This is a genomic window from Paraburkholderia sp. IW21, from assembly GCF_041321145.1.
In the GTDB taxonomy this organism is placed as follows: Bacteria; Pseudomonadota; Gammaproteobacteria; order Burkholderiales; family Burkholderiaceae; genus Paraburkholderia.
The window spans coordinates 1-57,671 of the sequence record NZ_JBGGWA010000008.1 but is presented as its reverse complement, the minus strand read 5'-3'; the positions used below and the strand labels follow the sequence as shown (position 1 = coordinate 57,671).

General features: G+C 59.8%; 49 protein-coding genes and 4 pseudogenes (1 of these 53 running past the window's edge). 22 read left to right on the top strand and 31 right to left on the bottom strand.

What is annotated here, in order from left to right; genetic code table 11:
• Positions 1-306: the start of an aspartate aminotransferase family protein gene (locus ACAX43_RS19620; RefSeq protein ID WP_370710334.1), read on the bottom strand. Its footprint begins 1,053 nt before the window's first position; the window shows 306 of its 1,359 coding nt (coding positions 1-306); its start codon is at positions 304-306; its stop codon lies off the left edge, out of view.
• Positions 307-346: 40 nt separating this feature from the next.
• A complete protein-coding gene (locus ACAX43_RS19615) occupies positions 347-1,684 on the bottom strand; it encodes a glutamine synthetase family protein (RefSeq protein ID WP_370710333.1) in 1,338 nt (445 codons plus the stop codon).
• A gap of 204 nt (positions 1,685-1,888) precedes the next feature.
• Between ACAX43_RS19615 and ACAX43_RS19610 the strand changes: the two genes are divergently transcribed.
• Positions 1,889-2,269, top strand: coding sequence for a hypothetical protein (locus ACAX43_RS19610; protein ID WP_370710084.1), 381 nt, complete (start codon positions 1,889-1,891; stop codon positions 2,267-2,269).
• A 35-nt stretch (positions 2,270-2,304) separates the two neighbouring features.
• Here the strand turns inward: ACAX43_RS19610 and fabV are convergent, their stop codons facing one another.
• On the bottom strand, positions 2,305-3,501 hold the full coding sequence (gene fabV, locus ACAX43_RS19605) for an enoyl-ACP reductase FabV (protein WP_370710083.1): 1,197 nt from the start codon (positions 3,499-3,501) through the stop codon (positions 2,305-2,307).
• Between the two features lie 149 nt (positions 3,502-3,650).
• Here fabV and ACAX43_RS19600 point away from each other — a divergent pair, with 149 nt between their 5' ends.
• Complete coding sequence (locus ACAX43_RS19600) at positions 3,651-6,131, top strand: transglycosylase domain-containing protein (protein WP_370710082.1); 2,481 nt, start codon at positions 3,651-3,653, stop codon at positions 6,129-6,131.
• A gap of 100 nt (positions 6,132-6,231) precedes the next feature.
• On the opposite strand, the gene ACAX43_RS19595 is transcribed toward ACAX43_RS19600, so the two are convergent.
• Positions 6,232-7,350 (bottom strand): porin, encoded by a 1,119-nt coding sequence (locus ACAX43_RS19595; RefSeq protein WP_370710081.1) that lies wholly within the window; start codon positions 7,348-7,350, stop codon positions 6,232-6,234.
• A gap of 400 nt (positions 7,351-7,750) precedes the next feature.
• Here ACAX43_RS19595 and ACAX43_RS19590 point away from each other — a divergent pair, with 400 nt between their 5' ends.
• From ACAX43_RS19590 to ACAX43_RS19575, 4 genes are all read left to right on the top strand, one after another.
• Complete coding sequence (locus ACAX43_RS19590) at positions 7,751-8,122, top strand: hypothetical protein (protein WP_370710080.1); 372 nt, start codon at positions 7,751-7,753, stop codon at positions 8,120-8,122.
• A gap of 163 nt (positions 8,123-8,285) precedes the next feature.
• Positions 8,286-8,819, top strand: a complete 534-nt coding sequence (locus tag ACAX43_RS19585) for a DUF4142 domain-containing protein (RefSeq protein WP_370710079.1) — start codon at positions 8,286-8,288, stop codon at positions 8,817-8,819.
• Positions 8,820-8,889: 70 nt separating this feature from the next.
• Positions 8,890-9,189 (top strand): cupredoxin family copper-binding protein, encoded by a 300-nt coding sequence (locus tag ACAX43_RS19580; RefSeq protein ID WP_370710078.1) that lies wholly within the window; start codon positions 8,890-8,892, stop codon positions 9,187-9,189.
• Positions 9,190-9,210: 21 nt separating this feature from the next.
• Positions 9,211-9,909, top strand: a complete 699-nt coding sequence (locus ACAX43_RS19575; RefSeq protein ID WP_370710332.1) for an RNA polymerase sigma factor — start codon at positions 9,211-9,213, stop codon at positions 9,907-9,909.
• 56 nt (positions 9,910-9,965) lie between these two features.
• Here the strand turns inward: ACAX43_RS19575 and ACAX43_RS19570 are convergent, their stop codons facing one another.
• From ACAX43_RS19570 to ACAX43_RS19560, 3 genes are all read right to left on the bottom strand, one after another.
• Entirely contained in the window at positions 9,966-11,762 is a 1,797-nt protein-coding gene (locus ACAX43_RS19570; protein ID WP_370710077.1) for a chloride channel protein, read from the bottom strand.
• A gap of 2 nt (positions 11,763-11,764) precedes the next feature.
• Positions 11,765-12,181 carry a MarR family winged helix-turn-helix transcriptional regulator gene (locus ACAX43_RS19565; protein WP_370710076.1) on the bottom strand — a complete coding sequence of 139 codons (417 nt, stop codon included), beginning with the start codon at positions 12,179-12,181 and terminating at the stop codon, positions 11,765-11,767.
• Positions 12,182-12,275: 94 nt separating this feature from the next.
• Positions 12,276-13,442 (bottom strand): HPP family protein, encoded by a 1,167-nt coding sequence (locus ACAX43_RS19560; protein ID WP_370710331.1) that lies wholly within the window; start codon positions 13,440-13,442, stop codon positions 12,276-12,278.
• Positions 13,443-13,753: 311 nt separating this feature from the next.
• On the opposite strand from ACAX43_RS19560, the gene ACAX43_RS19555 reads away from it, so the two are divergent.
• Positions 13,754-14,071 carry a DUF1840 domain-containing protein gene (locus ACAX43_RS19555; protein ID WP_370710075.1) on the top strand — a complete coding sequence of 106 codons (318 nt, stop codon included), beginning with the start codon at positions 13,754-13,756 and terminating at the stop codon, positions 14,069-14,071.
• Between the two features lie 118 nt (positions 14,072-14,189).
• Here the strand turns inward: ACAX43_RS19555 and ACAX43_RS19550 are convergent, their stop codons facing one another.
• A complete protein-coding gene (locus tag ACAX43_RS19550) occupies positions 14,190-14,342 on the bottom strand; it encodes a hypothetical protein (RefSeq protein WP_370710074.1) in 153 nt (50 codons plus the stop codon).
• Positions 14,343-15,178: 836 nt separating this feature from the next.
• On the opposite strand from ACAX43_RS19550, the gene ACAX43_RS19545 reads away from it, so the two are divergent.
• From ACAX43_RS19545 to cysM, 4 genes are all read left to right on the top strand, one after another.
• Complete coding sequence (locus tag ACAX43_RS19545; RefSeq protein ID WP_370710073.1) at positions 15,179-16,969, top strand: chloride channel protein; 1,791 nt, start codon at positions 15,179-15,181, stop codon at positions 16,967-16,969.
• 25 nt (positions 16,970-16,994) lie between these two features.
• A complete protein-coding gene (locus tag ACAX43_RS19540; protein ID WP_370710072.1) occupies positions 16,995-17,444 on the top strand; it encodes a MarR family winged helix-turn-helix transcriptional regulator in 450 nt (149 codons plus the stop codon).
• 210 nt (positions 17,445-17,654) lie between these two features.
• Positions 17,655-18,116 carry a universal stress protein gene (locus tag ACAX43_RS19535; protein ID WP_370710071.1) on the top strand — a complete coding sequence of 154 codons (462 nt, stop codon included), beginning with the start codon at positions 17,655-17,657 and terminating at the stop codon, positions 18,114-18,116.
• Positions 18,117-18,246: 130 nt separating this feature from the next.
• Positions 18,247-19,149, top strand: coding sequence for a cysteine synthase CysM (cysM, locus tag ACAX43_RS19530; protein WP_370710070.1), 903 nt, complete (start codon positions 18,247-18,249; stop codon positions 19,147-19,149).
• A gap of 225 nt (positions 19,150-19,374) precedes the next feature.
• Here the strand turns inward: cysM and ACAX43_RS19525 are convergent.
• Positions 19,375-19,515, bottom strand: a pseudogene (locus ACAX43_RS19525) (nitronate monooxygenase); the annotation flags it as partial.
• 560 nt (positions 19,516-20,075) lie between these two features.
• Here ACAX43_RS19525 and ACAX43_RS19520 point away from each other — a divergent pair.
• Complete coding sequence (locus tag ACAX43_RS19520; protein WP_370710069.1) at positions 20,076-22,388, top strand: PAS domain S-box protein; 2,313 nt, start codon at positions 20,076-20,078, stop codon at positions 22,386-22,388.
• 148 nt (positions 22,389-22,536) lie between these two features.
• On the opposite strand, the gene ACAX43_RS19515 is transcribed toward ACAX43_RS19520, so the two are convergent.
• From ACAX43_RS19515 to ACAX43_RS19490, 6 genes are all read right to left on the bottom strand, one after another.
• On the bottom strand, positions 22,537-24,930 hold the full coding sequence (locus tag ACAX43_RS19515) for a putative bifunctional diguanylate cyclase/phosphodiesterase (RefSeq protein ID WP_370710068.1): 2,394 nt from the start codon (positions 24,928-24,930) through the stop codon (positions 22,537-22,539).
• Between the two features lie 17 nt (positions 24,931-24,947).
• Complete coding sequence (locus tag ACAX43_RS19510) at positions 24,948-25,568, bottom strand: methylamine utilization protein (RefSeq protein WP_370710067.1); 621 nt, start codon at positions 25,566-25,568, stop codon at positions 24,948-24,950.
• Positions 25,569-25,681: 113 nt separating this feature from the next.
• A complete protein-coding gene (locus tag ACAX43_RS19505) occupies positions 25,682-26,122 on the bottom strand; it encodes a group 1 truncated hemoglobin (RefSeq protein ID WP_370710066.1) in 441 nt (146 codons plus the stop codon).
• A gap of 44 nt (positions 26,123-26,166) precedes the next feature.
• Positions 26,167-27,078 (bottom strand): DUF3034 family protein, encoded by a 912-nt coding sequence (locus tag ACAX43_RS19500; RefSeq protein ID WP_370710065.1) that lies wholly within the window; start codon positions 27,076-27,078, stop codon positions 26,167-26,169.
• Between the two features lie 336 nt (positions 27,079-27,414).
• Complete coding sequence (locus tag ACAX43_RS19495) at positions 27,415-28,149, bottom strand: TenA family transcriptional regulator (protein ID WP_370710064.1); 735 nt, start codon at positions 28,147-28,149, stop codon at positions 27,415-27,417.
• Entirely contained in the window at positions 28,150-30,528 is a 2,379-nt protein-coding gene (locus ACAX43_RS19490; protein ID WP_370710063.1) for a putative bifunctional diguanylate cyclase/phosphodiesterase, read from the bottom strand.
• 673 nt (positions 30,529-31,201) lie between these two features.
• On the opposite strand from ACAX43_RS19490, the gene ACAX43_RS19485 reads away from it, so the two are divergent.
• Positions 31,202-32,749: a methyl-accepting chemotaxis protein gene (locus ACAX43_RS19485; RefSeq protein WP_370710330.1), complete on the top strand. Its 1,548-nt coding sequence runs from the start codon at positions 31,202-31,204 to the stop codon at positions 32,747-32,749.
• A gap of 122 nt (positions 32,750-32,871) precedes the next feature.
• On the opposite strand, the gene ACAX43_RS19480 is transcribed toward ACAX43_RS19485, so the two are convergent.
• The 9 genes from ACAX43_RS19480 to ACAX43_RS19440 form a co-directional block, all read right to left on the bottom strand.
• Positions 32,872-33,129: a substrate-binding domain-containing protein gene (locus ACAX43_RS19480; protein WP_370710062.1), complete on the bottom strand. Its 258-nt coding sequence runs from the start codon at positions 33,127-33,129 to the stop codon at positions 32,872-32,874.
• Between the two features lie 99 nt (positions 33,130-33,228).
• On the bottom strand, positions 33,229-34,872 hold the full coding sequence (gene hutH, locus ACAX43_RS19475) for a histidine ammonia-lyase (RefSeq protein ID WP_370710329.1): 1,644 nt from the start codon (positions 34,870-34,872) through the stop codon (positions 33,229-33,231).
• Positions 34,873-35,419: 547 nt separating this feature from the next.
• Complete coding sequence (locus ACAX43_RS19470; protein ID WP_370710061.1) at positions 35,420-36,130, bottom strand: UTRA domain-containing protein; 711 nt, start codon at positions 36,128-36,130, stop codon at positions 35,420-35,422.
• Positions 36,131-36,266: 136 nt separating this feature from the next.
• Positions 36,267-37,271, bottom strand: a complete 1,005-nt coding sequence (locus tag ACAX43_RS19465; RefSeq protein ID WP_370710060.1) for an ornithine cyclodeaminase family protein — start codon at positions 37,269-37,271, stop codon at positions 36,267-36,269.
• 26 nt (positions 37,272-37,297) lie between these two features.
• Positions 37,298-38,650, bottom strand: a complete 1,353-nt coding sequence (locus ACAX43_RS19460; protein WP_370710059.1) for an MFS transporter — start codon at positions 38,648-38,650, stop codon at positions 37,298-37,300.
• 407 nt (positions 38,651-39,057) lie between these two features.
• Positions 39,058-39,279 (bottom strand): GDCCVxC domain-containing (seleno)protein, encoded by a 222-nt coding sequence (locus ACAX43_RS19455; protein WP_370710058.1) that lies wholly within the window; start codon positions 39,277-39,279, stop codon positions 39,058-39,060.
• Between the two features lie 7 nt (positions 39,280-39,286).
• On the bottom strand, positions 39,287-39,424 hold the full coding sequence (locus ACAX43_RS19450) for a heavy-metal-associated domain-containing protein (RefSeq protein ID WP_370710328.1): 138 nt from the start codon (positions 39,422-39,424) through the stop codon (positions 39,287-39,289).
• Between the two features lie 136 nt (positions 39,425-39,560).
• The gene (locus tag ACAX43_RS19445) at positions 39,561-40,217 is read right to left on the bottom strand and encodes an NrsF family protein (RefSeq protein WP_370710057.1); all 657 of its coding nucleotides are present in this window, start codon (positions 40,215-40,217) and stop codon (positions 39,561-39,563) included.
• Complete coding sequence (locus ACAX43_RS19440) at positions 40,214-40,873, bottom strand: sigma-70 family RNA polymerase sigma factor (protein ID WP_370710056.1); 660 nt, start codon at positions 40,871-40,873, stop codon at positions 40,214-40,216. The genes ACAX43_RS19445 and ACAX43_RS19440 overlap by 4 nt, the downstream gene beginning before the upstream one ends.
• A gap of 132 nt (positions 40,874-41,005) precedes the next feature.
• Here ACAX43_RS19440 and ACAX43_RS19435 point away from each other — a divergent pair, with 132 nt between their 5' ends.
• The 6 genes from ACAX43_RS19435 to tnpB all read left to right on the top strand — a co-directional run bounded on the left by ACAX43_RS19435 (position 41,006) and on the right by tnpB (position 44,864).
• Complete coding sequence (locus tag ACAX43_RS19435) at positions 41,006-41,338, top strand: DUF2282 domain-containing protein (RefSeq protein WP_370710055.1); 333 nt, start codon at positions 41,006-41,008, stop codon at positions 41,336-41,338.
• Between the two features lie 16 nt (positions 41,339-41,354).
• Positions 41,355-42,245: a DUF692 domain-containing protein gene (locus tag ACAX43_RS19430; protein WP_370710054.1), complete on the top strand. Its 891-nt coding sequence runs from the start codon at positions 41,355-41,357 to the stop codon at positions 42,243-42,245.
• Entirely contained in the window at positions 42,217-43,032 is an 816-nt protein-coding gene (locus ACAX43_RS19425; protein ID WP_370710053.1) for a putative DNA-binding domain-containing protein, read from the top strand. Before ACAX43_RS19430 ends, ACAX43_RS19425 begins: the two co-directional genes overlap by 29 nt.
• Positions 43,033-43,082: 50 nt before the next feature.
• A complete protein-coding gene (locus ACAX43_RS19420; protein WP_370710327.1) occupies positions 43,083-43,493 on the top strand; it encodes a DoxX family protein in 411 nt (136 codons plus the stop codon).
• 448 nt (positions 43,494-43,941) lie between these two features.
• Positions 43,942-44,388 carry a transposase gene (locus tag ACAX43_RS19415; protein ID WP_370710052.1) on the top strand — a complete coding sequence of 149 codons (447 nt, stop codon included), beginning with the start codon at positions 43,942-43,944 and terminating at the stop codon, positions 44,386-44,388.
• A complete protein-coding gene (gene tnpB, locus ACAX43_RS19410) occupies positions 44,364-44,864 on the top strand; it encodes an IS66 family insertion sequence element accessory protein TnpB (protein WP_370710051.1) in 501 nt (166 codons plus the stop codon). Before ACAX43_RS19415 ends, tnpB begins: the two co-directional genes overlap by 25 nt.
• Positions 44,865-45,126: 262 nt before the next feature.
• Here the strand turns inward: tnpB and ACAX43_RS19405 are convergent.
• From ACAX43_RS19405 to ACAX43_RS19385, 5 genes and pseudogenes are all read right to left on the bottom strand, one after another.
• A pseudogene (locus tag ACAX43_RS19405) lies at positions 45,127-46,162 on the bottom strand (IS481 family transposase).
• A 41-nt stretch (positions 46,163-46,203) separates the two neighbouring features.
• Entirely contained in the window at positions 46,204-48,123 is a 1,920-nt protein-coding gene (gene rmuC / locus ACAX43_RS19400; RefSeq protein ID WP_370710050.1) for a DNA recombination protein RmuC, read from the bottom strand.
• A 227-nt stretch (positions 48,124-48,350) separates the two neighbouring features.
• Positions 48,351-49,085, bottom strand: coding sequence for a hypothetical protein (locus ACAX43_RS19395; protein ID WP_370710049.1), 735 nt, complete (start codon positions 49,083-49,085; stop codon positions 48,351-48,353).
• A gap of 129 nt (positions 49,086-49,214) precedes the next feature.
• On the bottom strand, positions 49,215-49,439 hold the full coding sequence (gene yidD, locus ACAX43_RS19390; RefSeq protein WP_370710048.1) for a membrane protein insertion efficiency factor YidD: 225 nt from the start codon (positions 49,437-49,439) through the stop codon (positions 49,215-49,217).
• Between the two features lie 310 nt (positions 49,440-49,749).
• Positions 49,750-50,673 (bottom strand): hypothetical protein, encoded by a 924-nt coding sequence (locus ACAX43_RS19385; RefSeq protein ID WP_370710047.1) that lies wholly within the window; start codon positions 50,671-50,673, stop codon positions 49,750-49,752.
• Between the two features lie 78 nt (positions 50,674-50,751).
• Between ACAX43_RS19385 and ACAX43_RS19380 the strand changes: the two genes are divergently transcribed.
• From ACAX43_RS19380 to ACAX43_RS19370, 3 genes are read left to right on the top strand one after another with little or no spacing between them, the layout of a single operon-like run.
• The gene (locus ACAX43_RS19380) at positions 50,752-51,429 is read left to right on the top strand and encodes a VWA domain-containing protein (protein WP_370710046.1); all 678 of its coding nucleotides are present in this window, start codon (positions 50,752-50,754) and stop codon (positions 51,427-51,429) included.
• Entirely contained in the window at positions 51,426-52,211 is a 786-nt protein-coding gene (locus ACAX43_RS19375) for a PP2C family serine/threonine-protein phosphatase (RefSeq protein WP_370710045.1), read from the top strand. The genes ACAX43_RS19380 and ACAX43_RS19375 overlap by 4 nt, the downstream gene beginning before the upstream one ends.
• Positions 52,195-54,141, top strand: a complete 1,947-nt coding sequence (locus tag ACAX43_RS19370; protein WP_370710044.1) for a helix-hairpin-helix domain-containing protein — start codon at positions 52,195-52,197, stop codon at positions 54,139-54,141. The genes ACAX43_RS19375 and ACAX43_RS19370 overlap by 17 nt, the downstream gene beginning before the upstream one ends.
• 1,063 nt (positions 54,142-55,204) lie before the next feature.
• Here ACAX43_RS19370 and ACAX43_RS19365 read toward each other — a convergent pair.
• Together ACAX43_RS19365 and ACAX43_RS19360 are read right to left on the bottom strand one after the other, a co-directional pair.
• Positions 55,205-56,463, bottom strand: a pseudogene (locus tag ACAX43_RS19365) (IS66 family transposase); the annotation flags it as partial.
• Positions 56,464-57,116: 653 nt separating this feature from the next.
• Positions 57,117-57,671, bottom strand: a pseudogene (locus ACAX43_RS19360) (hypothetical protein); the annotation flags it as partial.

Sequence of the window (57,671 nt, the reverse complement as noted above, 5' to 3'; positions counted from 1 at the left end):
GGTAGCAAGCGCGCGGGCAACCGGGGCCGGCGAATGGCCGAACATCGCGCCCGTGTCGCCGAGGCAGAAGTCGGCATAGCGATGACCGTCCACGTCGGTGAATGCGGCACCCCGCGCGTGATCGACGTAGAGCGAGAAGGGCGTCGACCAGTCGTTCATCCAGTGCAGCGGCACGCCGAACAGCAGGTGCTGTGCCGCTCGTTGGGACAGCGCGCGCGACTTCGGCATGGCCTCGGCAAACGCGCTGCGTTCGCGTTCGACGAGCGCCTGCGCGTGCGTCCAGTTGATGCCGTGACGGGTCGTCAATTCGAGCTTCTCCGAAGATGCTTCCATAAACCGCGCGCGCTCAGACGAGCAGTTGCAAATGCTCGCGTTCCCACGCGGTGATGCCTTGCGAGAAGGTTTCGAACTCCTTTTCCTTCACCGCGCAATACGCCTGCACGAAGTTATCGCCGAGCACGTCCGCGAGTTCGCGGCATCTGGAGAGCGCCTTGAGGGCATCTTCGAGACCGCGCGGCAACTCGTATTCGAGGTCGTAGGCGCTTTCGACCATCGGCGCCGACGCTTCCTGCTGTTCCACCATGCCGAGATAGCCGCAGGCGAGGGTGGCCGCCATCGCCAGATACGGGTTGACGTCGACGCCCGGCACGCGGTTTTCGAGCCGCCGGCCGTCCGGTTCGGAGTTCGGCACGCGGATGCCGCAGGTGCGGTTGTCGTAGCCCCAGCGCACGTTGATCGGCGCGGCGGTGAAACGCGACAGGCGCCGATAGGAGTTCACATAGGGAGCGAACATCGGCATCGCTTGCGGCATGTACTTCTGCAAGCCGCCGATGTAGTTGAAAAACAGCGGGCTCGCCGTGCCGTCCGGCAGCGAAAAAATGTTCTCGCCGGTTTGGCAATCGACAATGCTCTGATGAATATGCATCGCGCTGCCGGGCTCGTGTTCCATCGGCTTGGCCATGAAGGTCGCGAAAATGCCATGACGGAAGGCGGTTTCGCGCACCGCGCGTTTGAACAGGAACACACGGTCGGCGAGATCGAGCGCGTCGCCGTGAGAAAAGTTGATCTCCATCTGCCCCGCGCCGACTTCGTGCACGAGCGTTTCGACGCCGAGATGCGTGGTCTCGCAGAAGCGCGACAGGTCCTGGAAGAATGGATCGAATTCGTTGACGGCGTCGATCGAGAACGACTGGCGGCCCGCTTCGTGGCGCCCCGCGCGGCCGAGCGGCGGGCGCAACGGCTCATGCGGATTCTTGTTCTGTGCAATCAGATAAAACTCCATCTCCGGCGCGACCACGGGACGCCAGCCTTTTTCCTCATAGAGTTTCAGCACACGTCGCAACACCGCGCGCGGCGAAATGCCGATCGGCTTGCCGTCGAGTCCGACGCAATCGTGGATCACAACCGCGACCTGTTCGATGGCCCATGGTACGAGCCGCACCGTGTTCGGATCGGGGATGCAGACCATGTCGGGATCGCTCGGCCCGACAAAGCGCTCGAAATCCGCGAACTCGCCGTTGACGGTGATCATCAGCAGCGCATTCGACATGTGCATCTTGCCTTCCGAGAGAAACAGGTTCTTCGGCACGATCTTGCCGCGTGCGACACCCGTCATGTCCGGTATCACGCATTCCACTTCATGAATGCGGTGATGCTCCAGGAATTCGCGCAGGTCGGCGCGCAGGTCGCTTTGCACGGTTGACTCCAGTCGGTTGATAAGGACGGCGCGAAGCGCTGCGGCGAACCTTGCGCGACGCGCTGCCTGGTCGGGAAAGCTGGACGTTTTGCATGATGAGATTTGATCAAATCATCGCATGGAATTTTACTTTTGGGAAATGCGCTGCCGGTGGGCAGCGGCATCTGCCCAGCCTGACCCGGCTCACCTACAATGGCCGCTTTTGCGACACGGATTGAAGGTTCAAAAATGCGGGTATCGAAATTTGCACTGGCTTTGCTTGCGGCTTGCTTTACTTTGAATGCAAGCGCCGAGATGACGGCTTCGCAATACAAGCAATGGGCCCATACCGACAACAACTCGGTCTACGCCGCTTACATCACCGGCACGATCAACGCGTTGGGATGGGCGAATGGGGATCTGGTGTCGAAGAAGCGTCCGCCGCTGTTTTGCCCGCCGCAAAAGCTGGCTATCGGCAATCAGAATGTCTATCCGTTGCTCGACCAGTTTTTCGCCAACCACCCGGGCCTTTCAGACGACTTTCCCATTGGCCTCGCCATTCTCCGCTCGCTTCAGGCAGCGTTTCCCTGCTGAACCAGGCGGGGCCGCAAAGGCCCCGCAAGCAACCATCAAAGCTGAACGAGCCTGGGAATCTGCACGTCCGGATTGACGTCGGCTTCGTAGTCCACGCCTGCGATCTCGAATCCGAACAGGCGCAGAAAATCGGTCTTGTAGCCGCTGAAATCGGTGAGTTCGTAGATATTGTCGTTGGTCACCTGAGTCCAGAGCGCCTGAACGCGAGCTTGCACGTCGGGATCGAGCTCCTTGTAGTCCGCGCGCAGGCGGCCTTCTTCGTCGATGTGCGGCGTCGCGCCGTACATGCTGTCTTTATAGAGCCCGTAGACCTGCTCGATACAGCCTTCGTGCGTGCCTTTCTCTTTCATGACCTTGAAGAGCAGCGACAGGTACAGCGGCATCATCGGGATCGCGGAACTAGCTTGCGTCACCACCGCCTTGAGCACCGAGACGCGCGCATCGCCGCCCTTGGCCGCGAGTTTTGCGCGGATACCGAGCACTTTCTGGTCGAGATCTTTCTTGGCCGCGCCGATCGAGCCGTTCCAGTAGATGTCGTGGGTGATCTTTTCGCCGAGATAGGTGAAGGCGGTCGTCTTCGCGCCATCGGCGAGCACGCCGGCGTCGAGGAGGGCGTCGATCCACATCTGCCAGTCTTCGCCGCCCATCACCGCGACGGTGTTGTCGATTTCGGCTTGCGTGGCGGGCTCGAGCACGGTTTCCTTGACGACTTCCTTGTCGGTGTCGATGCCGCGCAGGTTGACGGCCTTGCCGACCGGCTTCAGGGTCGAACTGAACACCTCGCCGGTTTTCGGATGCGTGCGCTTGGGCGCGGCGAGGCTGTAGACGACCAGATCGACCTGACCGAGATCGCGCTTGATGACCTCGATGGTGCGTTGCTTGACTTCATCGGAGAAGGCGTCGCCGTTGATGCTGGTCGCGTACAGGCCTTTTTCCGTGGCGAATTTCTCGAAGGCGGCGGTGTTGTACCAGCCTGCGGTGCCGGGTTTGGTTTCGCTGCCGGCTCGCTCGAAGAACACGCCGAGCGTGGCGGCGTCGGCGCCGAATGCGGCGCTGATGCGCGCGGCGAGGCCGTAGCCCGTGGATGCGCCGATCACGAGCACCTTCTTCGGGCCGTTGGCGATGGGTCCGCGTGCCTTGACGTAATCGATCTGCTCCTTGACGTTGGCTTCGCAGCCGGCCGGATGAGTCGTTACGCAGATGAAGCCACGCACGCGCGGTTTGATGATCATGAAGCACCTCTTGTCGGAATTGCCGACATTATAGTGGGCTTGGATTTTTGTCTGTGCAGCGGTTTGGGTTGTCTGCCCGCGACGTAAAAATCGGCCGCCGCTCAGCATCTTGGTAGGATTCAGCCTTTCCAAGCAGACGGTATGAAAGTGTGAAGCTGACTCCCCTATTCCTGGAGACCCTTGAGAAAGGGCTAACTCTGGCGAACCCGCTCGTCACCCAGGCACTGTGGCATCTTCGCCACCCCACACGCCGCGGCGTGGCATGGACCTGCGCCGCGGTTCCCGCGCTGTTCGTCCTGTATGTGCTGATCCTGATCCCGTTCACGCCCAGCATCGGCGACATCCGCAAGGCGAAAATCGAGCAGCCCGCGCAGATTCTCTCGGCAGACGGCAAGCTGCTGGCCGAGTTCAAGCCCTCGAACCGCGAGTGGGTCAAACTCAAGAACATCTCGCCGAACGTGGTGAACGCGCTGATCGCCACGGAAGACCACCGCTTCTACCAGCATTTCGGGCTCGACTGGCGCCGCACGGCATCGGCCGCGTTGCACACGTTTTCCGGCGACCGGCAGGGTGGTTCGACCCTCACCCAGCAACTCGCCCGCAACCTTTATCCTGACGAAATCGGCCGCGCGCCCACGCTGACGCGCAAGCTCAAGGAAGCCATCACGGCCTTCAAGATCGAGGCGCTCTACACCAAGGACGAGATCCTCGAAACCTACCTCAACACGGTGCCGTTTCTTTACAACGCCTATGGCATCGAAATGGCGGCGCGAACCTATTTCGACAAATCGGCCGGCGACCTGAACGTGCTGGAGAGCGCGACGCTCATCGGGATGCTCAAAGGCAATAGCTACTACAACCCGGTGCTCAACCCGGAACGTGCCCTGCAGCGGCGCAACACGGTGCTGGCGCAAATGGTCAAGTACGGCAAGCTCACGCCCGCGGCCTACGCAACGTTCGAGCGCCGTCCCTTGCGCATCGATTTCGAGCGGCAGACCGAACCGCCCGGACCCGCGCCGCACTTCGCGCAGCAACTGCGCAAGTGGCTCGCGGCATGGGCCGATCGCAACGACTACAACATCTATTCCGACGGACTGGTGGTGCGCACTACCATCGATTCACGTTTGCAGACCATGGCCACCCAGGCCGTGACCTTGCAGGGCAACCAGTTGCAGGCCATTGCGAACTCGGCGTGGGGCACGCGCGCCGGTTGTGCGAGCGGCAAGGATTTGCTGCAGACATTCCTGCGCGAGACGCCTGACTATCGCGCCGCGAAAGACTCCGGACTGACGGATGAAGAAGCGTTGAAGCGCGTCTCCGCCAACCGCGACCTGGTGAAGACGGTGTGCGATTCCAAGACCCGGGTGCAGGCGGACTTCCTCGCGATGGATCCGCGCAACGGCCAGATCAAGGCATGGGTCGGCAGCCGCGACTTCAGCCAGGATCCGTTCGACCACGTCCAGCAGGCGCGGCGCCAGCCGGGGTCGACCTTCAAGCCGTTCGTCTACGCCGCGGCCTTTGAGGACGGCGCCAAACCCGGCGATACGTTGATCGACAAGCCCGTCGAGATCCCGCTGGCGGGCGGCGAAATCTGGCGTCCGAGCGACGAGGATGATCCGAGCGGGCGCCCCATCAGCCTGCGCGACGGCCTCGCTTACTCGCGCAACCGGATCACCGCGCAATTGATGGAAACGGTCGGGCCGAACAAGGTCGCGAGACTTGCACGCGCCATGGGCGTGCGCGACAGCGAGCTGGATCCGGTGCCGTCGCTCGCGCTCGGCACGAGCCCCGTGACGCTCAAGGAAATGGTCTCGGCCTACGGCACGATCGCCAACCTCGGCGGCTATGTGGAGCCCGTCATGGTCACGCGTATCGAGGATCGTAACGGCGAGGTGCTGGCCGAGTTCGCGCCGGTGGCGCCGAAACAGGAACTGCCGCCCGACACTGCCCGCACGCTCGTCGACGTGATGCGCGACGTGGTGAGCCGGGGCACGGGTTCGAGTATTCGCAGCCGCTTCGGCGTACGCGGCGATGTCGCGGGAAAGACGGGCACGACGCAGGGTAACGCCGACGGCTGGTTCATCCTGATTCAGCCGCAGCTTGTGGCAGGGGCGTGGGTGGGTTTCAACGACAGCCGGGTGACCTTGCGCAGCGACTATTGGGGCCAGGGGGCGCACAGCGCGTTGCCGATCGTCGGCGACTTTTTTCAGCGCGCGCAAAGGTCGAAGCTGATTGACAGTCGCGTCAGGTTCGCAACGGAGCAGGAGCCGGGCTGGTTTGCCGAGCGGTCGGGCAGGCTGCGCGAGTGGTTCCAGCATCTGTTTGCAGCCTCACCAGCGAAGACCGAGGCGCCGGTTGTCACGCGCAATACGACGCGCCGTGCGCCTGTTGCGTCAGTTGCATCCGCTTCGTCTGTCGAGCCGCGGCCGCTGTCGCAGCCACCGCTCCTTCAGGCGCCGGCGTCAGCGCCTGGGCCTGCGAGCGGAACGGTCGACGGTGAGGCGCATGGCAGTGGCGAGCCGGCCTTGGCCCCGACGCCCACGCCGGACGACGTAGTGCCCCCGGACGCAGGCGGCGGCACGGCAAACCCGCTTCCGGGCACGCCGGCCAGCGCCGGCGCATCGCCCTGAAGTTTCGGTAAGTCACGCCGCATGGCTAAGCCCGCGCGACCTCTGGGGAACGCCTGCCGCCGCCCGAACTTCCCGCGCCATGCCGCTGCAGCGATGCTCCTTAAAACCGATGCGTCATACCCACCGTTGCAAGAATCTGCTTGGTTCCGGGTGCGGTCACCGTCACGCCTGGCCAGCTCACCGTAGCGGTGCCGTTGTTCTTCATATAGCCCGCCCGCATGTAAAGACTCGTGCGTTTGGATAACGAATGATCGACGCCCAGCTCGATGCCCGGCGTGTTGTCATGCGCGCCGCGCACGTTGCGCTGAACGCCCGCAATTGCGATCACGTCCGCCGGGGTTGCCTGAATCGTCGCACCCAACTCCGCAATGCTGAGCGAATGCCCGGTGCCGAGGTGCGCGGCAAGCGATCCCGCCGCCGGGTCCTTCGCGCGGTTGTATGAATAGTTGAACTGGAAGTTCACGATACCGATCCGATAGGCGAGCGCACCGATAAAGTGCTCCGTGCCCAGCAGGCTAAGCGAAGTAGGCAGGCCGGCGATGGTTACCTGCCCCGAATGCTGGTTCACATACGCGAGGCCCGCATAGAAGCCGTAGCCCGAGTAAGTGGCCGCTACGTTCAGCATATTGCCGGTAGTCGCCGGCACCGGCTGGCTCACCGTCGCCGCAAACGCATACATGCCGTAAAACTGCAGGCCTTTCAGATTCGGCGATTGATACATGATCGAATTGCTGGCGCGGCCGGAGTCGTACTGCGTCGACAGCGTGTTTCGGTCGACGGCGAGAACGTTGGCCGAAAACGGCGACAACACCTCGTTCGCGCGAAACGGATCGGACGGATAGATGACCCGGAAGCTCGGCTCGTACTGACGGCCCATGGTCACCGAACCGTATTTGGCGTCGCTCAGGCCGACCCATGCCTGACGATAGAAAAGCGCCGAGGTATCGGCGAACAATCCGCCATTGTTCACGTTAAAGCCGGTCTCGACGTTGAACTGCGCTTTCAGTCCGCCACCCAGGTCTTCGCTGCCCTTCAGGCCGAACAGCGAGCCGGTCGAGCCGCCGCTCCTTTCGGCAAACGAATGGACGCCACCATTGTCCAGATACTGGATGTTCGCATCGACGACGCCGTACAAGGTCACGCTCGACTCGGCGGCCGCGGCGCCACTGGCGGCAAGAATCAGCGTGGCTCCGCAAACGCCATGATTGATAAAACGCATGCATGTCTCCTCTTTTTATATCCGCCTCTAGCGGACCTGATTGCACAGCCGTGCTGCGCGGCGAGTTCGATCAGCGTTCATTGACTCCAACCGGTCGCCACGGAAATGAATGGCCGTGCTAATTTCAAGTCAACTGGCGGGATAAAGCCAGTGCATTGTTTTTATGAAGAGAGTGCAGGAAGTGCATGGCAGACAAAAACCATGGAAGCGGGGTTGTGGGCCAACGAGGGCGCTATGTTCGGCGGTGACGCCGGGGACTTTCGAAGTGCCGTCCCGGCAAGGACCGCCGCCGATTGTTCAGACGGCTGCAACAGTGTTTTCAGATGACGAGGCTGATCTCGCGCACCAGATTGCGCATAATTTTGAGATTGATGAAACGATGAAAAAATGCAGGTGAATCATGTTCAACGACGCCCCGAACCCCATGCTTGATCAGGAAGGTGCTTCCGTAGCGCTGCAGCGTCGAAGCCCGCTGTTCAACCGGGCGCGCGTGTTCATTACGGCCGTGGCTGCGTGCGCCAGCCTGGTGGGATGCGCATCGGCGACCGGCGTTGTCGCCACCGACAAACCCGGCGTCTACACGGTAGCGGCAAGTGCGACAGGCGGCCGGATGGCATGGGCCCGCGCGCACGACCAGGCAGTCAGCCAGGCGCGCGACTACTGCGAGCGTCTCGGCATGCAGAGCAGTGTCACGGCTGAAACGGTCAGCGGCGTGCAGATGCTGACCGAACATGCATCGTCGGTGAATTTCGAATGTCATCCGAAATTCTAGCGGGGACGTGAGGGCCGGCCGCTATTCTCCGGGCCACCTCATCGGGACTGGCAGGCTGGGAACAGCGGTTCGACACGGGACATCTAAGTGAATGACAGCGGTCGATGCAGACCGGACTGGAACACTTTGCCCCCACCCGCCAACGTCTTCGGGGAATGACATCATGAAAACCGCTCGCGTACTTGTTTTCACCGCACTGGCAATGGCCAGTGCTTCCGTCTGGGCCCAAAACGCCGGCGTGACCGACCCGCAAATCGCAGCGATCGTCGTAACCGCGAATCAGGTTGACATCGACGCGGGAAAACTCGCGGAATCGAAGACGAAGTCAACCCCGGTCAAGCAGTTTGCCGAGCGGATGGTAGCCGACCATAGCGGCGTCAATCAGGCTGCCACGGATCTTGTACACAAGCTGGGCGTGACCCCGGAGGACAACGCGACCAGCCAGAGCCTCAAGCAGGGCGGCGATGCGAATCTTGCCAAACTCAGGACGCTCAGCGGAGCAAAGTTCGATCGGGCGTACATCGATCATGAGGTGGCCTATCATGAGGCGGTTCTGGATGCGCTGGACAAAACCCTGATTCCAGATGCCCACAATGACGAGCTGAAGGCGCTTCTCGTCAAAGTGCGACCGGCATTTGAAGCGCACCTCGAGCATGCGAAGCACCTGCAGGCTACCTTGGGGAAGGGCGGTGGCTGACCGGCTGCTTTGCGCTTGCCGGTTGCAGCATGAGCGGATTCGAACGGGCGCGGTGAGGCTGGGCTGCGGCATGATCGCGGCAGTGGCGATGACGGCCGCCTTCGCGGTCGATCCCGCGCCTGCCAACCATGTGATCGTGATCGAGCAGATGCGCTTCAATCCGCCTACGCTGACGATTAGACGGGGCGATCGCGTCACATGGGTCAACAGGGATCTGTTTCCCCACACGGCAAGCGCAACCTCGAAAGCGTTCGATTCGCGCAGCATCGCGCCGAACGGTTCGTGGACCTATGTCGCCGGCCGGCCGGGCAGTTATCCGTACACGTGCAGTTTTCACGCGACCATGACGGGCGCGCTGACCGTCCGTTAAGTGAAGGCAAGCGAGGCTTCCATGACAGAATCGACAGAGGCGCTCTTTCCATCGACCGCAAGCGACGAACGGGATTTTGTCCGCCTCCTTGTGCTCGGCGATCGGGCCGCGTTCGAGTTGTTGATGCGCCGCTACAACCGGCGGTTATACCGGATCGCACGCGCCGCGCTGGGCAACGAGGCGGAGGCAGAAGACGCGCTCCAGGAAGCCTATCTATTGGCGTACCGGTGCATTGGACAATTCCGCGGCGATGCGACGCTTTTCACGTGGCTGTCCCGACTGCTGCTCAATGAATGTTTCGGCCGTCTGCGCAAGACATCCCGCCGGCAGAACGTCATTCCGATAGTCAGCGTGAACACGATTGCCGAAGCGGATATTGATGCCATGACCGCACACGACTCCGAACAGCCAGACACCGCGGCGGCGCGCGCCGAGTTCCGTGTACTACTCGAGCGTAAGCTGGACGAGTTACCGGAAGTCTTCCGGATCGTATTTGTGCTGCGCTCGGTCGAGGAACTCAGTATCGAGGAGACCGCGCAATGCCTGGGCATTCCGGAAGCAACCGTGCGCAGCAGACATTTTCGCGCGAGAAGTCTGCTTCGCGAATCGTTAGCACAAGCAATGGATCTTGCTGAACGCGGTGTGTTCGAGTTCGGTGGCGCTCGCTGTGACCGTGTCGTGGCAAACGTGCTTGCGCGCCTCGCGAATGAAGCGCATTGAGAGGTAGCCGCTGTTCAGTCGGACCGGCAGGCCGTGGGCGCCGCCGGTCCGTGATTTCAGGCTGCCTTGCGAGGAGCAAAGCGCCGCTTTCGAAGGACCGGCGCGATCCGCCGGAAACGCTCCTTCTTATGCTCTTCCTCAAAATGGCTGAGGGACGGCTTGATCAGGTCGCTACGCGATACGATCCCCACCAGCCGCATCGTTGCCCGGTCGGCAACGACGGGCAAACGTTCCAGCCCATGTACGGCCAGCCTCGTGGCGACGAGCCGGCAGGTTTCATCGGGCAACGCAAAAGCGGGGGGCCGCTGCCGCAGCACGTCCGCGAGGCGCAGACGGGCTTTTAACCCCGAGTCATCAAGACAGAACTGTTGAAGCAACATCCGGTCGACCATGCCGAGCACCGCGCCATCCTGCACCACCGGATACGCGCGGCGCGTCTGCGTGCCGCCAAAGTACGTCGCAAGTGCATCGGCAACGGTCATAGCGGCATTGATCGATTCGACCGAGCGCGTCATGACCTCGTCGACGTAGTGACGCTCCAGCGGGTCAACGCCGTACTCCCGATAGATGTGATAGCCGCGGCGCGCGATTTTTTCAGTCATGATCGAACGGCGCATCACGACCGTCGAGAATCCGTGCGCTACCAGTGTCGCGGTTAGAAGCGGCAACAGCGCATTGCTGTCATGCGTGAGGCCGAATGCGAATACGATCGCCGTCAAAGGCGCCCCCAGGGTCGCACCGAGCGTGGCCGCCATGCAGACGAGCGGCCACAACGCCGGTTGATTGCCGGGCAGAAAGTGAGCAAGGACGGTCCCGAGCCCGGCGCCCAGCATCAGCAACGGGGCGAGGACACCACCCGAGGTACCCGAACCCAGCGCAACCACCCACATGACGGCCTTGACTGCCAGCAATGCGAGCGCGACCTGCAAGGCGATATTCTGGTGAAGAAGATCGCCGATCACGTCGTAGCCGACGCCGAGTGCGCGCGGCTCGATCAATCCGCCAATGCCGACGATCACACCGCCGAGCGCGGGCCACCACATCCAGTGAATCGACAACTTGCCAAACAGATCTTCCGTCTTGTAGAGGGCCGCCGAAAGACCTGAAGCCAGCGCGCCAGAAAGCAGCCCGGCAATGGCGCACGAGAACAGCGACCAGCCGTCAGGTACGCCTGTTTCCAGCGGGAACAACGGTCCGGTGCCGAAAAAAGCCGCGCGGGCAAAGCCGGCGACCGCGCAGGCGAGCGCGACAGGCAAAAAGCTGCGCGGCCGCCATTCGAACAGCAGCAGTTCGACTGCCAGCAACAGTGCCGCCACCGGTGTGCCAAACACGGCGGTCATGCCCGCCGCGGCACCGGCGACCAGCAGTGTTTTGCGTTCCGCCGAGGTCACTTTCACGCATTGGGCAATCAGCGAGCCGAGTGCGCCGCCCGTCATGATGATCGGGCCTTCGGCGCCGAACGGGCCACCGCTGCCGATCACGATGCCGGACGACAGCGGTTTGAGCACAGCGACTTTCGGCGACATCTTGCTCTTGCCGAACAGAATCGCTTCAATCGCTTCCGGAATACCATGCCCGCGAATTTTTTCGGAGCCGTACCGCGCCATCAGACCGACGATCAAACCGCCCACCACGGGCACCAGGACCATCCGGGCGCCGAGCGTGTTGTCGGCCGGCGAGCGGTCCGCGAACGAGAGCGTTCCGAAGAAAAACAGATTGGTGAATAAGTGGATCAGATTCAGTAAGACGAATGCGGCAAGCGTGCTGACGACACCGATACATGCGGCAAGTACAAAAATGCCGGGTAATCGCGCGTTAGCTGAAAAATCGCGCTTGTGGGAAGCCATGCTCATAGTTATTCAAAGTCGATCTGAGGAATCTGGAAAGCACCCTCGAGCGATTTCAGCTCGGCGCGGTGCAGTTCCGCCAATTTTGCAAGTACCTTTTCACCTGCTTTCTCCAGGTGGACTTCCACCTGACGGCGATCGGCCTCGCTGACTTGACGGCGGACCAGACTGAGTGCCTCGCAACGCGATACCAGCGCGACGACACCGTGATGCTGCGCCTGAAGTCGCTCCGCCAGTTCGCCAACTGTCGCCCAATCGCGCTCCGGGTAGCCCTTGATGTGCAGGAGCAGCAAATATTGCAGCGGCGTGATGCCTTCGTTTTGGGCGGCCTGTTCCGAGAAGCGTTCAAAGCGCCGCATCTGGTAACGAAACTCCGATAGTTGTTCGAAGTCGGCCTTGCTCAGCCCGCGAACCCGTTCTTTCATTGGATATCTGCCAACGTAAAAAACGGCAATTATATCATATAATGATATAAAAAAATACAATTCGGCGTTGCATGCCTTGCGCTGTATACCGTCCTCATGCGGCTTTCCTGTCCTCCGCAAAGGTCTGCCGATACAGGCCGGAAATCAGGTCCACCTGCGTAATCATGCCAACCACCTGGCCCGTGGCATCGAGTACTGGAATATGGTGGTGGCCGTAGTTCGCGAACATGGGGACGAGTTCGGTAATCGGCGATGCCGAGTCGACGGTGCAGACCTCGGTACTCATCACGGAGCCGACATTCGGCGTGGAAAGCGGATCCTGACGAAGCCAGCTGTCGAAGTAACCGGCGAGGGAGGAAAGCCGCCCGAAGGTTCTTTTATCGATCAGATCCGCTCGGGTCACGATGCCAACGAGCTTGTGCGCTGGATCGGTGACAGGCAGGGCTTTCACATGATTGCGTTTGAGCAGGCCCCAGGCCGCCGCCGCCCGGGCGTCCGGCGCAACCGTCACGACGTGACGTGACATGATGTCCGAGCAGGTGAGCTCTTTGAAGGTTCGCGAGAAGGCTTGAAGCTGTGTCTCGCGCAGCAGTGACTCGAGATCGTCCGGATCGATATCCAGCATTTCGCTGCGTCTTTTCAGAACCGCTTCGAGATCCGCCCGGGTGAAGCCCGAACGCGACGCTTGCTCGGCGGAGGTGCCTGCATTGCCTCGGCTCTGACGGCCGGCGTGCGGATAGCGGTGGCCGGTGGCGGCGTGATAGACGATTGCCGCACTGAGGAGCGCAACCGACTGCACGGCAATCGGCTCAAGCACGAAAGCGTAGCCCAACGCATGCACGGCGGGGCCGCCCAGCACCGCCGTCAGTGCGACAGCACCCGATGGCGGATGAACGCACCGGAGCGCGAACATCCCGCAGATGGACAGGGCGACGGCGAGAGCCGATGCCAGGATCGGGTCTGCGATCGTGCTCGCACAGGTCACGCCAATCGTTGCTGAAACAAGGTTGCCGCCGACGATGGACCATGGCTGCGCGAGCGGACTGGCCGGCACGCCAAACAGCAATACAGCCGAGGCGCCCATTGGCGCGACAAGAAGCGGAATGGTCGCCGCGTGCCCGAGCAGGAGATGCATCGCGCCGCCGGTGAACGCAATGCCGAGCAGTGCACCAAGGCACGATCGCCAACGCTCCTGCCATTTGACGGCCATCGGGGCCGGGATAAAGCTGGAAATCCAGTTAAGTGCGGTGGAGCGAGACAAGATCTGGCCGAAAAGGGGTTGCACGAAGTCAATCGCGAGGGCATGACCTTAAGGGGAAACCCTCGAAAAACCAAATAAACAATCGTCATGATTATATTGCATTGTGATATACCCCCGCGCTTCGGGCAGTCGGCATGCATGTGACGCCATTCGCTGTTCGCGTTGCGAAACTCATACGAACGACCTGCGCGACGTGCCAAAGACGTCAGCGGCTATTAAAATAAATCACGTTGTGATATAAAATGACTGCATAGCCGTAGTGCGGGTGAAGTCAGTTCGACCGCGATTCACTCTATAAGGGAGGGGCCATCATGATGATCACTTTTCAATCGACTGCATCGCCTGACGTTTTGATGCTTCGGGATCTTGCGCAATATCTGCTGGGTCTGATCGGCAAGCGGCTCGACGCTCGTGGCGTCATCATGCACGATGAACTGCCTCGCGCAATCAGCCGCCTCGAGGCCGCGATCGAAGACGAAGCCAAGGCCGACATTGCCCTTGAAACGCTGCAGTGCTCTCCCGGCAACCGGCGCGACTCAGGCAACGGACTTTCGCAGCGCGCGTGGCCATTTCTGGACATGCTGCGGGCGGCGCGCAAAACGGACGCCGATATTATCTGGGGGCTCTAGCCGCCTGCCTACCTGAACTGAGCAGCCATGGCTTGACGCTGGAAGGATCGGAGATGAAACGGTGTTGGTTCAAGGCGCGCGTTGCAGCGCTGGCGGCATGCGTAATCCCTGTCGTTTGTCACGCCGGCTGGCGACATACGGGCGAGCCCGGTGTGGGCGGCGGCAGTATCGCGATCGCGTCGGCCGGCAGTTCGTATAGGGCGTCCCAACGGATCTGGCGCGCCACGTCGATCCCGGGCAATGTGGCTTCGTATTTTCCTGACGTGCCCATGACGATTGTCGGCGTGTATGGCGCCACAACACTCACCCTGCTATCGAGTGGGCCGCTGGTGCTTGTCAGTTGGCCGCGCGGGTGTTGTGGAGAAAGCCACAGGTGGCGCCTCGGCCACGCGCCCGCCACCAAGGGCCGGGACGGACGGCACGTGTACTTTCTCTGGACAACGCTCTAGCGCGCCCCTTCGCCTGACGGTTTCAGAAGAAGGGGGCGTGTGCGGTAATCGCCTCGCGATCAGTGTCCGTTGCGCGTCCGGTTCCACCAATGCCGGCGTGATACCGGGTGGAGAATACGCTCCCGCAAAGTCGCACGGCGCCCCTGCTCGATGACGAGAAGGACCACCATAGCGAGTATCACTGCGGCAACAACCAGTTGTACCAGTAGATCCATCATGATCGTCTCCAATCTTGTTGCGTGTCGATGACGGACATTCCGTGGCCGCTCGACGTTCGAATTTTTGCTTTCCGACTTATTTTGCACCCACGTCTAAGCATTAACGCGCGACTTCGAACAGCACGTCGCACGACACCCGGTCGAGAAGCGGGGCCAGCATGCCTTCCTCCATGATCCCCTCGGAGCTTGCCTTTCGTTGCGCACTGAATCTTCAGGTAAATAACGGTCCCGCTTTCGATTATATATCACGACGTGATCTATATAGGCAATTTTGCATTGCCGGCCATGCAACTGCATGAGGCTCCCGCAGACTCGCTGGGCACGAAGACAGTCGATCGCACATTACATCACAAAGTGATACAATATTGGATGTTCGAGCCGTCGCGCAGCGGGCGGCATCTTCGCATTTCTCCATTCGACAGTTGGGATTCAACGTGCACGTGAATGCTTCCAAAGGCGATTTCGCCACCGATACCCGGCTATTGCGGATCACCGCCATAGCCGCCGTCGTCGGCATCCTGAGTACGGTGGTGGCAGACTTTCTGCTCCATCTGATTCACTTTTTCACCAACCTGTTTTTCTTTCAGACGGTATCGATCGCGGACCGCTCGCCAGCGACCAACACGCTGGGCTTGTGGATTGTGGTGGTGCCGGTGATCGGCGGCCTGATCGTCGGGCTGATCGCCCGCTTCGGTTCCGAGCAGATTCGCGGACACGGCATTCCCGAGGCGATTGAGGCCATTCTGTTCGGTAAGAGCAAGATGTCGCCCACCGTGGCTGTGCTCAAGCCGCTGGCATCCGCTATCGCGATCGGCAGCGGCGGACCGTTCGGCGCCGAAGGGCCGATCATCATGACCGGCGGCGCTATCGGTTCGCTGATCGCGCAGTTTTTTCATCTGTCGAGCGGAGAACGCAAGACGTTGCTGGTCGCGGGCGCGGTCGCCGGGATGACAGCCGTGTTCGGCACCCCGGTGGCAGCGGTATTGCTGGCGGTTGAATTGCTGCTGTTCGAATTGCGGCCACGCAGCCTGCTGCCGGCCGCCGTCGCCTGTGCCGTGGCGGGATTCGCCCGGCCGCTGTTCATGGGCAGTGGACCGCTATTCCCGCTCCAAACGCTGCCGCTCGGCCCCCTCGGACTCGCATCGTGCGCGGTCGCCGGGCTGATTACAGGTGCGCTTTCGTGGGGGCTGTCGAGCTGGCTCTACAAGGTTGAAGACGCCTTCGCGCGGTTGCCGTTCCACTGGATGTGGTGGCCCGCGCTCGGCGGCCTGGCGGTCGGCATCGGTGGCTACTTTCAGCCGCGTGCGCTAGGCGTCGGCTATGACGTGATCGGCGATCTGCTGCTGAATCACCTCACGCTCAGCGTGGTACTCGCGATCGTGCTGGTCAAGGCGGTGATCTGGGTCATCGCGCTGGGTTCAGGTACGTCCGGCGGCGTGCTCGCACCCTTGCTGATGATGGGCGCGGGCGTAGGCGCCGTGCTCGGCCCGTTCATGCCGGGTGGCGACCCGGCGGTGTGGCCTCTTGTCTTCATGGCGGCGGCACTGGGCGGCATGATGCGCGCACCGATCATGGCGGTGGTGTTCGCGTTCGAGCTGACGCACGACGCGAACGCGTTGCTACCGCTTTTGACGGCCGCTGCCGTGTCGTATGGATTTACGGTGCTCTTCATGCGCCGTTCGATTCTGACGGAGAAAATCGCGAGGCGTGGTTATCACATCTACCGCGAATACGGCATCGACCCGCTTGAACGGCATCACGTCGACGAGGTGATGACGAAGGGCGTGTTGACCATCGATGCGGACGCCAGCGTCGCCGACGCCCTTGAGCGGCATTTCGGCCCGCAACAGGTGCATCGCGCCTATCCGGTCGTGCGCAACGGCGTGCTGGTCGGCATGACCGATCGGCAAATGCTGGGCCTCGCGATGGACGGTGAGGGCGGGGCAACGCGCGTCGGCGCGCTGTTCAGTGGCAAGCGTCCTGAAATCGCACTGCCCGATGAGACATGCCGGCATGTCGCGGCGCGTCTCGCGGTGCTTTCACTTGATCGCGTGCCGGTCGTGGCGGATGAAACAACGTATCGACTGGTCGGCATCGTGTCGCGCCATGACCTGGTCAAGCCGTCGCTTTCGATCTTCAATGAAGAACGCGAGCGTGAGCAATTCCGGAGTGTATCGCTGACACGCGGCAAGCGATCGGCACCGGTCGAGGACAGCGCGCCACCACACTGAACCCCTGCTTCCTTACGGTGGCCCCATGAAAATCTGCCCGACCGATGCGCTGACCAAAGCCGATTTCGAAAGGCTGTCGGAATTTCGCTATCAGTTGCGGCGATTTCTGCACATGTCGGAAGCGATCCTGCGTCTCGAAGGCGTCACACCGGTTCAATACATGATGCTGCTGCATATCAAAGGCATGCCGGGGCGCCAATGGGCGACGGTCGGCGAACTGGCCGAGCGCCTGCAGGCAGTGCCTCATGGCGTGGTCGCGCTGGTGTCCCGCTGCGAAGCTGCGGGATTCGTCGAACGGCGCCGCAGCAAATCGGACCGGCGGCAGGTCGAGGTTCATCTTCTGCCATACGGGGAAGAACGTCTTACGCGCGTGGCCGAACGCCATCGCGGCCAGCGCAGTTCGTTCGATAAGGTATGGCAGTTGCAGTTCGACGGGCGCACGACCGATAAGCGCAACACGAGCGACTCTCGGTAACGTGTGCCGCGCTCGAGATTGCGCACACGCTGTCCTGACCCTGCCGGCACGGCATGCCTCGCCGTTGGCGTGATGATTTGTATCATGACATGATATATAATGAAGCGATGAGAGATTCGCGTGCGAGTGGCCGGTCACTCGCTTTGGGGCGAGACCGAGCGTTGCCGGATTGACTTCCGCGCCGCTGCGATAGAAAGGGGAGGTGATCATATGTCGGCGTTCGGACGCGTACTTCTTTGCTATGACGCAACCCGTGAAGGGCAGCAGGCGCTTAAAGAGGCTTGCGCGCTAGTCGAGCCACTCAGGGTGGAAACGCACGTCCTTTCCATTCTGAACAATTCGGCCTGGGTACAGGGGGCCGACATCACCTCCGCCGTGCCCTTTGACGTCGTCAACAACGCAGCCAAAGACCTGCTTCAGGAAGGGCTGAAGAAACTCGCAGCGCGCGGAATCCAGGCCACAGGACACTTCGCCGTCGGAGATCCGCTGGATCAGATTCCATTTTTTGCAGAGGATCTGAAAGTCGACCTCATCGTGGTGGGCCACCGCCGTGCCACCCGGCTGGCCCGCTGGTGGTCAGGCAAAAACGATGGGTTGCTGCTGGACCGGGTCAGGTGCAGTGTGCTCGTCGCGATGTGTCCAGCAGACGACGGTGCCCAGCCGGTTACCTAAGCGTTGTTCGCCGGTATGGCGAGTCACTCGCTGAAGCAGTTTGCAGCGGACTCGTGGCGCGACCACCGGGTCCGTTTCCACCGTCAGTCAAGCTCTCCTTAACATTTCACCTTTACACCTTTACGTCGACATGAGCTACAGGAACATTGAAGCTGCCATTGGAAGCACGCCCCTCGTCGAACTCATCAGGCTTCCAGATGAAACCGCGCGTGCGCGCAACAATGTCATCCTTGGCAAACTTGAGGGCAATAATCCCGCCGGGTCGGTGAAGGATCGGGCGGCGCTATCAATGATTGCAGGTGCCGAACGTCGCGGCATCATCAGTCCCGGCGACGTGCTGATCGAAGCCACCAGCGGCAACACGGGAATAGCGCTCGCCATGGCAGCCGCGCTTCGGGGCTACAGGATGGTGCTGGTCATGCCGGAGGACGTGTCGGTCGAACGCCGCCAGTCCATGACCGCGTATGGCGCCGAACTGGTCCTGACACCCGTTCACGGGGGAATGGAGTGTGCGCGTGACGTCGCCGCAAACATGCAGCGTGATGGGCATGGCACTGTTCTCAATCAGTTTTCGAATCCCGATAACCCGCTTGCGCATTACGAAGGAACCGGTCCGGAAATCTGGCGTGACACGGGCGGACAAGTCACTCACTTCGTATCGGCCATGGGGACCACAGGGACGATTATGGGCGTGAGCCGGTTTCTCAAGGAACAGAATCCGGTAGTGCAGATTGTGGGTGTGCAACCCGAAGCTGGTGCACGGATCCCCGGGATACGCAAATGGCCCGAAGCGTATCTGCCGGATTTTTTTGAGCCGTCCCGGGTTGATCGGATCGAGTCGGTCAGTCAGACCTCCGCGGAAGTCACAGCGCGCCGGCTCGCTGCGATCGAGGGGATTTTTTGCGGTATCTCGGCAGGGGGCGCATGCGCTGTCGCCTTGAGGATCGCGCAGGAGGTTCAGAACGCGACGATCGTGTTCATCGTCTGCGACCGCGGCGACCGTTACCTGTCGACGGGCGCTTTTCCCGCGTGATGACTTCACGCTCACTATCTGGCCGGTCATGCCGGTTTGCGCGTCGTTTGCGACGAGCCGGGAAACTGGCTGCAACGTCATCTCGTGCTCCCTTATGTGCGCATGATGCCCACGACACGATCCGCTCCTCTGGGCAAGTGTCCGTTCCCTAAACAGCGGTTCCTCCGCTGTGGTTCAGAAAAAAAATCTTCAGCGGAGGGGGGGCGGTCAGTCATTCCGTGACGGCGCGAGCGGCAGATCGCCTCGAACATGGCCGCCGGCCTCGCGTAGCCGCCGAACGATCGTCGCCGCGATGTCCCAGAACAACCCGACCACCGGCACTTCGAGTTCGATGCAGGTCGAAATCTGCGCATTGAGCAAAGGGGGCAATGCGTCACGCTGCGGGTGATCGTTTCGTCCGCCACGCCGCGACACTCGTGCAAGTGTGGGAACAGGGCCATCAAAACGTCGCGCAGCCGCCTGGGCGGAGGAGGGCGTGAGTCTGGGCGGCGAACTGAGTCTGTGGCACCAAACCGGACCTGCAGTGCGTCATCGGATCGCGGCCGCTTTAAGCGGATACGCCGGCCGTCGCCTGAGGTCTCTCCCCCTATCTGCTGCGGGTCGCGAACGGTATTGAGTCGGCCCGGACGCAGGCAGCGTATGATGAGCGGGAGCGAATGAACCGGCCGGTTGTCGGCTTCTGCTGATCGAGCACGACCTGAGTTGACCGAGGTCGAAAATATGGCGCGCGCGCTCTTCCTGAACACCTTATGCAGCTGGCACCCGGCGCCCGCGGGGCGTTGCAGATGCCGGAGGAAAATGCGGATTTTGATGGCGGCCTCGCCAATGTCCGGATGCCGGCGGCATCAGCGGGATTGATCTGGCTGAGCAGTTGCGCGGCATGATGCCTCATGCAATTCTAATTTTCAACTCAACCGCGGCACCCCATGAAAGCGACACCTAACGCGGCTGAAGAGGCTTTACGTATCGAGACGCTGAAAAGCCTCTGCGTTCTCGATACACCCCAGGACGAAGAGCTTGACCGGATCACGAGAATAGCCTGCCGGCTCTTCGATGTTCCGACTGCACTGGTGTCGCTCGTGGACAGGGATCGGCAGTGGTTCAAGTCCCGGGTGGGGCTCGAAGCGACAGAGACTTCGCGCGACATATCGTTTTGCTCGCACGCCATCGCATCACGCGAAATAATGGTGGTTTTCGACGCCACGAGAGACATCAGGTTTGCGGAAAATCCCCTCGTTCTCAGTGAGCCGGGGATACGTTTTTACGCGGGACACCCTCTGCGATCGATCGATGGACACCCGCTCGGCACGTTGTGTCTGATCGACAGGGTGCCGCGCCTCTTCCCGGCTGGCGACGCAGATCTTCTTGGCGATCTGGCGGCAATGGCCGAGCAGTATTTCCATCGGCTTGAGGCCCAGAAGCGTTCGGAACGCGATAGAACCTCCCGTGAAGAAACGGAACGGTTGTTCCAGCGGGTTGTCGAGCAGTCTTCTGTCGGCATTGCGCTCGTTTGCCCGGACGGGGTGTGGAAACGGGTGAATGAACAACTGGCGACGATGCTTGGGTATGCTGTCCCGGAGCTTCTCGCAAGACGATTTCAGGACATTATCCATCCGGAGGATCTACCGGAGAATCTTGAGCAATTTCGTCGGCTGCTGGCTAACGAAATTCCGGCGTATTCCTTGGAGAAGCGTTTTTTACGGTCCAACGGGAGCGAGCTGTGGACTGAAATCTCCGTTTCCGGCCTTCACGAGTCCGACGGCAGGATATCTCAACTCATCATGGTGGCCATTGATATAGACGCTCGCAAGCGGGCGGAACTTGAGTTGAAAGCCTTGCGTCTCGATCTGGAGGAGCGAGTAACCCGGAGAACCGTGGAATTGAATGATGCGGTTCAAAATCTGGAGCGTGAAGCGCTCGAGCGCCGACACGCCCAGGACGAGGTCGTTCAGGAGCGGGGACACTTCTACGCGACGCTTGAAAACGCAACCGATGCATTCGTGGAGATCGACGAGGAAGGCGAGGTCGTCACCTGGAATAAGGCCGCGGAGAGAATCTTTGGTTGGCAGCGGCACGAGGCGGTCGGGTTGCCTCTCGATACGATCATCGTTCCAGCAGACTTGCACAGTACTGACCGGTCCGGGTTTGCGCGGTTTATGCAGTCCGGCGATATGAAGTTGCCGCGGCAGAGAATGGAAATGCGCGCAATCCGGAAATCAGGAGAAGAGTTTTACGTTGAACTGACACTGGGGTCAACGAGCGTAGGTGGCAAAAAGCTAATCAATGTTTTTTTGCACGATATTTCACAGCGCAAGCGTGATGAACAGAAGATTCGTGAAAGCAATCTGCGACTGCAGAGGATTACAGATAATCTGCCCGTGTTGATCGGGTATATGGATCGCCAGCAGATCTACCGTTTTCATAACCGCCAGCATGAGGTTGTGCTCAAGCGTCCGTCATCTTTCTTTTCGAATAAGCCTATCCGGGAAATTTTCGGCGAATCTCTCTACGAGGTAATTCTCCCTCACATAGCGAAAGCATTGGCCGGCAACCGTGCAACCTTCGAGCATCGCGCTATCGGACCCGCCGGGTCCAGGTGGCTAAGTATCACCCTTGTTCCGGATTCGGCGGACGACGGCAAGATTGTCGGCGCATATGTGTTGTGCCTTGATGTCACTGGAAGAAAAGAGCTTGAACAGCGGCTTAGGCATGAGGCAACGCACGATACCCTGACAGGTTTGGCAAATCGCCGATCTTTCATGAATGAACTCGAACGGGCCTTTGACCGGTCGAACCGGACCGGTTTGCCCATGGCATTGATGTTCATCGACCTTGACGGCTTCAAGGAGCTCAACGATACGTATGGGCACGAGTTCGGCGACGCCGCATTGAAAAAATTCGCGGGCATGTTGCTGAGCCTATTCAGAAAAGACGACTTCGTCGCTCGCCTTGCTGGCGACGAATTCACTGTCATTATCGAGAATATTTTCGATCCTCAACGTCCTGTCGAGCGCTTATGCAAAAATATACTCTCGACCTGTGGCGGGTTGAACGAGATAGGTGGGATCGATATCGTGCTTTCCGCCAGCATGGGTGTGGCGATTTTTCGTAATCGCAACGACGAGACGCCTGCTGACCTGCTAAAACGGGCAGACGATGCCATGTACGCGGCCAAAAGAGACGGCAAAAACACGTTCTCGATTAGCGATGAGCCTGCGGAAACCGATACGAGCGCATAGCTTTTTTGCTGGCGCGAAATTATTCAAAAGGCCAATGGATGGCTGCGGTGAAAGTACTCAGTTTCAGTAAATGAAAACAGGCCCTGGGCTCTTCACGGCGCCAGCATGTTCTTCTTCGGCCTGCCAAAGCAATTTTCGGCCCTGAATTCTATCCTTCGAGCTTGACGGAACAGAATCGCGCTGATTGCGATTCGGTCCCGTTGGCTTCCTGCCAGTCATTGAGCCATATTTCGAGCTTTTCAGGCGGAAGCGGGCGACTCACGTGGTAACCCTGCGCCAGATCACAACGCAACAACTTCAGATGATCGAGGACGGCCTCGTTCTCCACGCCTTCCGCGACGACCTTCAGTCCCATGTTGTGCCCCAGATCAATGGTCGAACGCACGATCGTTTCGTCACCCTTGTCATCGGCCATGCCCATCACGAATGATTTGTCGATCTTTAATTCGTCGACGGGCATTCGCTTCAGATAGGATAGCGAAGAATAGCCCGTTCCGAAGTCGTCGATGGACAGGTGGATGCCGAGCCGATGCAACTGGTCGAGCGTTTCGATGGCATGGTTCGGGTCGTCCATGATGGCACTCTCCGTAATCTCGATCCAGAGCCAGGACGGCTGAACCTTGTATTTATGCAGCAGCGCGTCCAGCGTTTCCGGCAGCTCCGCCTGCATCAGATCCCGCGCGGAGACGTTGATGGAGACCTTCAGATCCAGACCGAGCGCGTGCCAGCGGGAACATTGCGCGATGGCTTTCTCGGCCACCCAGCGGGAAATCGATTTGATGTAACCGGTTTGCTCCGCGAACGGAATGAACTCGTCCGGGGGAATGAGGCCCCGAGTGGGATGTTCCCAACGCACCAGCGCCTCGACGTATTTCACCGCGTGCGTGGCGAGATCGACCTTCGGCTGATAGTAGAGCGTCAGTTCGTCATGTTCGACCGCGTGCCGCAATTCGCTCATCAACGACAGGCGTTCCGCGCTATGCTGGTCATCGCGTTCATCGTAGATCGCAAAGCCGGAATTCATGCGCTTCGCTGCATACATGGCGACATCCGCGCGCCGCAGCAGCACGTTCATGTCCGTACCGTTATGCGGGCAACTCACAATGCCGATGCTCGCGCCGACGTCGACCACCTGTCCTTCCACCACAATCGGCTGTTCCAGCGCTTTCAGCAGGCGGCTCGCGACCAGCCGTGCGGCATCCACGTCATCGGTCGGCAGCAGAATGGCGAATTCGTCGCCGCCCAAACGGGCGACCGTATCGGAATCGCGTAGAAGGCTGGCGCGCAAGCGCTTGCCGACCTCGCAAAGCAGAAGGTCGCCGATATGATGGCCAAGCGTGTCGTTGACGTACTTGAAACGATCCAGGTCCATCATCATCGCGCTCAACGGATGCCCGAGCCGCAATGCGACGCAGATCGCCTGCTGCAGGCGATCGTTGAACAGCGCACGGTTCGGTAAGCCGGTCAGCCGATCCAGATAGGCCAGTTCCATGATGCGGGTCTCGCGCTCCGCGATGCCTTCGCGCATCTGATTGAAGGCAGTGGCGAGTTCGCCAATTTCGTCTTGATGCCTGACCTCGACGGGTTCGGTGTAGTCACCTTGCCCAATGCGGCGAGTGAAGCGGGTCAGTGCGCCGATTGGCCGCGTGACGCTGCGTGCCGTAAACACGCTGCCCGCAATCGAGACCGCGACACCGATGAGCGTCAGCACGAGGAGTGTCGACTGCAGGCGATGATACGGCGCCATCGCCTCTTTTAGCGAGCGCTGCAACACCACGACCACCGCCTCACCATCGGAGGCGAGCCGGACTACACGTGTGCCGTACTCATCAGCGAGGTCCGGCAAGGTGGATTGCGGTTCAGCGAGCACGGCCGAGGTGATCGCGTGCTGCAAGGGCGGACGCGCAGCTTGCGGCAATGAGGTCGCGAGGATCGTCCAGTGCTTACCGTTAGGCATGCCGAGAAAAGACACGTCCAGTGAGGTCAGGCCGCGCATTTCGCGCGCGAGCGCGTCGTCGATCGCGAAACCCATCGTCACCCATGCAATCACAAGCGGCGCCTTGACCGGCACGGCGACCAGCTGGTACGGACGTCCGTTGATGACGCCGACGGTCGAGCCGTCACCGCTGCGCTCGGCTTTGCGGATCAACTCCGGAAACGCAAACGGCTGGCCTGCGTGCGCGGGGTCGCGGCTGTCGGCGAGCAGCTTGCCATCGAGTCCGACCAGCATGACGACGTCGGCATTGATGCGGTCGCCGTGATTCTGGAGTGCGGACGCGACCGTAGTCTGATCGTGCGAGGCGACAGCTGCGCGGAAGCCGAAATCGGCGGCAACGACACTGGCCGCCTGGGTGAGCTTCTCACCGTTCGAGTGCAGCACCGCCTGAAACACACGCTCGCCGACCGACAACTGCTCGTCGACGTTGCGGTGCGCGTTGGATGCGATCACCGTGCTGATGACCGTGAAGGCCGCCGCCTGAACGGCCAGCATCAACACCACGAAGACAAGCGCGATGCGAGAGCGCAGACTGTGGAGACGCATACAGGCTCCCTGTGAACTTATGGTGAGTCGGGTTTGAGTTGCAGGACAAACTTCGCGGAGGCGTCAGCGCCCAGATTGATTTTCTGGGTAGGCCGTGCGTCCTGATCGGTGGCACGGTAGCTCCACGCGGTCACCTGATAGTCGTCGGCAGGAAGATCCGTGAGAAGCGCCTGGCCGCTCGCCCCCGTTGTGGCGAAATAGGGCGTGTCGACGACCATGAGGTAGGCAATCATCATGTCGTGGATATTGCAGCCCATGACGACCAATCCCGGCTTGTCGAACACAACGGGGTGGGCGGGGATGCCATGATAAAGCTTGAGTTCGAACTTCTTCGCGGGAGAAAACGAGTAGACGTCGTGCTCGATATTGTCCTTGTTAGGAAACTTGATCGAGGCGCCCGTCTGGATGACCGAGACCAGGGGCACAAATTGCCGGTGAATCTGGTCGATGATCGCATCGACAGGTGGCCGGGCGGGCACCTTGCCACTGACCGGCACCGCATACACCACGGTGTCGGCGACCGGCGCGCCGGACTGATCCACCACCTGAACGCGCAGACTCGCGGCCGTCGCATTGAGCGAGAGGAGCGCCATTGCATAGCCGGCTAGCGCTGCCAACACCCGAATACCTATTCGCATACATTGCCTCGAAAATTTGATGCTACTAACCCACTAAATGTTTGCGGCCTGCAAGCGGAGAATCTGATACCCGGCCTGCATTAACGCGGCCTGGCTCAGGCCAGCGAAGACGCTTAATCGCGTTCCTCGATGTCTCGATACATCGGCGCAAGTTTCGACAGCAACTTGTTCTGCGAACGGAACGGCACGTTGTTCTTGTCCATCGCCTTTTGCAAATCTTCGACCAGCGCATTGAATGCGGCGCGGTCGATATTCAGACCTTCGTGGGTGCGTTTCATGGTCCGGCCTGTGTATTCGCACGGCCCCCCAGTTAGCACGCAAAACTGCTCGACGAGCTTTTCATTGAGCCGGCGCAGCGACACGCCTTCGAAGTAAGCGCTCGTGCGCGGATCGGCGAGCAGATTGGTTACCAGATCCTGCGTGATGTGCACGAGTCCGGGCTTTTCGCCGAACGCCTTGTAAAGTTTATCGTCCGCGCGGGCCGGTGAATTGAAGAGCGTGACGAGGGCGCCGACCAGAAGCATCGTGGTCGATACACGGTGTAGGAAGTCCATGGCGTCGGCCTGTGAAATGGGTTATTGAGCGTGTCGGACGCGCATTAGAAGCCGACTTGAGCCGACAGGTAGACACCATGCTGATTCCGGATGGTGGCAATGTCGCCCAGCTCGACATACGCGGCGGTCAATGAAATGTGTTTGGTCGGCGCCCACGCGACGAAGGCGTCGTACGCGTTCTGCTCGCGAGCAAAGTTCAGATTGTTGGGCTTGGTCCGGACTTCCGCGCCGAGCGTCAGGTTTTTCGACAGCAGATAGGCGGCCGAGGCTTCGATCTCCGGATGGTAGCCATTCGATCTGTCGCCGCCGAATCCGAGCAGACCGAACTGGTTCGCCTTGGTCATGCGCAGCGTGGCGTTCAGCAGCAGACTCTGGCTGAGAAAGAGCTTCGTCGCGCTGACGTAGAAATCGGTGCCGGAATCGCTCGTCGCGCCGACCGCCTTGACGACGTCGCCCTGCTCGTTGTGCTTGTACTGGACGCCGGCGGCAATTTGCGGCAACCAGGTGTCCTGGTCGAGCACCGCATCGCCCAACAGGCGCACCTTGACGCCGACAATGTCCAGATTGAATTTGAACCCGCCCGGCAGCCCCAGCTGGGGGCCGACATGACGCGTGTCGAAGGTCTGGCGCGCCACCGAGACCTCAAGCCGATTGGCGAAGCCCACTGCGACGCCGTAGGTGTTGAGCGAATAGTCCTGAGTTTTCAGGTACGTCTCGTGTGCGTTGCCGCCGATCTGATCGCCAGTGCCATAGCCGCCAATCACGGCCCACGGCGTGAGGCCTCCGCCCGCTGCACCCTCGACTTCGGAAACGCCGCCGGTCAACAGCAACTTGCCGCCGAAGGTGGGGCGAGAGATAGCGGCATTGTCGGTGGGAGGGGTGTCAGCCTGGGCCAGGCCTGGAATCAGGGCCTCGGCGGCGATGACGAGCCATGCCCCGATGGCGAGCGGGCGCAAATGGGTTCGCAACTTCACAATCTGGGTCTCCTGGTACGGGCTGCGGCGAGGAAGGTCCAAAAAGCGACCATGACGGCTCGCACCACGTTCATTTCACCGCGGATTTCTGCAAGGAAAAGCGCTGCGTCTCGCCAGGAAGGCAGGTCTTGTGGCCGCCGATCAGCAGGGGGGCGGGGACTGACCTGCAACATCGTCGACATGGTCGGTTGGGCACAACCTCAATGCATTAACGGCAATGCGGGGATTTTCTTGAGGAAGCGCCTGACTACCCGAACATCGGCGATGCGAGTCGATGACAATTGACCGGTCGCTAGCCGTGCGCGAGAACGGACCCTCCTATAAACAGCAATCAAGGCTAATTTTGAAATACTCGAAGCTCTTAAGAATGCTGTTGCGCACACCCGCTATCTCGTCTGTGCGCGGTGCGTTGCCAAGGAGCGTCGCAATGATGTCCAGCGCTTCCCACGGATGCGCGTCGTCGTAGTGTGCATGCAATTTCAGCCAGCGTATCGTCCGCTTTCGAATTGCCTCGGGCAAGCTCATTTCATAGTCATCGCGACTGCAGACGAGCGCGGACCACTCGCCGGTCACGCCTTCGATGGCGTAGTTCGTCGCGGCCATGCTCGCGGCGAGGGGATCGGCACTGCTGCTCTTCCAGCACCAGTGACTGAGTGCATAAGCAAGCGACGGACCGTCGTTTTTCGCCAGCTTGTCCTTCGAGACATCATGGGCGGCACACCATGCGAGCCAATGATCTGCATGGTTCTGTTCGACGCGGATGTTGCGGGTCAGATAGCGGCGCGCCATGGCTTCGCCGCGCGAATGAGCGTCACGCAATTTCAGCAGATTCATCGCCATGTACTGCGGAAACTGCTCCACAACGGGCCAGCCGTTGACGAGAAAGGCCGCGAACTGACGCGCGCTCAGCTTGGCATCACGCATATCGGAAAATACGGGATGCCGGACGACCTGCGCTCTGGCATCGCCTGTCTCGGCGATCATCTCCTGCAGCCATCCCGGGTAACTTGCCAGGTCCTGCAGATCGCCTTCCCTTTGAAAACCGTCCTTCATCTACGTTTCCTCCTCTAGGGCAAAAATTCGGTGTTGTTCCTTCCAGAGTGTCGGTTTGCCGATGTAATAGCCTTGGGCGAAGTCCACGCCGATTTCGCGCAAGAGCGTCAGAATCGCCTCGTTTTCGACGTATTCCGCTATCGTCCTGTATCCCATTGAATGGCCGATGTCATTGATCGCCGCGACCATGTCGCGATTGACGGGATCGTTGGGCATGTCTTTGACAAAACTGCCGTCGATTTTCAGATAGTCGACCGGCAGATGTTTCAGGTACGCAAACGACGACATCCCGGCGCCGAAATCGTCCAGCGCAAATTTGCATCCCAGTCCTTTCAGTTCGCGGATGAAGCGGGCGGCCGCCGCAAGATTGCGCACGGCGGTCGTCTCGGTGACCTCGAAACAGATCAGTTCCGCGGGTACACCTGTCTGCGCGAACTGGCCTCGCAGGAATTCGAGAAAGCGCTCATCGCCGATGGACGCGCCGGACAAATTGATCGCGTATTGAAAGTCGCGGCTTCCGGGGGCCATCGCTGCAAGCGTCGCAAACGCGTGTTTCACAACCCAGCGGTCGATCGCGGACATCAACCCATAGCGCTCCGCAGCCGGAATAAACGTACCTGGTGCCACGATGCCGCTTTCGTCGATCATCCGAATCAGCAACTCCGCATGCAGCGGACTGCCGGCCGAGCCATGGACAGGGCGGATCGGCTGAACATATAAGCAGAAGCGGTCCTGTTCGAGCGCTTCCTTGATTCGCCGTCCCCATGAAATTTCGCTCGCATGACGCGATAGCTCCTGGTCCTGTGGATGCGCCAATTGCACGCGGTCGCGTCCACGTTCCTTCGCCATGTAGCACGCGATGTCCGCGAAACGCATCGCTTCTTCCGCGTCGATCTCGACCTCCTGCAAATCGACTACGCCGATGCTCACACTCGTCGCGAACGGGTGCGTCTCCCAGTGCAAGGTAAAACCCTCGAGACTTGCCCGCAGGCGCTCGGCGACGATTCCAGCGTCGCCCGCCTCGCAGTCGCGCAAAAGTACGCCGAACTCGTCGCCACCCAGACGCGCGAGCGTATCGCTTTCGCGCAGACAGGTCTGCAAACGCGCGGCGACCGCACGAAGCATCTCGTCGCCGGCTGCGTGGCCGCATGTGTCGTTGACGACCTTGAACTGGTCAAGGTCGAGAAACATCAGCACCGCGACAGATTCACGGCGAGCCGCGTCCCGCTCGCGTGTGAGCGCGGCAAACAAACGCCGCTCGAATTCGATCCGATTGACGAGCCCGGTCAGGCTGTCATGTGTTGCCTGCCATGCGAGGCTCGCGACATACTCCAGCTCACGAGTCATATTCCGCAACACGAGCACGACGCCCGTGTGCCCATCGGAACCATCGCGTATCGGCGAAGTCACGGCCTGCACCACGATCTCGGAGCCGTCGCGGCGCATGAGAATCAGGTTGCCCCAAGCGGCTTCCCCGTCCATGCGCGACAAAGCTGTGCCAACCGGATCAATGGTGACGCGCTGATTCTCGTCGATCAGCGTAAACATCTGAGCCAAGGGCTGACCAAGGTATTCCGATGCCGTGCAGGCGGTCAGACGTTCGGCGGTCGTGTTGATGAATTCGATATTGCCTGCCCGATCGATCGACATGACGGCCTCGCCGATTGCGCCTAGCGTCGCCTTCGCGCGTGCCTCGCTTCGTTTGAGCGCCTCTTCGCTTCTGATCCGCTGCACGATCAGCCGGCGCGCACGCCAGCTGGCCAGAGAGATCAACAGGATTGCGATAACGAGGTTGACGGCCAACAGCAACGATGCCGTCTTCCGAAAAGACACGCTGAGTACATCGGAGAACGCGCGAGAGAGGGGCGCGATTGTGGTGTTGATGTACCAGATCTGACCGATAAGGCGCTCGATCTCTGCCTTCTGGGGCTGGCGTGTCGCGTACGCTGCATGCAGCGCGTCGCCGACCCGCGCGAGTTCGTCGACGTAGGCGTCGCCATCCGCCCAGTAATGGACAGCCTCATTGAAATAGCTGACGTTGCGAAACGCGCGGAATACCCAGATGACGTCGCGAACGTCGCCCGGGTACACGCCGCTGTCAATGAGCGCCTGACGGGCGGCATTAAGGTCGGGCTCGCGGCGATCAAGCGTCACACGGGCTATTTTCAGGCTCTGCGGGCACGCGATTGCATTCTGATACTGACGATAGACCTCCTCGTTTCCGGTCTGCGCATACAGATTGAGATAGAAGACGGCATCTTTCTGGCCTTTCGACCAGTAGCTCTCGCCGCCGATATAGGCACGCACCGACGACATGAGACTGAGACTGAAGACCGCGAGCCCCACAATAAGAAAGGCAACAAGCAGGAACGGCCACATGATTCTCAATAGTTGGCGATTCGTGCTTTCGGTTGGGACTCCCATTGTTTTCTGTGTCTCCCTGTTATTCACCACTCAAGCAAGGCGATGGTGCTGGCTGGCAATCGCGTGCTTAAGACGGATGATTGCAGCGGTTTTTTTTGGGGCGACCGATCTCGCTGCGCGATTGGCAGTGGTTCGACGCAACACGTATAACGGTCATTTGCAGGCGCTACTTTAGGGTAGAAACGATTCTTAGCAAAAAAAGGGGCCACAAAGGCCCGACAAAGGGTCATATTTTGCTGACTTCCCTCCAAAACCAGCGCTATTTCGCTCATATTTGAACTGATAACCGCGAAGACGGCGCGCACGGCATCTTTGCTTTCCCGCGCACGCAGGCCGACATTCGACGGCTACTGCTCGTGCTGCTGCCGCTTTTTCCTGGTGGCGGAAGTGGGCCGGTCGCTATCCGGCGCGATCGTTCGACAACAGGAACAGCATCGCGACCCCGGACCCTGGATCGTCCGGGCGCATCGAGCAACGGCTTACATCGACTGCTCCGATAGCCCTTCAGTTTCCCGCGCAAGCGGCCGTAATAGAGAGATCGTGGCTGAAGGCCCGGGAACTCGGGCCAATTTCTACACTGTTTGGAGACGAAGGCGTGAAGAACCCTGTAACCCGCACACCACGCGCGATGCTGACCATCAAGGCCCGGCTCGGCCTGGCCATGACGTTCATGGCCGTTCTCATGATCGTCATCGGCGCACTCGGCCTGATTGGCATGCGCAGAAGTAACGAGGCTAATCGACAAACTTATTCGGTGCAATTGCCTGGTGTAATCGCGGTGGGCAACATGGAAATCTTCGTTGCGCGCGAACGCATGGCGTTGGATCGCGCAGCGCTCTCGCCCAATGACGCCAAGACAGCATCCACGATTGCTCGCGCGCAAGGTTTTCGTGCCGCTTCGGAAGAGTGGTGGAACAAATACCTTGCGCTACCGCGCGATGCCACCGAAGACCGTCTGGCACAGGACACTGGCCGCAAGCGCCGTGAGATGCAAGGCGTGATCGACAATTTCATCGCGGCGATCAGGAGTGGCGACCACGACGCGATCGTCACGGCGGCAAATCGCCTTACCCCGTTCTATGTCGTGATGACCGCAAGCGACGTTGCCTTGAAGAAGTACCAGAGAGAGCTGGGTGAAAGCGGCTACCAGCGCGCGCAGCAGACCTTTGTAACGCTCGAAATCGCATCCATCGTCATGGTGCTATTGGGCGTTCTGATGGCTGCCTTTAGCTGGTTTTCCCTGCGCAGTGCGATCAGCCGGCCGATCGCCGATGCGCTTGGCCACTTCAAGCGAATCGCGGATGGTGATCTGAGACAGAAGGTCATCGTGAGGTCGGGCGACGAAATGGGTCTTTTGCTCGCAGGTCTCTCGCGCATGCGCGAGAGCTTGATCGAGACGGTGGTTGCAGTGCGCGGTGGGACCGAATCGATCGGTGCGGCAACCAGGCAGATTGCATCGGGCAACGCCGACCTGTCGAGCAGAACCGAGGAGCAGGCCGCCTCGCTGGAGGAAACCGCAGCAAGCATGGAGGAACTGACGGGCACCGTGCGGCAAAACGCGGACAACGCCCGGCAGGCCAGCGGACTTGCGGCCAATGCCTCGGAGATCGCCAATCGCGGGAACGACGTGGTCGGGCGCGTGGTGGGTACGATGGGTGAAATCAACCACAGTTCGACCAAGATCGCGGACATCATCGGCATTATCGAAGGCATTGCCTTTCAGACTAATATTCTGGCGTTGAACGCCGCCGTAGAAGCGGCTCGGGCCGGCGAGCAGGGACGCGGTTTCGCGGTGGTCGCATCGGAGGTGCGCAGCCTGGCGCAACGTTCGTCGAGCGCGGCGAAGGAAATCAAGGAACTGATTCTGACGTCGGTGGAGCGTGTTAAAAGCGGCTCATTGCTTGCGCGCGAGGCCGGTCAGACCATGAGTGAGATCATCGCCGCAGTCCAGCGCGTGACGGACATCATGGGCGAAATCTCCGCCGCCTCCGAGGAACAGAGCACAGGTATCGACCAGGTCGCGCGGGCGGTCACACAGATGGATGAAGTTACGCAGCAGAACGCCGCGCTGGTCGAGCAGGCCGCTGCAGCGGCGGCATCACTGGAGGGGCAGGCGCAGACCCTGCGTACCGCGGTGGCGATATTCCAGTTCGAAGAGGCCGGACACGAGGCGTGAGCGCCGGGGTTTATCGGTCGGCGAAGTCAGCCGGTCGATGGACCTTGGTAGAGGCGGAGGCAGCGAGCCGCGATGGCATCGAGCTTCCCCTTGGATTACTGTTGCAGCCGCGACCCAGGCGGCTATGCCGATGGCGGCCCGCTAGTGCCGCGCACGATCAGTTCGATCGGAAGGCATTCTTGTTGCGGGGGCACGTCGTCCGCGAGCCAGCGCAACAATGCGCGCGCGACGTGTTCGCCGAGTTCGTAAGTCGGCAGCAGCACGGTGGTGAGCCCCGGCGTGATCTGCGATGCGATCGGCAGATTGTCGCAACCCACTATCGAAAGGCGCTCGGGCACAGCGATGCCCAGCGATTGCGCTTCGAACAGGCAGCCGAACACGTTTTCGCGGTGGTCAAGCGCCTGCGGGGTTTCGGCAGGGATGCGCTATCGCGGTTAGTGCTTCCCTGCCGTTGTCATCAACTGCGCGGTTCGCCGCTATCAGCCCGGGTAATGTCGAAGCAGCGTCGCGGTGGCCCGGAACTCCGGTGTAAAGGGCAGGTCGGAATCGCGGAATGGCACTATCTTGCGCAGCGCGTCGAGCAGCGCTTGCGTTTGCGGTGACAACGTAAAACCAGTGGTTTTCTGCTGGCGCAATTGAACCGCCTGGGCAGAGGAAATCAATTCGATACCTGTCAGCTCAAACGAGTTGTCGATCTGGGTCCGCACGCGCCGGATGACTTCTGGAGCGTTGGTGGCGATGTCTTCTATGTCGCCGGCGGCAGGCAGGAAATCCATTGAGACCGGCATTGCCAGCGTCTTATTCGCCTCAGCCAGCGCGAGAGGTGGCTTTTCCATTGCACCGAACGCGTGCAGCGTGTGATCCGTGCCGAGAAAACGGCTTAGGTGAGTGAAGCGCGGGTCGTTGAGCTTGATGATGCGCTCGGCTGAAGCAAGCGAACCGTGTGCGAGCGCGATACCTGTCTGTTCGAACGCCAGCACGAATGGCAAGGGCTCGAAGTTGGCATTCGGCAGCACGGCGCCATAAACATTCTTCCCCTCAAGGTAGCCGCGCCGCGCCTGCCAGAGGTCGCTTTTCGGTTTGACGCCGACATTCACGCCCGGGTTGTCGTCCGACGAGTTCAACTGCAACTCGATCATTCGCCGGTCTTCGCTGTAGCTCTTGTCGATCTCACCAAGCAGATACGGTGCATCCCGGTAACTTAGCGGATCTTGCAAGGCACGTTCGTCATCGCGTTGCCAGAGACTACTACCGGCAAGGATCGTGCGCAGTTGCGCGCCTGCGCTGACTACCTCAGGGTAGGGGTGCAGGGCCAGGGCGTCCTCGAGAAACGGCGATACGTTGCCGTTCATTCCTTGCAGGCTCATGGCGTACACAAGCTTTTCGACGCGTGCCAGCTGCTTGAGGTCGACGATGACCAGTGCAGCCATGCCAGTGGAATACGCGTTCGAGCTGAGAATGCCGAGCGCGTCCTTGCCCCACGGCCGGATGGGCTCGATGCCGGCTTTCTTCAATGCCCGGGCTGCCGGGAGCTTCTCGCTCTTGTAGTACACATCGCCTTCTCCCATCATGGTCAGTCCCACGTGGCTGAGAATCGTTATGTCGGCTTCGCCGATCGAACCTTCCGCGGCCATGGCGGGTGTAATGCCCGTATTCAGGAACTGGACGTACTTGTCGGCTACGGCTGGTTGAACGCCTGAAGCACCGACCAGAATCTGGTTCAAACGCGTCGCCAGCACTGCCCGGGCTGTACGCGTATCCATGTCCGGTCCTGCTCCAGCGGAATGGGCGCGAAGGAGCGCTGCATTAAAGCGTGTCGAAGCCGCGATGACATCAGGCGTCAGCTGGCCTTGGGCGTCGACCATCTGACGGTCCTTGTTAAGGCCGACGCCGACCGTGAGACCGTAGATGCGCTGCCCCTGCATGGCTGCCTCAAGCACTAACTCGTGCCCCTGCGTCACGCGTTGCAAGGCCTCGGGCGGAACGATCACCGACTCGCCGTCTGCGATTCTGGCGATCATTTCAGGCGTCGCTGTTTTGCCGTCCAGAACGACGGCGGCATGACATGTCAGCGCAGGTAACAACACGATGGCACCAATGATCTTTCTGACAGGATTCCTCATGGATCTTTTCCAGTTCTTATGAAGCTTTCGTTGGTCTCCGCGCCTCGCTGCCTCGCGCGCTCCGGGCGACATTCAGGCGCCGAGGTCATAGCGTATTTGTATATACGTATCCTTGCAAGAAATTCAAAATTTATTTGCGGGACGATTGGCGGTGCAGGGGTGTGAACGTCCTTGCAAGCTGGTTTTCATGGGTGTTCTCGCGAAAGCATGCGAAAAGCTTTCGTCGCGGAAGCGATGTGCGCCATAAATGTACATACACATCCGGCGCATCGGTAGATCAGTTTTCGACTTTGAGCACCACAGATGCGCCCCGGCTTGGCGCAGGAGGTACGCGCACGGCAGGTCAATCGTTCATTGGCTGTAGACGAAAGGCAGCCGGCAGCGCGAGATGAAAATCGGCGGGCCGCGTTGGGCGGGAAGAAATACGACTGGCGGCCCAGTCCGGCAGGCGGCCGCCAGTAGCTAAAGCAGGAAGGGTGTGGGGAGCTTCGTTACGCGCGGGTAGATGTGCTGAGCTGTGGGGCCGCCATGCTAACCGGAAAGCCGGTCAAAACTGCCCGCTCAACTGATAACGACTCGCCGGATGCCACAGCATGACGTCGGTGGCTACTTTACCTCTTGCCCTGGTGCGCCGGTGCAGCACGAGACACGGCTCGCCGATTGCCATCTTCAGCGCCTGACGCACGTTAGATGGCGGCTGACGCGCAGTCACCCAGTACTGCACGCCCTGGGCGGGAGCTATGCTCGTCATGTACTGATTTGGCGTTTGGGCCTCGAAGTCCTGGTCGAGGTATTCTGGAAACACCAGTCCGTTTACGTGGCGATCTTCGAGCTGGATCGGCACGCTGTTCTCGAAATGGACAATGCGCGAGTGGAACGCCGGATCGTTGCCCGACAGTTCGAGCGTTTGCAGGACGAGAGGATCATGCGTGGGTTCGAGCAAAAGAAGTTTGCTTGTATGGATGTCGCCGCGGCTGTTGATCTCTTCTGAGATGCTGCGGATTTCGATGAGCGTGGATTCATACCGGGTGTCCGCGACGAAGGTGCCACAGCCTCTTACGCGTGTCAGGACACGTTCGGTCACCAGTTCGCGAAGCGCACGATTGACGGTCATGCGCGAAAGACCAAACTCCTTTGCAAGCGACTCCTCCGTTGGGATCATGTCGCCGCGGCGCCACTCTTCCGCCTCTATCATCTTCAGCACGTGCGCTTTCAGTTGCTGATAAGCGGGAGTCGAGGTCGGGAGCGTTTTTTCCATAATCGGTAGATCGTGATGTGGATTAGCGGCCCATTGTATAGCCATGGAGAAGAGGGCAGCTGCCGCGCCGGCTGGTGGCGACGGCAGCCTCGTACGATTCGCTTTTGACTATACGAACTCGACTCGACCGGGTATGTCAGGCGAACTGCAACGTTTGCCCGATACCGAGGCGACTGGCTTTCTCGAGCATCGCGTGAGCGAGCCCGATGTCGCTGAGACTCAGGCCGCGATGCCAGAACAGAATCGTTTCGTCGTCGTTCTGGCGGCCGGGTTTTTTGCCCGCTACGATCTCGCCAAGCTCTGCATGCAGCGTTTCTTCCGAAAGACGGTCGCTGTCGACGTGCTGCCTGAGTGCGCCGAACGGCAGGCCCTTGCGGCACTGTCCCCAATCGTCCACCACCATCTTGTTCATGATGTCCGTCAAGGAGAGCTCGACGGCGCTCATCGTGCCATAAGGAATCACCAGCGCTCCCTGCTTGATCCACTCGGTTTTCAGCAGAGGTTCTGGCTTGGGCAGCCGCGATGCTTCCACCACAATGTCTGCGCCGCGAACGCACGACTCCCAATCCTCCGTGACGCGGACTGGCTTGCCGAGATCATGAGACAACCGCTGGGCGAACGCATTGCGGCTTTCTTCGCGCCGCGAATGCACGCGGATTTCGTCGAAGTCGAACAGATGGTCCAGCAGCCGTACGTTCCAGTAGGACGTACCGCGCGCACCGACATGTGCAAGCACCTTGCTACCTTTGCGGGCCAGATATTTGGCGCCCAACGCGGTCATCGCGCCGGTGCGCATGTCGGTGATCGACGTTGCATCGAGGATAGCCTTCGGGGCTCCCGTCTCGGGATCGAAAAGGTTGAGGACCGCCAGCTCCGAAGGCAAGCCGAGATGATAGTTGTTGACGAAGTCACCGACGACTTTCACACCCGCGAGGCCGAGCGGGTGAATGACGCCGCGCAGTACATTGAAGTGTCCTTCCGCCGAATCCCTGGGGATCAGATGGACACGCGGTTCGATCACGGTTTGGCGATTGCCCTGCGCGGCCAGCGCCGATTCCACGGCAGCCAGAATCTCGGCGTCCGTCAACTCCAGTCGCTCGACATCCAGGCGGTTCAGATAAGTGAAATGGATTGATTGCATGAAAGGTCTCCCGAAAAAATATGTGTCTAATCCGACAGTCCACCTTTAACCAGCGGAGCGGACATATGCGATTGGGTGTGGGTGGATGGCGTCGCTTCGTCGCCTGGCAATGGCGTAACGCCGAGTCGGCGAAAGCGGCGCAGATCGGCTTCGGGATGAATCAGCAGGGCTGCCACCAACCCGAGCGTGATGACCAGCAAACCCGCATAAAGATATCCGGTCCGGAAACCGTCGACGGGGTCCGAGGCCACGTCGACAATCAGGCCCATGGCGACGGGCGCGATCAGACCGGCCAGGGTATGAACCGAGTTGGTAATGCCGAGCATGGCGCCGCGCTGCGAGGAAGGACAGATCTCTCCGATGAGCGTCGAACCGAGGGTGAAGATAACGCTGCCTACCGAGAAGGCGAGGCCAATCAGAAAAATCTTCAATGGGCCGAGGGGCAACATGGGTAGGCAAGCTACCGCCACGCCGGCGCCCACCACACACGCGCAGCCGAACGTACCCCGTGCAAGACGGCTCGAATAGCCACGCTTTGTGAGCTGTTGCGATATGAATGCGAAGCAGGGTGCCAGCACGATCTGCATCACCGAGGGAAGGGCAATCACCCAGGCCGCCGTCGAGGGGGAGAGGTGAAGGGCCTTGATCAGGTAGTTGGCGAGCCAGACGATGTTAAGCGCGATCATCCAGTATGCGGCGAATCCGGCGAGGTACACGCCGAGCGCGGTACGGCTCAAAATCAGATCACGGTACGGAATGGGGACGGCCGCCACGCCGTCTGCTATTGAGTTGCCTACAGGCCCGTCCTCGCCGACAGCGGTCCAGACGATGGCCCAGGCCAGGCCCGCCACGGCCAGCGCGGCAAAAGCGGCATGCCAGCTGTAATGCACGATGATCCACGTGACGAGCGGCGCGACCACCCCGGCGCCGAACGCGGCGCCGCATGCGACGACACTGGTCGGCACGGCGCGGCGCTTGTCGCCAAACCATTTGTAGACGGCGTGAAGCGCGATGGGAAACGCTGGCCCTTCTGCCGCGCCGAGAACCACGCGGCTGGCGAACAGCGCAATGAAGCTGACGGTGCCTGCCATGGGTAAAAGCGCCAAAGCCCATATCACACTCATCACCAGCATGATGCGTTTGGTTGAGACACGGTTGGACACGAACCCGATCACTACACCCGAAACGGAGAACAGCAGAAAAAAAGCGCTTCCCAGTGCGCCAAACTGCGCATGAGTCAGTTTCAGTTCCTTGATTATCACCGTGCTCGACAACCCGACGACCGCCTTATCCGCGAAGTTGATCAGCATGAACAGAAACACGAGTACGACAATCGTCCATGCTTTCCGTCCGCCACCAGTCAGCTTTGTCTCGTTCATGTCGTTCGTTCCTTGTGACGATGGCTGAGCCCTCGGTTCTCACCAGACACCGGTTCAGCAAGCGATTTCATTGGATTTCGCAAGGTAGCAGCGCTAATAAATATTGTCTATACATAGTTTTGCGAATTAGCTAGCCGCTGCCGCGGCAAGGCGCGCGCCTCCGGCCTTGTGGCATAGGATATTCGCCGCCGTTGAGCTGCTTTTGATGGAGGGGTGGAACGGTATGTTTTTACGTATTTGTATATACAAATACCCCGACGGCATGCACCCGTCGCTACGCGGCCACCGGCGTCCGGTGTCCAGGTTCTACGCGGGCGCTTCGCCACGCTGCGATCGGAAGGCTCATCGCAAACCGGACCTGCCGCCAACAGTACGATGACGAGTACGACAGTCCCGGCCTGGCATGGTTACCCACCCGGTCCGCAGCAGCCAAGCTGCTGTTGCATCGGTGGACACATCACCGAACCGAACGAGCAGAACACGCAGCAGTCGCCCGGATTGGCGCGCAGCAGAGCCGTGCAGTGGCTGCACTCGTAAAAGAACTGGCAGGCATCCGTGGGCATGGTTTCCGGCCGGGCAAAACCACAGTGCGGGCAGGTCAGCACGGATTCGATGACGATCGCATCCATCGAGGCCTCACTTCTCCAGAGTCGCGGGATAGCCCGCATTCGTGGTTGCCCTGGTCAGGGCGTCGGACAGTGCCTGGCCGGGATCATAGGTAACCGTGGCGGTCTTCCTGTCGAAATCGACCTTGACGGCGCTCACACCAGGCACCTTCTTCCGGTGAGCAGTGTCATGTCCATGTCCTTTGAAGCGATTTGCCTGCGTGCGTTTCACATGCCATGGCGCCGCCAACCTGGCGGGCTCTGGCCCACGCCGCAGTTTCACCAATCAGCCTTGTCCAGCTGTGTCACCCCTGCGGCGCCACCCAGCCGGACAGCCGGCGTCCATACAGGCCGCTGAGGGCCAAAAGCAGCGCCGCCACGCCGACGTTCCACATCAGGATCATGACCGTCGCATCGAGTGGATGGAACAGCGACAGCGCGGCCGCGGTCATCGCGGCCACCGCAAGGCTCCCGGTCATCACGACAGGCGTGGGCGCGAGGCGCGCCACATGCCGCAGCATGATAAGCATCACCAACGACAGCGGGATGCCGGTGATCGCGAGCGTCGCAAAACAGCGCGCGGTTTCGCCCGGCGACATCCCGCCCGGCCCGATACTCACCCAGTTCGTCAGACAGCCATAGCCAATCGTGGAGATCCACACCATCACCGCGGGTGCAGGCAGCCACAGCCACCGTCGCGACCGGCCCGGCACGCTCGCAATGAACGACGCCATCGAGGCGAGGGCGGCGGTGAGCAGGGCGGCCGCCACGCCAACGACAAAGCCTGGTTGACGCAGCTTGAGCGTGAGGTCCGGGCGAACCCCATGCACGACCGCGACCAGCGTCAGCATCAGCGCCGCAAACAGCAGCCAGCACAGGGCTCGTGTCACAGGCGGTCGCAGGCGCCGCACCGGCTTTGCGTCTGCGACCAGCGAATCGATCAGATCGGAGGTTGACGTCATGACCGGCCACCCCGCGTTTCGATCAACCTGCGCAGATTCTTGAGCGCCCGATGCGTTGCCACTTTCAGCGCCGCGATCGACATGCCGCTCGCGGCCGCGGCTTCCTTCAGCGACATTTCTTCCAGTTTCAGCATGCGTATCGCGTCCCGTTGTCCGACTGGCAACTGCTCAACAGCATCACGCAACAGAGTGGCATCCCCCGCGTCTTCCTGCAGATTCGCTTCAGCAGCCTGAAAGGTTTCATGGTCCGGATCGAACGGTGCCTCGTGCGCGCCGCGACGCCCCTGACGCCGCATCCCGTCAACGATGCGCCGGCTGGCGATGGTGATCAGCCAGGGGCCAAACGGACGGGCTGGGTCGTACGTCTGACGCACCATGTGAAGGGTCAGGAGAATGTCCTGAACCGTATCTTCGACGTCGCTCCGGTTTCCGATCTGGCGCGACGCGAGCGCCCGCAGATACGGCGTGATCGCTTCGAGCAGGCGCCGGTACGCATCCCGGTCACCCGCCTGCGCATGGGCCATCAGGATCGACCAGTCGAGCGTGCCGTCGGGGCGAATCTCCGCCGTTTCGGGAGGGCGATCAGCCAGGGCCGCATCGTGAGCATTCCGTACGATACTCAGCGTGGGGCCAGGGCGGTGCGTTCTGGAGGACATGACCGGATTTTGCACGCTTGGCCGGTTATCTGCATGAATATAAATTTTGCAAACGGCGTAACCTTTGTCCCGCTCCCGACGAATCTTGCTGCAGGTTGCGATTCTGCAACCCCAACCTCAGGAGGACGCACAATGAGCAAGGAACTGGGTAAGCCGCTACTGGCCGCTTCGACCCTGTCAGCCGTGATCGGTCTCGCGCTTGCGATGCAGGCATTGCCGGCACAGGCGCAGGAGATGAAGGACATGAGCAAGATGCCGCAAGTGGTCCAGGACAACATGATGCGGATGCAGAAGAACAAGCTGGAAAAATGTTACGGCGTCAATTCGGTCGCAAAGAACGACTGTGCCGAGGGCGCCCACTCGTGCGCCGGCCAGGCGACTCAGGCACGCGATACGAAGTCGTTCGTGCTGCTGCCGGCGGGCGACTGCTCGAAGATTCAGGGCGGTAAGCTCCACGCGAGCTGAGCCGATCCCCGCTGATATGAGCGTTCCCGTGGTCCACGCGCAGCAGGCGTCAAGCCCGATTCCGGCGAGGGCCGGCATCGGGCTGCGCTTTCGCCATCACCAGCGGGTGCTCGACACACGACCTGCGGTCGCCTGGTTCGAGGTGCATACCGAGAACTACATGGGCGGCGGCAGCGCACCTCGCTACCTCGACGCGATTCGCCGTGATTATCCGGTGTCACTGCACGGGGTGGGATTGTCCCTCGGCAGCGCCGAAGAGCTCAATGCCGAGCATCTGGCCAGGGTGCGCAGTGTAGTCGAGCGGGTCGAACCCGGACTCGTTTCCGAGCATCTGTCGTGGAGTATCGCCGGCGGCACTTATCTCGCCGACCTGTTGCCGCTGCCGCTGACCGAAGAGGCGTTGAGCGTTGTCTGCCGGCACGTGGATGAAGTGCAGGCTTTCCTCAGGCGACGCATCCTGGTGGAGAACCCCTCGACCTATCTGCGGTTCAGTCACTCGACGATTCCGGAGTGGGAATTCCTCGCTCAGGTCGCACAGCGCACTGGCTGCGGCATTCTGTGCGACGTCAACAACATCTACGTCAGTGCCTGCAATCACGGCTGGAATGCGATGACCTACCTCGATGCCTTGCCTGCGGCCGCGATCGGCGAAATCCATCTCGCCGGGCACAGCGTCCGGCAGCTCGATCACGGACAGACGCTGCGCATCGACGACCACGGCTCACGCGTCGCGCCGGAAGTCTGGGCGCTCTATCGTGAGGCACTCAGGCGCTTCGGGCCGGTTCCGACGCTGGTCGAATGGGATACCGCCGTACCGCCGATTGAAACACTGGTCGAAGAGGCGGCCCTCGCCGAGATCGAACTGACAAGGCAACGCCATGAACGTATCCACGCCAACGCTGCTTGAACTGCAGCAGGCGGTGAAGCGGGGTTTGCTCGAGCGCGCGGACCGCGAAGCGTCGGTCTGGGTGATCGCTGACGGCGTGGCCGCCGACGCACGGCTCGACATCTACCGGAACACCAGGGCCAGCGTACTTGGCACGGCCCTTCGCCTGGCTTTCCCGGCGGTGGAGCGTCTGGTCGGTCCGGCGTTTTTTGAGGGCGCAGCGGGGCTGTTCGTTGCAAAGGCTCCGCCGCGGAGTGCCTGGCTGGATGACTATGGTGCGGGATTTCCGGACTTTCTGGGCGGGTTGCCGCAGGCGGCCTCAGTCCCTTATCTCGCCGACGTGGCACGCCTGGAATGGCACGTCAACCTCGCCCTGCATGCGCCAGACGCCCCGTTGCTTGACATCGCGCGCCTGACGGCAAGGGGAGAGAGCGAACTGGCGCAGCTGCATTTCGAGGCGCATCCGGCGGCACGCCTGCTGCGATGCGAATTTCCGGTCGACATCATCTGGCGCGCGGTACTGGAGCGCGATGACCCGGCCATGGCGGCGGTCGATCTCGCGGAAGGCCCAGTCGGCCTGCTGGTTCACCGAACGCAGAGCGGTATCGACGTGATGCGTCTGGGAGAGTGCGAATGGCGCTTCACCGCGGCGCTGTTTTCGGGAAAGCCGTTGTCCGCGGCCCTGGAAGCGACGCCGTGCGACGCTGCGCACCGCGTGCTCGCCACGCTTCTGGCCAGTGGATGCGTGGCGGAGGTCAGCGTGGCTCCTGGAACGCATGTCAATGAGTTCCGGAGGACTCACACATGACACGCGGTCATTCTTCCATCAGCCCGTCACCGGCCGACAGCAGCCGAATCATGCGTCTTGCCGGATGGCTTGAGGGTGTGCCTTATGCGTTGCTCGCCATTCCTTTGCGGATTGCCGTGGCGACTATTTTCTGGAACTCCGCGATGACCAAACTGGCGAACTGGGAGACCGCCGTCGACCTGTTCAGGGACGAATACAAGGTACCGATTCTGCCGCCCGAATTCGCCGCGTACATGGCCGTGTCGATCGAGCTGACGACACCGGTGTTGCTGATGCTCGGCCTGGCGACCCGGTCCGTGGCGTTCGTATTACTGGGAATGACCACCGTTATCGAAATATTCGTCTATCCGCAGGCATGGCCCACCCATATCCAGTGGGCTGCCATGTTGCTGGTGCTGCTATGCCGAGGTGCCGGAAGCTGGTCTGTCGACCATTGGCTACGAAGACGGTGGACCGGTTAATTCGCCAAAAGGTGGGCCAGCATGACATGCGACGTTTCAGCTTTGCCGAGGTACGACATTCGCATATTGCTCCTACACGTCAAAGGTTGATAAATTATGTTATGTCAAGTTAAAGGGCGTTCAACCACTCGCCTGATTCGCGCGTTGGTTTGCATAACTTTGTTCCCCGGTTTTTGCGTGAATCCGTTCCCTGCATTACACGATGCGTGCTTCTGACGAGCTCGTCGTGCACGATGCGACGGACCTCTGGCGCAGGAACAATTTTGCGCTACACCGCTTTGCATAAATTTGTTCCTACTTGGCCAGCGGATCCCAACCAGTCGTGTGCGGGCAGAAACAAAATTGTGCAAACCGACGTCTTCGTTGGCTTGCATGAGACTGTTCCCGTCTTTACAGAATTCTGTTCCTGCCCTCCAGACCTAAACCGTAAGCAGCCGGCGAAGTCATCTTGATCGGTAAGTCGAGCAGCCCGACGATCATGTCCATTCAAATTTTAAATGGACAGGTGTACATGATGGACGAAGTCGAGGTTGTCCAGGATGTGGTTCAGCCGACACGGCGCCGGCGGCATAGCAAGGAATTCAAGGAGATGGTCATTCGGGCGGCAATGCAGCCGAACGTGTCGATTGCGGCCGTGGCATTGCATTACCGGTTGAACGCCAACCTGCTGCGTAGCTGGGTAGCAGCCCAGGAGGAACGCGATGCCGCTGAGGCGGCCCGACAGGAATTGAATGTCTCGCCGCCGGAATTTGTGCCGTTACAGATGCAGAATGGCGTTGCAGCGGCGACGCACATCGAGATCGAAGTGCGCAGGGGCGCGACGGCGATCACGGTGCGCTGGCCACTGTCGGTCGCGAGCGACTGCGCAACGTGGCTGCAGGGGTGGCTGCGTTGATTCGCATCGATGCCATCTGGCTCGCGACGGAGCCGGTCGACATGCGCGCCGGTGTCGATACGCTGCTCGCACGCGTGGTCAAGATGTTCGGGTCAGTGAGGCCTCATCATGCCTACCTGTTTGCCAATCGGCACTCGACTCGAATGAAGATGCTGGTCTACGATGGCCTGGGCATATGCCTCAAACGTTGGGAAGCGCTTACGCGCTATCTGGATGACGGGCATGTGCCTGCGGATAACAACTGGGTCGAGAATCAAATACGTCCATGGGCCCTGGGGAGGTCGAACTGGTTGTTCGCAGGATCCCTGCGTGCCGGAAAACGCGCGGCCGCGATCATGACATTGATCCGCTCTGCACAACTGAACGGGCACGATCCGTTGGCCTACCTGAAGGACGTGTTGACGCGATTGCCGACACACCGTGCCGCCGACATCGCGCAACTGCTTCCTCATCGCTGGACGCCGACCGCTGCTTGATCGTTTCAGCGATTGCCCCCGTCAAGATGCCTTCCCCGGGTGCTTACGATTGAGCGCTTACGAATGAAGCGTATGAGCTTCATAGGCCGCGAGATCGTCCGGACGCTGCAGGAGATGCAGGCACGTCGATATCGCTTCTAGCAGTGATCTGATAATTATCTCCGGCTGGAGCACATAGCCCATCCGTAGCACGGCTACCGAGGAAGCGAACGAGTTTAAAGCGTTCGACAAGAGTTGAGCTGTGCGATTCACAGACATCATTTCACTTTCTTGAACGCCGTTTTCTTTGCGCGCTTGAGTTCGTGGCTCCGTTAGGAGACGCGAGTTCAAGCGCGCGCCGATGATGTTCGGCAAGGATCTTGTCGACTCGCCATTCGCGATGCCGGATTCTCTCTTTCAACCCGTCGTAGGCGGTTTCTCCCTGCTCCGCGAGAGGTGTGATTTCGCTCACTTCTGCGATGCGGTCGACGGGAGTCTTGCCGCCGAGTGAGCCGTGTGGGCGGCGCCAGTGGTAGTCGAACTGCCACTCCTCAATTCGTCGGTCAATCTTATCTTCGGTCGGGACATGGTGGAACCAGAATTCGTTCAGGTCAGTAATTTGTGAACGTTCGACCTTGCCATTGAGGTGTGGCGAGCGTGGCGGGATCGGTCGGAATTTTATGCACTCGCATCATCAGATGCCGCTGCACTGATTCGGCGAAGAACGCGCCGCCCCTGTCGGTCTGAATACGCTGGATCGGAAACGGCATCTCTTCGATGACGCGATCAAGAAAAAGCAGCGTATTGCGGGCATTTCTGCGAGGGTACACAGCCAGTACGCGGAAGCGCGAGCAGTCGTCGATGGCCGTGTACTGATAGACGCCTCGCGCAATCTTCATTGTGTCCATCTGGACCCGATCTCCCGGAACCGGGCGACTATAGCGTGTGGGATATGCCGGCCGCCTGGAGCGCACTAGTGGCTTCACAGACGCCTTGGTCAGAACTTTATGAATGGTCGCGAGGGACAGCTCTCTTTGTTCGTGAAGCCGCAACTCGTTCTGGATCCGCCGTGCGCCCTTACGCTCGGCGCGCAGCCGGAGAATCGTCGCCCGATCAGCTTCGGAGACCTTCCGGTTTGGACTGTTGAGAGGGCGGCGACTTTGAGAGCGAAGACCTTCTTCTCCAGCATCCCAGTAGCGTTGTAACGATTTGCGAAGTGTCGGCCTTAAGATGCCACAACGTGCGCATACGAGGCCGGCGTTGCCGGTCTCGTGATACATCAAAACCCAACGTAATCGAGTCGCAATTTCGCGGTCCATCGCCCCATTTTAGTTGAAACGATCTGTGTGAATCACACACTTCACATGCCCGGCTCAGCCTCGATGCTACTGGATGTATCGGCTATTACGCCCGGCACTACGATTTCTTGATGTTCTGCCGACGCAGACTCCACCAAGGCCTGCGGTAGCGCCTTCGATGGCTTTACCCCCATGTCGCGAAGCAATTCAGCTTGTCGTATGACATTGCCTCTCCCGCTCGTAAGCTTTCCGTGTGCCAAGTCGTAAGCCTTCTGAGCCTGCCCGAGACGCATCCCAACTTGCTGCAAGTCTTCAACGAATCCACAAAGTTTGTCGTACAGCTCCGCGCCTCGACGCGCGATATCCTGCGCATTTCGACTCTGTTGCTCTTGCCGCCAGAGGTGAGCGACCGTGCGCACAACAAAAAGGAGCGTAGACGGGCTAACGACAAGTACGTTCCGACGCCACGCCTCCATGAATAGCTCGTTGTCGTTCGTCACAGCGAGCATGAACGCTGGTTCGATCGGGACAAAAGCAAGGACAAAATCAAGAGACCTGCCGTACAGCGCCTGATATTGCTTGTCGGACAGCGATTTGATGTGGCTCCTGACGGATTCAACATGCTGGCGGAGAGCGACTGCCCTCTCTTCGTCGCTTTCCGCTGATGCATATCGCTCATACGCATTGAGAGACACTTTTGAGTCAACGACCAGCTTGCGTTCATCAGGAAGGTTGATTACAACGTCAGGCTGTGCCCGAGTGCCATCCTCTCGCACCTGACTGTCCTGGACTTGATACTCCTCCCCCTTGCGCAGACCAGAGGCTTCGAGCACGCGCTCAAGTATCAGTTCACCCCAGTTACCTTGAGTTTTCGCAGACCCTTTGAGGGCAAGCGTGAGGTTTTTTGCATCCAGGCTGAGCGCCTGATTCAACTCGACGAGTTGTCGAACCTGAGCAGAGAGTGCCGAGCGGTCTTTGCCTTCCTGAACATAGACTTCTTCGACCTTTCCCTGAAATTCGGACAGCCTCGTCTTCAAAGGCTCAAGTAGCAGTCCGAGGTTGGTCTGATTCTGCTCCGCGAAGCGTTTGGACTTTTCCTCAAAAATCTCAGTGGCAAGCGTCTTAAACTGGTCACTAAGGGTCTCTTTTGCCTCCAGTAATAGATTAAGTTTTTCGTCGCTGTTCTGTTTTTCCGCGTCAGTTCTAGTGCGAAGCTCCGTAAGCTCGTCCGTGAGCCGTGTCACATCGCGGTCCGCCGCGGCCCGGGCAGCTTTTACCTGCTCGAGCTCGTCACGCACCAAGCGCGCAGCGAGGCGCTCGGCATCCAATTCAGCCGATAATTTCCCGTTCTGGCGACCATTTGACTCCCGCAGTTCAGACAAAGCGTGCACGGTTTCTGTCAATGATTCTGCGGTCTCGCCCATCTGACGGTCGAGGTCTGGGATACGAGATGCCATTTCTTCCAGCGCGGCCCTGCGCTCGTTCGCAACCTGCAACTCTGACGAAGTTTGTTCAACCTTCCGCTCCGCGTCAGTCAGGTCCTTCTCCAGTTGCGCGACTTGCTCAGTCAGAGATCTAACGAGCTGCTGCTTCTGGGCTTCACTAGCCGCGACAACTCTCAGTTCATCCGCACTGCTCCGCACCTGTTCACTCAGCGTCCGAATCTCCGCCTCAAGAACTGGGACTCGTGAAGACCGCTCAGCCAACCTCGCCTGCTCATCGCGAACAGCAAAAAGTTCCTCGCGCAAGACGTTGGCTTGATGTTCCACCTCATCCCTCGACCCGCGGGCTAACCTCAAGTCGTCGCCCGACGCCCGGAGTCTCTCTTCTAACTGAGCAATTTGAATCTGCGACTCCGATTGGCTACGGACAACTGCTGCCCGCATGCGCATGGCCTCACCGCTCCGTAATAGCACCCATGCCGCCACCGCACCGAGAATCAAACTTACTACCGAAATTGCAAACCCAGCAACTGTCTCCATCACGCCCCCAGAATCTGCTTTTTGCGAGGAAATTTACCCTGCTACCCATAGCCACGCGCAAGTAAAGGCGGATTGTCGTCTGGGTGCGATGCGCGTTTTCACGTCACACAACGCTGTTCGGGCTCGGCAATCCCCACACCTGCAGAACTGATTCCCCGCTTCTAGAGTGCTTCGCGGCAATCGGGCAATTCGTCACGTCGCGACGTTCGACGCCAAGACATACAGGTCTAGCCGTCTTTTCGGTACCGAGAGTGAAGATTAGCTATCCGTGCATCAAACGCCTCGGTCAGGCACGTCATGTCCGAACAGCTCTTGGTGACTTGATCGACCCAGTTCTGCTGTTCAATACGCACTCCGATGTCTTTCCCGCCAATGCGGCCCTGCGCCGCCTCGTACTCTTTCAGTTCACGGTCGTAGGCCGCCGCGAGGGTTGCGCTTTTGCATACGTTGGCACCGAAAAACGTCCCATCCTCGGTGCAACTGACGCTCTCCTGACCGGATTGGAGTGAAGCATCTGGTACCTGTGCAACCGGGACCGACTCCAAAGCGAGAGCTGGGGCGACACTTTCGGGAGCGACCACTCGCTCGTTCGAACCGAGCGCAACTCCGCTGTCAGACTTCTTCTCCGCTGGTTGAGGGTCAAGAGCGACAACGGGATTCGACACTTCTGCCTGTGAGGCAGCGACCACCTCAGGCTGCGAGGCAACATTGTCAACCTGAGTGGTGGACAATGTACGCTCAGAAGGCGAACTTAAGCTGACAATGGCTGAAGCTACAATACAAATCCCAATGCCGTACAGAATACGCTTGCCTGCACGACCAAAGTTCCTGTTATCTGGCTCGTTATTTTTATAGCCTGTCTTGAAGCGCCGGTCGACTTTTCGAGTATCGAAAAAGCCTCCAAAACCTATCAATCCGGTGAGCACGCCAACAAGAAACAGCCCGACCCCGAAGTTGCTCATTTTTTGTTTGCTTCAGAGAACTGTGACCAAAAAGTCAGAAGTTCCAAAGGTTGTGAATGGCAGATTCAACCGCTCGCTAACCGCCTAACCGGCCGCTTTGGAACGAGCGACTCCCAAAATGATATAGCCTCAGGGTTCGTCTATCCCGCCATTCGGTTGCCGGCACCTGGCAATTCTTCGCAACGCTTTCATCCACCCCCGAAAAGGCCCATATTTGCGAATCGCACGTAGCGCAAATTCCGAACAGGTCGGCTCGAAAAGGCAAGCATCTCTAAGTGCAACCGGGGCAAACCTCCGATAGACACCAATTGCCGCCTCGCTTGCGCTAGTCAGGCCGTCGGAAGGTAACGACATAGTATGTTGCAGACTGCGCCTTGCGACCAAACAATGCGTCGAAGCATCCAGGCTGGACGTTCACTCCAATGCTATCAATGCGATAAAACTCCCATCCATCTCGCGAGTATTCGTTGACAACCCCTTCCAGATAGGCGGCTGCCTCATTACCTCTATGCTCGCGTGCACGGACCGCAATGTTTGGAGGAACCTGAACCATCTTGTATTCGAACGCCATACATCCTCGCAGGACTTAATGCATGCTTGACGACAATTGCGTCGAGAACTTTAGGCCTTCGACACAACATTTCTATCGGTAGAGACAATCACATCACAGCATCGGTAGACGACTGGCGGCAAATCCCTCATAACACTGGTATCGCTCTTGCGATATGATTGGGTACTTTTCGCACTCGGCTGCCGTCGACTGCTCATACGCCTGTTCGGAAGCGAGAAATTCCGGCGCGCCACCGGGACCACCCGCTGCTTTCAGGCGCTTCAGATACAGGTTGTGCTCGACGCCTTGTGCACTTCCACGTTTGTATTCAGTAGATGTGTTGAATTTCAACAAGGAAGAAACAATCTTCTGGCTGCCGGCCAGCGCATCCTCGTCATTCGCAGCACAGTACAGAACGGTCGTTGGCCTGTTCGCTGCGAGCAGAAACGCGTAGACACACGATTGAGGGTTAGCAGCGGAGAACGCTGAAGGCGCTGCAGCGGAGCCACGGATAGCTACGGCGCCCGACAGGTCGCCGGGCGCGAGAAGCGCAGCGCTGGTAAACCCTGCCTTGGTCACCAGGTTGGCTTCGTTTCCCAGTTGGCGTGTCAAAACATCGACCGGCATCCCGCGCAATGATTGGGTCACACTGTCGAACCAGGTCAAAGGCACGAAGCGGTCGCGTTGGCTGACAATCCGAATTTGCCAGATGGACGTATCAGAGGTTCCCAAAACTGGTTGGCACATGCTGACTTCGTCGTCAACAGGGCTCGGCAACATGCAAGTCGCATTAATCCCATAGGACGGCAGATTTGCCTTTAGCCGCAAGGGACCAATTTTTAACGTTTGCAACTTCCACACGGCAGCGGGAACGGACTCAGGCTCGGCCGGTTGCGGCACCGCTGTCGCCGGCGCACTTGCGCTATCGAGCGGCGCCGCGACGTCAGATGACGTATGTTTGTTAGCCCCGGATGCGAGCACGCCCATTGCTACAGCGAAGACCAAACCTAAATAAGCTGGAGCTTTACTTGTGGACATGATTCTTGGATTATTATCTCAGGCTTGAATACTAACGCGCGGTTCTGAGCTTAGCCAGCGCCGCATAGCGAGAAGACCATGACTGAGAACAATGACTTTGCTACGCAGGTAGCATTCGGCACGGACAATTTCGCCGAAAATCCTGAGCAACGCTGCCCCTGCGTGCTAGTCCTTGACCGTTCAGGCTCCATGGGCGGAGAGCCAATCGCTCAGCTCAACGCGGGCCTGACGACTTTCAAAGACGAACTGGCCGCAGACTCTCTCGCGATGAAGCGGGTTGACACAGCGATTGTGACATTCGGTCCCGCCACACTCGAAATGCCGTTCCACACGGCATCGAACTTCTTCCCGCCCACTCTGACGGCCCATAACGATACGCCAATGGGCTCTGCTATCAACCTTGCGCTGGATACGCTCGAAGCGCGAAAAGCTGAATACAAAGCAAACGGTATCTCTTACTACCGCCCGTGGGTGTTCCTTATCACCGACGGCAGTCCGACGGATGCCTGGCAATCAGCTGCGGCCCGAGTCCGAGAAGGTGAAGCCTCAAAAAAATTCGCCTTCTTCGCGGTGGGAGTACAGGGCGCGAATATGGACACACTCGCCCAGATTTCGACTCGTCAGCCATTGTCGCTGCAGGGATTGAAATTCCGCGAACTTTTTCAATGGCTGTCCGCATCGATGGCAGCCGTGTCCCGCTCAACGCCAGGCACTGAAGTTCCACTCACAGCGCCCACAGGCTGGGCCTCCGTGTGAGCTGGCGAGTCATTGGCGCTTCCGTTGTCGGCAGTTCGCATGTCCAAACGTCAGCACCGTGTCAGGACAGCTGCTTCTACCACGTCGCGAATGACGCAAACGGCGCCATTTTTCTGGTCGCCCTCGCGTCCGATGGGGCTGGAAGCGCACAGTTCGGAGAGGTAGGAGCTGAGATTGCTTGCGAGACCAGCGGACGACTTCTTGTAAAAGCGGTCGAAGCCGCAGGCGAAGTGGGTCTGAAGACAGAGTTGGCTGCCGAGTTACTCGAGAATGTGCGAGCAGAAATCACAAATGCTGCGACCGCTCGCAACGTAACCACGCGCGCGCTAGCGTGCACGTTGCTCGGTGCAGTCATTGGGCCAACCCAAGCACTCTATTTTCAGGTCGGTGACGGGGCGATCGTCGCGCGGCATGAAGGCATGCTCGCGCCGGTTTTTTGGCCCGAGTCTGGCGAGTACGCAAACATGACCTATTTCGTCACGGATGCCGATGTACACGACCATTTGCGCACCGAAGTACGGTGCACAACCGACGAGGCCGCTCTGTTCAGTGACGGGTTGCAGCGCCTTGCTCTGGTGTTCTCCAGCGAAACAGCGCATGCGCCGTTCTTTGAACCTATGTTCAAGGCTCTACGGACGTCGACAGACGAACAGACCGACTCGCTGTGTGCGGCACTCGAACGTTTTCTGGGTAGCGATGCGATAAACGAAAGAACCGACGACGATAAGACGCTGATTCTTGCCACACGTGCGTTGGGGGCCACTGATGTCCGTGGCGTTTGACGAACAGGGAAACCAGCTGAAGCTCGGCAAGAAGCTGGGCCAAGGCGGTGAAGGCGCTGTCTTCGATGCGACGCATAACGGCGAGAACGTGGCCGCCAAGATGTATTCCCACGCTCTGGATGCGGACCGGCAGGCAAAGCTACGCGCTATGGCGCAGGTGGGTGACACCTATCTGAAGCAGATTGCAGCGTGGCCGATTAGCGTTCTCCTGGCACATAAGCCAGGGCCGGTAGCCGGGTTCACTATGCCAAAGTTTTCCGGCTACGAACCCGTGCACCAACTGTACGGAGTTGCGAGCAGACGGCAGACATTCCCAAAAGTCGATTTCTCGTTTCTAGTCGGAACAGCGAGGAACATCGCCGCAGCATTCGATGCAATACACGCGCATGGACACGCGATTGGGGACGTCAATGAAAACAATATCATTGTCAGCCACCAAGGGACCGTCAAGCTACTCGACTGCGACTCGTTTCATGTCAACACAGCTTCGGCCAGCTTCCCATGCACAGTGGGGGTTCCTCACTACACTCCGCCGGAGTTACAGGGGCTGGGCTCATTTCACGGCGTAACCCGTACTGCGAATCACGACAACTTCGGGCTGGCTGTCCTGATTTTCCAGTTGCTGTTTATGGCGCGGCATCCCTACTCCGGGATTCCCAAAATACCCGGCGACCTCCCGTTGGAACGGTCAATTAAGGAGTTCCGCTTCGCGTATGGCGCTGACAGGCTCGCTCGATTGAACGATATGCCGCCGAGAGCGCTAGGGTTGGAATATCTCCCACCGACCATCGGCGACCTCTTCTGGCGCGCCTTTACTGAAGTAGGCGCGAAATACGGCCGCCCCAAGGCGAAAGAATGGGTTGCCGCTCTGGACGGCCTATTGCACTCGTTGCGTTCATGCAGCGCAGAGCCTTGTCACAAGTATCCTGGACACCTAAACACCTGCGTCTGGTGTGAGCGGGATAGACTCGGAACACCCTACTTCACACCGGCATCGGCCACCGGTGCAACCATAAACTTTCAGGTTGCGGGCGCGAACATTGCCGCTCTCTGGTCGCAAATTCAGTCCCTAAGTGCGCTACCTTCGCTATCGGCCTACAACCCACCGCCCTTCAACCTGACGGGGCGGCCACCGCCGACATCCGTAAGCAAAGGCGTTACGAAGACGCGACTGACCTACGCCGCTATCTGTCTCCTCGCGTTTTTGATGTCGCTGGTTGTGCCTAAACTGTGGCCGCTCTGGTTCGTGTTGGGGGCATTTGCCATCCACGGTGTAAAACCGGTCACACCAATCGAGCTCACCACGCGAAGGAGCGTTGTCGAGAGTACAAAGCGCGCATACGAGCAGGCACTTTCCAACTACGAAAGCTTGCGCTCTGACCGGCGACTTTCGGATAGGGCGCGGTCAGCAAGCCAAATCAAGGCTCAACTGGATGACCTGCCGCAAGTGCTCGCGCGCGAGATGAAACAACTGCAGGCATCGATAGTCGCCCGGCAGTTGCATGATTTCCTCGATCGTCATCTCATTCATTCCGCAAAGATTGCGGGCGTGGGTGAGCAGCGCAAGCAAACCCTCGTCTCGTTCGGCATCGAATCTGCGGCAGATGTTTCAGCAGTCGCTGTCGCTGGTATTCCTGGCTTTGGCACCGGACTTACGGCAAATCTGCTGGCATGGAAGCGCAGTATCGAACAGCGATTTGTTCCCACTGCCGGTGCGGCTCCGACGCAGCAGGACATTAATGCAGTGAATACCAAAGTCGCGTCAATGCGCAACGACCTCGAACAACAACTCAGAGACGGGGCACGGCAACTGCAAGACCTTCGCAATGAAATAATTGGGCGACAGAATAACGCTAAGGGAGCGTTGGAAGCAGCTTCGCATGCACTCGCCCAAGCAGAGGCGGACCTTGCAGTCATGCAGGTGCGCTGATGAGAAGCTCACTTAAGTCGAAGCGTTACGCCTCTTTTAGCCTGTCATTGGCCGGCCTGCTGGTTCTAGGTGCACCTTATGGCCAAGCGCAAGAGGCACCCATTCAGGTCGACCAGTTTCTAAATGCCTTTCGCGGGAAGCCGGTTGGACCTGTTGCGCCCCCTCCTGCGAATGCATCGCCGATGACGTCGCTGTCACAATCTCCAAGCCAAGCACAATCGTTGCCGACTGCCTCTGGGCAAAACACATCTGCAAGCAGCCCGTCCTTATGCCCACCAGGTGTCGACCGCATTGGGTGCACGAATTCCGTCAATCAACGCGCACGAACGGACTGCCCTGCAGGAATGGCTGCCGGGCCATCGGGATGCGTCCCGATGGCAATGCCCGCCAACGCCCATCGAGTCTCGGCAGACGGGCAATGGCAATGCGACGATGGATTTCTGCGATTCGGAGCAGTATGTATGTCGATGCAGAGCATGCCGTCAAACGCGCATTTGACTGGTGTTGGCTCGAACTGGGATTGCAATACAGGTTTCAGACGCATGGGTAACACGTGTGCTGCCATCAGCTTGCCACCTAACGCCCACCTAGCCAACACATGGAACGGATGGGAGTGTGACTCACGCTTCAGAATGATTGGCAACTGGTGCGTCGCTCAATAAAAAGGTATCGAGGCGAATTCAATGGGACAGAGCTACAGGAAATCGCTATCCGCTGGACCATTCCGCTTTAATCTATCTGGCGCTGGCATCGGCGTGTCCGTCGGCTCCCCGGATTTTGCATCGGAACAGGTCCGCGGGGCAATTACGTGTCGATATCGAAGGGCGGTTTCACCTACCGGGCTAAGTTCGCACAGGATTTGTGCGCTGATCACCGAGATCGGTGGCGAAAAGGTCATACTCGAAACGCCATTCCTCGGCGCGATCAGAACCAGTGAGCTACGTCCTGCGACCGGAACGCTCAAGCCCGAGTCGGGTTCTGGCCGCACTCGATCGTCTGTTCGGCGCTTACTGGTCAACCTCAGTAAGCGGCCGGTCATCCCATCTTGACGGCAGCGTGCGGTTCAGGCCTGCAGAGACGGCTGCCAGCGATGCGGCAGGAGTTCTTCGAGGCGGCTTGCGGGCTGCGTCGGCAGTCGCGTAAGCACGTCCTTGGATACGCGTACGGATCATGGCCGTTGAGTCTTGCCGACTGGATCAAACTCATGGCCGCCGCGGCGCGTCGGCCAGCACGCAGAGAACCCGCGAACAACCAGTTGTTGCGACCGATGGCGATTGGACGTATCTGGTTCTCACACCAGTTGTTGTCAATCGGCACCTGCGGATCGTCGAGGTAACGCGTCAACGCCACCCATCGGCGCAAACTGTAGTCCAGCGCTTTGGCGATGGCTGAGCCTTCACTCACCCGCACGCGTTGCTGTGTCATCCACGCATGCAGTGCATCAGCAACGGGACGCGCTCGCTGTTGCCGGATATCCAGGCGTTCGTCCGGAGCGAGCTGCTGTACTTCCCGCTCGATCTCGTAGAGCTGACCGATGTACTGAAGCGCATCCTGTGCAATCTCGCTCTTGCTGGCCGCATGCAGATCGTAGAACTTGCGCCGCGCGTGCGCCATGCAACCGAGCTCGGTCACGCCCTGTGCAAACAGTGCTTTATAGCCGGTGAAGTCATCGCAGACGAGTTGCCCTCGCCAGTCTCCCAGGAAGTCCCTCGCGTGTTCACCCGCCCGACTGTCAGCGAAGTCGTAGACGACCGCCTTCAGATCCTCGAAGGCCCCGGGGCAATACGTCCATAGATAAGCTCTTTGCGTCTTGCCCTTGCCGGGACTGAGCATCGCGACAGGCGTCTCATCGGCGTGCATCACCCGATGCCGCAGCATGTGTTCCTTGAGTGCGTCGACCAGCGGCTGCAACTGCACTCCGCACATGCCGACCCACTGCGCCAGTGTCGAGCGGGGGATGGCGAGACCGGCGCGCCCGAAGATCCCTTCCTGCCGGTACAAGGGCAGGTGGTCGCCGTATTTGGCGACCAGCACCTGTGCCAGCAACCCGGCAGTGGGGATGCCCTTGTCGATCACCTGAGCCGGAACCGGTGCCTGAATCAGGATCTCGCACCTGGCGCACACCCACTTGCCGCGCACATGACGCTCGACGGTAAACACGCCCGGTGTGTAGTCCAGCTTCTCGCTGACGTCCTCGCCGATGCGCCTGAGCTGGCAGCCGCAACCGCAGGTTGTCAACTCCGGTTCGTGACGAACTTCGATACGCGGCAGGTTTGCCGGCAGCGGCATACGGCGGGGTTTGTTCGGGCTCGCTTCGGCCTTCGGCTGGGCGGCGAGTTGATGTATGCCGACGCCGTCATTCGCTACTTGATGCGACTGATAACGTCCGCGAGCTGCGCAATTCATTTAGGAGAACGATCGCTTTTATGACTGCGAGAGTTGTGATAGAAATTCGCACTTAGCTTGCTACACCCCGTAATACGCTCTACGCTTGTGACGTCGTTGCAACCGCCTGACGCGGTACACCGGCCAGTTGGAGGATGTGCCCGTAGAGCCGTTTGCCAAATGCGTCATCCCGCGCGTCCTGCTCGCTATCGTCGCGTACCACATGCTCGAGGAGAACTCCACGACTTCGCATGATCTCGTGTGTTCTGGTTTTCTGGATCAGATAATCCTCAGACTCCGATCCCATTGTCGCAACAACGATCCGGTGGCGCCGCGCGGTCGCCGGCCCCTGCGTGATCTCATTGAACTCCAGTTCGAAGTCTGGCCGACAACATACTACCTCGCCCGACGCCAGGGTAACATCGCTGTCGAACAGAGGCTTAGCGACGGCGACGGCGACGCCTTTTTTTCCGACCCAATCGACGATCTTAAGCAGTTGAGCGAGGGTGCGGCGCTCATAGTGACTGTCAAGAGGAACCGGCTGGGTGGAACTGTAGGCGTGCTGTGCGAACGCTTCGCGAACCCGGGCCTCACCCTTCTTGTTTCCGGTCGATCACAGCGAGCACCCAGTATGGAGGATGACTGTGTTTCTGATCCCGGCCACCAATACGCATGCCGCGCTCCGGCGTCACGGTCGCCGGCTTGTACCGCGTGAACTTGATAGCGCTGCCGGCCTCGATCTTGTCGGCCACGAACAGTAGTAGCGCGCTGCGCTTCTTGCCTGCGGGCCACGGCAAGCCATCGATCTCGTTCATCTTCTCGGCCAGACTGGTCCACGGTTCCGTGAAAAGCACCTGCCGCAGCGAGAGCGTGTCAGTGATTTCTTCGCCATCGGCGAACGTGCTGACACGATCCCAAGGGTGTTTGCCGCTTGCCGCCGTAGCGGCATTGAATCCGGCGTCACTAAGTATCGTGTGCAGGATGCGCCCGAGCCTGGGCAGACGCTCGCCTGATGCGGTAACTGTCAACGCCGACTGAAACCTGACCCACATTTCGTGGTTTCGCCGAAGTAAATCTGACCCACCTGGGTCCTGTATCACGCGGCCGCTTTCGCGCTTGCCCGCGTGCTCGTTTGTCCCGCCTTT

Bases quoted from the DNA above. Each gene is read 5' to 3' on its own strand.
- ACAX43_RS19485 (WP_370710330.1), top strand. From the start codon at position 31,202: ATGCTGACCATCAAGGCCCGGCTCGGCCTGGCCATGACGTTCATGGCC.
- ACAX43_RS19455 (WP_370710058.1), bottom strand. From the start codon at position 39,279: ATGGATGCGATCGTCATCGAATCCGTGCTGACCTGCCCGCACTGTGGT.
- ACAX43_RS19595 (WP_370710081.1), bottom strand. From the start codon at position 7,350: ATGCGTTTTATCAATCATGGCGTTTGCGGAGCCACGCTGATTCTTGCC.
- ACAX43_RS19490 (WP_370710063.1), bottom strand. From the start codon at position 30,528: ATGTGGCCGTTCCTGCTTGTTGCCTTTCTTATTGTGGGGCTCGCGGTC.
- hutH (WP_370710329.1), bottom strand. From the start codon at position 34,872: ATGAGGAATCCTGTCAGAAAGATCATTGGTGCCATCGTGTTGTTACCT.
- ACAX43_RS19565 (WP_370710076.1), bottom strand. From the start codon at position 12,181: ATGAAAGAACGGGTTCGCGGGCTGAGCAAGGCCGACTTCGAACAACTA.
- ACAX43_RS19510 (WP_370710067.1), bottom strand. From the start codon at position 25,568: ATGCGAATAGGTATTCGGGTGTTGGCAGCGCTAGCCGGCTATGCAATG.
- fabV (WP_370710083.1), bottom strand. From the start codon at position 3,501: ATGATCATCAAACCGCGCGTGCGTGGCTTCATCTGCGTAACGACTCAT.
- ACAX43_RS19540 (WP_370710072.1), top strand. From the start codon at position 16,995: ATGAAAATCTGCCCGACCGATGCGCTGACCAAAGCCGATTTCGAAAGG.
- ACAX43_RS19610 (WP_370710084.1), top strand. From the start codon at position 1,889: ATGGCCGCTTTTGCGACACGGATTGAAGGTTCAAAAATGCGGGTATCG.
- ACAX43_RS19440 (WP_370710056.1), bottom strand. From the start codon at position 40,873: ATGTCCTCCAGAACGCACCGCCCTGGCCCCACGCTGAGTATCGTACGG.
- yidD (WP_370710048.1), bottom strand. From the start codon at position 49,439: ATGTCGTTACCTTCCGACGGCCTGACTAGCGCAAGCGAGGCGGCAATT.
- ACAX43_RS19425 (WP_370710053.1), top strand. From the start codon at position 42,217: ATGAACGTATCCACGCCAACGCTGCTTGAACTGCAGCAGGCGGTGAAG.
- ACAX43_RS19520 (WP_370710069.1), top strand. From the start codon at position 20,076: ATGAAAGCGACACCTAACGCGGCTGAAGAGGCTTTACGTATCGAGACG.
- ACAX43_RS19460 (WP_370710059.1), bottom strand. From the start codon at position 38,650: ATGAACGAGACAAAGCTGACTGGTGGCGGACGGAAAGCATGGACGATT.
- ACAX43_RS19470 (WP_370710061.1), bottom strand. From the start codon at position 36,130: ATGGAAAAAACGCTCCCGACCTCGACTCCCGCTTATCAGCAACTGAAA.
- ACAX43_RS19435 (WP_370710055.1), top strand. From the start codon at position 41,006: ATGAGCAAGGAACTGGGTAAGCCGCTACTGGCCGCTTCGACCCTGTCA.
- ACAX43_RS19385 (WP_370710047.1), bottom strand. From the start codon at position 50,673: ATGTCCACAAGTAAAGCTCCAGCTTATTTAGGTTTGGTCTTCGCTGTA.
- ACAX43_RS19555 (WP_370710075.1), top strand. From the start codon at position 13,754: ATGATGATCACTTTTCAATCGACTGCATCGCCTGACGTTTTGATGCTT.
- ACAX43_RS19570 (WP_370710077.1), bottom strand. From the start codon at position 11,762: ATGAGCATGGCTTCCCACAAGCGCGATTTTTCAGCTAACGCGCGATTA.
- ACAX43_RS19575 (WP_370710332.1), top strand. From the start codon at position 9,211: ATGACAGAATCGACAGAGGCGCTCTTTCCATCGACCGCAAGCGACGAA.
- ACAX43_RS19465 (WP_370710060.1), bottom strand. From the start codon at position 37,271: ATGCAATCAATCCATTTCACTTATCTGAACCGCCTGGATGTCGAGCGA.
- rmuC (WP_370710050.1), bottom strand. From the start codon at position 48,123: ATGGAGACAGTTGCTGGGTTTGCAATTTCGGTAGTAAGTTTGATTCTC.
- ACAX43_RS19515 (WP_370710068.1), bottom strand. From the start codon at position 24,930: ATGCGTCTCCACAGTCTGCGCTCTCGCATCGCGCTTGTCTTCGTGGTG.
- ACAX43_RS19505 (WP_370710066.1), bottom strand. From the start codon at position 26,122: ATGGACTTCCTACACCGTGTATCGACCACGATGCTTCTGGTCGGCGCC.
- ACAX43_RS19395 (WP_370710049.1), bottom strand. From the start codon at position 49,085: ATGAGCAACTTCGGGGTCGGGCTGTTTCTTGTTGGCGTGCTCACCGGA.
- ACAX43_RS19535 (WP_370710071.1), top strand. From the start codon at position 17,655: ATGTCGGCGTTCGGACGCGTACTTCTTTGCTATGACGCAACCCGTGAA.
- ACAX43_RS19585 (WP_370710079.1), top strand. From the start codon at position 8,286: ATGAAAACCGCTCGCGTACTTGTTTTCACCGCACTGGCAATGGCCAGT.
- cysM (WP_370710070.1), top strand. From the start codon at position 18,247: ATGAGCTACAGGAACATTGAAGCTGCCATTGGAAGCACGCCCCTCGTC.
- ACAX43_RS19420 (WP_370710327.1), top strand. From the start codon at position 43,083: ATGCGTCTTGCCGGATGGCTTGAGGGTGTGCCTTATGCGTTGCTCGCC.
- ACAX43_RS19580 (WP_370710078.1), top strand. From the start codon at position 8,890: ATGATCGCGGCAGTGGCGATGACGGCCGCCTTCGCGGTCGATCCCGCG.
- ACAX43_RS19380 (WP_370710046.1), top strand. From the start codon at position 50,752: ATGACTGAGAACAATGACTTTGCTACGCAGGTAGCATTCGGCACGGAC.
- ACAX43_RS19550 (WP_370710074.1), bottom strand. From the start codon at position 14,342: ATGGGCACGTCAGGAAAATACGAAGCCACATTGCCCGGGATCGACGTG.
- ACAX43_RS19495 (WP_370710064.1), bottom strand. From the start codon at position 28,149: ATGAAGGACGGTTTTCAAAGGGAAGGCGATCTGCAGGACCTGGCAAGT.
- ACAX43_RS19445 (WP_370710057.1), bottom strand. From the start codon at position 40,217: ATGACGTCAACCTCCGATCTGATCGATTCGCTGGTCGCAGACGCAAAG.
- ACAX43_RS19430 (WP_370710054.1), top strand. From the start codon at position 41,355: ATGAGCGTTCCCGTGGTCCACGCGCAGCAGGCGTCAAGCCCGATTCCG.
- ACAX43_RS19590 (WP_370710080.1), top strand. From the start codon at position 7,751: ATGTTCAACGACGCCCCGAACCCCATGCTTGATCAGGAAGGTGCTTCC.
- ACAX43_RS19370 (WP_370710044.1), top strand. From the start codon at position 52,195: ATGTCCGTGGCGTTTGACGAACAGGGAAACCAGCTGAAGCTCGGCAAG.